Genomic DNA, 57,671 nt, shown 5'->3' with positions numbered 1-57,671 from the left:
GTCCCACCGGCGCCGGACACGAAAAAACCCCGCCACCTTGCGGTGACGGGGTTTGCAACAGGAGCACCGACCCGGCGACCAGGGGCAGCGCGCCGCCCCCAGGGCCGGGTCCGGGCGCGAGCCCTTAGACGACCAGATCCAGCCCGGTCTCCTCCGGCACGCCGATCAGCTCGTAATCGGCCACGGCCGTGTAGTCGATCGTCTCCTCGACCGCAATGATGTCCAGTTGCCCCTCCTCGATGAGCGCAGCAGTGAACCGCGGATCGTCGGCGATCTCGTCGGCGAACGCGCTCAGCACCTCCGTGGCCGTGAAGTCGGCCTCGCGCTGGACAGAGAAGCTCGCAACATCGGGCTCGGCCCCTTCCTCGGGCTCCTCCAGGTCTTCCGTGAAGGTCAGGGTGAACTCATAGTTTTCACCCTCCTCCAGCGCTTCCGAACCGATGGTCAGCTCGATGCTCGCGCTCCAAGGTGAACCATCGGTCGCCTCACTGCCCTCCTGGCTGATCGTGATGGCCTCTGGCGGGACAATCTCCTGGGCATCGTCGCCTTCGGGGTTGCCATTAGAGACCTGCGCTGGTTCACCAAGCGCTTGCTTATCGTGGCCTTCCTGAGCACCAAGCTCGAAGTCAGCCCCGTCATTGAGCTGTTCACGCTCGCCGGGGTCGCCCTCCTGAGGCTCGGCATCGCGCAGTGGCTCGGCGCCGGTGCCGGCAATCACGCCTTCCTGCTCCCGCACAGCCGTGCCGACCGTGATCTCAGGACGATTCGGCGCGTCTTCCTCAAAGCCTGGTTCGGTGTCGTAGGCACCGATGCGATCGCCGCCCTCACCCTCGGGTGTGCCTGACACAGGGGTTTGGCTTTCGTTGTAGGGCGTTCCCGCCTCGGGCGCCTCCGCAGCCTCGACGGCTACCTCCACAGCGCCCGAAGTGGCTACGATGACGGTGAAGGTGTCGCCTGGCTTTGGAGTGACTTGTGAACCGTTAATGTTTTCCAGGTTATCCAGCACAAGTGGTTGGCCGCTCTCAAGCACCTCATTAGAGGTAAATTGGCTACCAGATTGAGTAAATTCCTTATCACCATCTTCAGCTTCATAGACGAGCTTAATGCCACCACTACCGTCATCCTCGACAACAAGGGTGTAGCTGCCTGCATCCTGACTAGCAGTGGGTTCAACCTCAGCGGGTGTTGGGGGGGCAACGAACTCTGCAGTCACTACAGTCACAGCTGTGGGAGCTGCGACGCCATCAACCGTGTTCACAGTAGGAGTCGCTGCGATAACATCCGTGCCACCAACCGTGACCACAGTAGGAGTCGCTGCGACAACATCCGTGCCACCAACCGTGACCACAGTAGGAGGTGTTCCAGTACCGCCTGGGGTAAGATTAGAGACATCTCCGACCTGTGTGCTGACAAACGCAAGGTCAGCGCCACTAGCTGTGTTGCCGGTCGTGGTCCAGTCCGCAAGCGTCCCGCTCCAAGCGCCATTGGTGACCGAGTTGCCTTCTTCGGCACCGGCGGCAAGGCCTGCAAAACCGGCAGCAACATCGGCTGCGCTGATGGTTCCACTTGCCGTCAGCGTCAGACCCGCCACCTCAACCGTTTGACCATCGGTCAACTCCTTGAAGGTCAAGGTTGCGGTTTCGAGCGTGCCAGCGTTTGGTTCAAGATCAGAGACATCTCCGACCTGTGTGCTGACAAACGCAAGGTCAGCGCCACTAGCTGTGTTGCCGGTCGTGGTCCAGTCCGCAAGCGTCCCGCTCCAAGCGCCATTGGTGACCGAGTTGCCTTCTTCGGCACCGGCGGCAAGGCCTGCAAAACCGGCAGCAACATCGGCTGCGCTGATGGTTCCACTTGCCGTCAGCGTCAGACCCGCCACCTCAACCGTTTGACCATCGGTCAACTCCTTGAAGGTCAAGGTTGCGGTTTCGGGAGTACCTGATTCGCTTACCGGGATATTGTCAACATTTTCGTTAGCTGTTGTGCTGACAAACGCGAGTTCAGCGCTACTAGCTGTGTTGCCGGTCGTGGTCCAGTCCGCAAGCGTCCCGGTCCAAGTGCCATCGGTGACCGAGTTGCCTTCTTCGGCACCGGCGGCAAGGCCTGCAAAACCGGCAGCAACATTGGCTGCGGTGATGGCTCCACTTGCCGTCAGCGTCAGCCCTGCAACCGTCACTGATTGACCATCGGTCAACGCTTCGAAGGTCAAGGTCGCGGTTTCGGGAGTACCTGATTCGCTTACCGGAATATTGTCGGGATCTGACAAGCTGGCCGGTGTTCTTGCAAACGCGAGTTCAGCGCCAGTAGCCGTGTTGCCGGTCGTGGTCCAGTCCGCAAGCGTCCCGCTCCAAGCGCCATTGGTGACCGAGTTGCCTTCTTCGACACCGGCGGCAAGGCCTGCAAAACCGGCAGCAACATTGGCTGCGGTGATGGCACCACTTGCCGTCAGCGTCAGCCCCGCTACCGTCACTGATTGACCATCGGTCAACGCTTCGAAGGTCAAGGTCGCGGTTTCGACCTCAGCCCCACTCGCGTCCGCGGTAGCGACCGCATCAAGATTGTCACCAGCCCCCAGGAAAACATCCGAGAGGCTATAGCCCGTCTTGTTGGTGATGGTGAGGATGTCGCTCCCGTCATAAGAGGCATCGACGACATCCGTTCCACTGCTAGCACCGAGACCATCGCTAAATGCCGTTCCAAACGCCTCATTCAGCTTGGTCTCAACAGCATCCATGTCAGCCTCTCCAGTCAGGTTCACTCTGACTTGCTTGGTGACTAACTGATGCTTATCGTTGACATACTCGACATCCGCCTCGAAAAACTGGACGGTTCCAGCAGCCTCAGTAAACGGCTGAACGCCATTCAGCGCGACCGTCTCCGCAGTCGTGGAGGCTGCTCCTGCTGTGGCGAGGCTCAGTTCGTCGACAAGAATCGCGCGACCTTTGGCATCGCTAATGACGATCTCTGTGTTATTGCCGCTGCCCTCCTTGTCACTAACAGTGATGTCATTGTCCAGGGCCTTTTGCAGCACGGTCTCGATCTTACTGGCCAATGCCGTTGTATCCCCGGTGGTATCGTCCACATCGACATCAGCCAGCGACACCTCGACGCCACCGATCATCGCCGAGAAGCGCCCCACATCGAGTCTCGCAATCGCATCGCTCAGATTGCTAATGGTCGCGGTCGAAGGCAAGGCCCCCTCGGTGTTCAATGCTTCGATATCGCTCAATGCGCGACCGAGGGTGTCCGTGATGACGAGCCGGTCATCACTTGCCTCATAGGTGACGCTGAGATGCTCAACCTCCTCGTCACCAAGTTTCTCGTCGATGAAAGCGGCCAGGCCAGTTCCATCATTGGAGGTTAATGCAGCATGATCGATCTCGATTTCGAACGGCTCTCCACCATTGAGCCCCGCCACAGCGATCTTGAAGAGATCGATATCGGCGACATCCGCATCGGTGATCCCATTGACATACCATTCGGTGTCAGTCTTCGGTTCACCGATGTCCAGGATCGAAACATTGGAGAACTCACGCCCGAGCGCATCCTCGATAACGATCCGGTTATCAGCCGATGCCGTCACCGTGATGTTGCCTTCATCATCATCAGCGGCATTCAGAACGGTCTCAATCTCGGTCGCCAGCTCCGTTCGACCCCCAGTGGTAATATCGATGAGTGCGCGATCAATCTCGATCTCAGTCCCTAACTCAGCACTGAAACGACCGGCTTGCAGCCTGGCAAACCCATCGGTGATGTCTGTGAAGATGGCCTGGCTCGGCTCGACGTTCTCCGCTGCCGACTCCAGAAAGACCCGTCCATCATCACCGGGACGACCGAGATCATCGACGATCTTCAGGCGACTCTGGCTTGCCTCAGCAGTGACTAAAAGATTAGCAAGCGGCGTTGTCCCATCATCTGCCTCCCAGGCATCAAACCCATCATTTAACTGATCTGCAAGACTCGCCAGACTGGTCGCGCCATCGACCTTGACTTGGACCCCATCGTAGCCAGCGATATCAAGCGTTAAGCGAGCCGCGCTAGTGGCATCCGCGCTGCTGACACCGGTCACATACATCGTTGAGGGCTCAGCGGGTTGACCTCCGTCTTCGAGCGTGACACTCCCCTCAACAAACGCACGACCTTTGTCATCGGTGATGACTAAGTGCCCAGTGTCGTATGTCACCTCCATATCGCTGAAAGGCGTGTCATCGTCGATGGTCTTGGCTTGGATCTCGCTTGTAAAGCTAGCAAGAACCCCAGCAACTGTCCCTGCATCGTCATCCTCGATCTCAACAGCGACATCCTGGCCATCGATGGTGAACGCCAGAGCGCGAGCGTTGAGCAATGTTCCCTGAAGAATCTCGATCTTGGCCGTTGAAGCAGTGGCCTGCTCACCGGCATTCAAGAGTTTCACATCTTCCGTGGAAAACGCCTTACCGTCCTCATTGGTGATGGTCAGCGTCTCATTTGCAAGGGAATAGCTAGCCTCCAGGTTATTCTCCTGGAAACCATCAGAATCGTTGAGTGCCGCCTCCAGCTTTTCGATCACTTCCGCATCGTCTTCGCCTTCCGCATCGATCTCGTCGACGACAACGGTGGTATCACCCACCTTCAGCTCCAGGGTCTTGAGATCGAAGAGTTGGAACGGTTCAGCCTCGATGCTGAGTTTGGACGCAACGGCTTCCATGGCCGGCTCGGAATTGGTCCACTCGGCATTGAAGACGATCTCGCCTGGCTCTGGCTCCGGCTCGATCTCTTGTTGCTCCTCCTGGGCGTCGGCGTCGGCCTGAACGAGGAGGTCATCGTAGTCGCTCGGACCACCGTCCGGGCGTTCGGCCACCGGCGTCGCCTGAAAGGTAAAGGCCTTGGCCAGGTTGTTGAAGACACCCTCATTAGGACGAATAATCTCGTCGGCGTCTGCGTCATAGTCCAACTGACGCGACAGGATGCGGACAAAAATCGCCTCGAGCTGTGGGCTCAGCTCAAGATCACCCGCCAACGTCTGTACGAATGCTTCAGCGTAGGCTTGCTTCTTTAAGGCTGCGGTCGACATAGTCATCTCCTGAAAAAGTGTGCAAGAGACCAAGAGCGACAGAGGGTCTTCTTGGCCTGTGCTAGATATAAAGCGGTTAGCTGGTCAGACGGTTGACGGTTGATCGGCCCCGGCCGACACGGATATGCGATCAGAGCACCAGCCAGAAATCTTCCGTTTCGAGCGCAGCGTTGAGGCCAGCGGTCAGATCGCCATCACCCATAGCGCTCAGCCCATCGACGAGCGTTTGCTCGATCTCGGGGAATTCGATGTTCCAAGCGGGCGCGATATCCGTGGGCGCCGCAATAGGATCGGCCGCGACCATGCTGATACCCAGAACACCGTCATCAAGGTCCACGCCTGTTACCACGGGGGTGTCGCCGGCCGCAAGGTCACCCGCGAAACTTGAGACATCGAGCACATCTCCAGCCGTGAAGTTGGTGATCTGGATGTTGACCGCATTCTCTTCGACCGGTGCCGGCTCGGTGTCATCGATGCTCAAGGTAAAGGTGACGCTGGCCTCGCTGTCGTTGTCGGTACGCACCTGGTCAGCGTCGCCAAAATAGCCCCAGGTGGAATCTTGTTGTTCAGAAAGCTGGCCTTCCTCGTTGCCAAGGATGCCATTTTCGTCCCAAGTGAGGACTCCAGGTTCATCGATCGGCGTCGGTGCCGGTCCCTCGCCAATCGAGCCATCAGGATTGACAGTGCCGGTGATAGTCGCGCTATTCAACGGTTCGCCAGCCGCAGGAACGGTGGTTCCGAAAGCCTGGGCGGTCTCTTCGAAGGTCAGCGGGGTACCGGCTGTGGAGTCGAATGGCGTTCCTCCAAAGACGAAGCTGAACTGCTCGGGAGCGCCCAAGAAGGTGACGACCTGGTCGTTCACTGTGAACTGCACACCATTGGAGAGGAAATTGGCGGAGGTGATCTCTAGGCCATCCAGTAGGTTGATGACGCTAGCTTGGTTGTCGCTGACGGTGACGTCACCGCTCAGGTCCGAGACAATTGAATAAGTGTCAGTGCCGCCAAAATCGTTAAACTCGGGATCGTCGCCAGTAATGTTGACGCTGAGGTTACCGGAGTCAAGGTTAGCCATTTGAAGTCTCCACGGAGGTTAGAAGTCGAGGTGCTTGGACGGGCGCGTGAGCATACGAGCGATCCTATCACTATAGAACGATCAGCACATGACTATTGATAGTGACCATGGCTTCGCTTGAGAGTGCGGCACACGCTGCTGGAATCGAAGTTTAGCCAAGGGGCCACGCCGGCCGCTAAGGACCGGCGTGGTTTTCAGCGCATGGCTGAGACGAGCGATTGGAGTCAGACGACTTCGTAGAACGGCGTCTCACCCCCGAGCGATGCATCGTTGATACCGCTCAGCGTGATCTGAGCAGGGTCTAGCTCATCGGCCGGATCATCATCCTGGAAGCTGATGACGGTGGTGGGTGGGGTTGCAAAACCATTTGGAACCACAAGAGCACCTCCCGCCTCAACGTCGAGGAAGTCGGCGGCGGACAGTGGCGGCTCGGCGGCATCGTCGAAGCGCAGCATATCCTCGCCTACGGTGAAGCCCTCGATGGTCACTACCGCGTCGCTGGAGAGTGAGGCACCTGTGCTGGAGTCGAAATTCAGCACGAACACTTCTTGCTCACCTTCAACGGCTGTCACCTCGGGTTGGACGTCGCTGAGCATGATGAGGTTCTCCTCACCGCCAGCGATGACATCGACCGTGGCAGTACCCGCACCTGTATTGCCCTCTTCGTCCGTGGCCCTGATGGTGAGGTTGAACGGATCATACTCGGGATCATCCAAAGCTGCGGTCAGATCCTTGGTATCGTGGACCTCGATGTCGCCGTTGTCGTTGATACGGAAGGCGTCATTTCCGTCCTCATCAACGTCGATATTGCCCGCGGTGATCTCGAAGCTGTCGATTTCAACGTCGTCGGCGACGGTCATCGTCCCAACTGGCCTGCCATTAGGCGCATCCTCGGCCACTTCGAACTCGGCGTCGTTCACCACGAATCCTTGGGGCTCACCGTCGACCTCTACCCTGCTGTCCGCGTCTTCTTTTGCAACCGTGCCATCCCACGCAATACCATCCGTCTCGATGTCCAGCGTTCCGCTGCCTTTCAGCGTTATATTGGAGAAATCAAGGGTGCCAGTGAAGCCTGTGTCGACGATCTCAAGCGTGTGCGTGGCTCTGAGATCAGTAAAGGTGACACCGCCTGCATTCAGCACGGCGTTGAGCTGTTCATCGGTGAGACTTACGGAGGAATTGAACACAATAAACTCGATGTTGTTGAGAGTCACCCCGGCAAGGTTGATGGCACCGTAGGTCTCGAGGGTGTCAGTACCGTTGCCTAGATCAATGTCGCCTTGAGCCGACCAGTTGCCAGGGCCAGCAAGCGCGACGTTATTGTCGAGGTCGCTGAGGGCGATGCCGTTGACGGGCGCGGCCAACGCATAGTCCGCAGCGTCGAACTGCCCAAGCAGGGTCACAGAGTCGTCGCCATCGCCGGTGGTGATGTTGTTGACCCCGCGTCCACCAAGGATGTTCATGTTGGACTGGTCGGTCAAGGCGCCGGCGTCCACTTCAAGGTCGGCAACGGCGGTGATGTTGCTGGTTGTGGCGTTATTGATGCTGGGATTGAGGTTGTCGCGGGCATTCAGGATGAGCGTCTCGGGGGTTGTGCTCGAGGCGGCTTGGCTCGCATCGACAAGCCGGTTGACCACGCCGTCATCCAGCGAGATGTTCAACGTCTGATCCGTGGACGTATCATTGGTGAAGTCAAGCCGACCGAAGTTGCGGACCTGGGAAAGGTCTGCGATCGAGACGTTGGCCGTGTTGCGTATCTCCAGCACGTTGTTGTTGCCGGCGACGTATCCAGCGGTTGCGGCATCATCGGGGTCGCGGATATCCGTGTCACCGCCATTGAGTACCATGCCTTGGTTGGCACTGGTATCGTCGACGACCAAGCGGTTGGAGGAGACACCGGGAAGGGCTACACCATTCGCATCAATAGCTACACCATTCGCACCAATAAAGGTCACCGCCTTATCCTGGCTAAGCCCGCGCATGTCGAGCACCAGATCGGACTCACCATTGTTCCGGAGGTCACCGTCGTTGTTGATGACCACCAAGCGATTGCCGTTGTCGGTCTGGCCAACGAACTCGTTGTCGATGCGTGCGGCGTAGCCACCGCCGTTGATGGCGACCCAGTTTGCATTCCCTACTTTGTTGTTGTTGGCGCCGTTGTTGTCGCCAAAGCGCAGGACGTCGACGCCACTGAGGTTATCCCACTCCGAGGATTGATGGTCGATACGCGGGGTGCCGGAGACGGTGGCGGTATTGCCATCGAGGACGAGGGTGTCGCGGCCCGCGCCGGCGTTAATGGTATCGCCCGAGGTGAAGCCGGCGCTGGCCGAGCCGACCGCATCGAAGATCAGTGTGTCATTGCCGGAGCCCGTGGTGATCGACATCGAGGTAACGCCGTCATCACGGGTGATGTCGCCCAAGCGTGCGATGATATCGCCGTCGTAGTTGCCAGCCTCGATGTTTTCGAACACCAAGCGATCGGCATAATCCGTGACCGTTCCTAGTGTGGTGTCATCGACGGTACCCAGGGAGCCGTAAAAGACACTATCGACCGCGTTATCACGCCGGCTTGTACTGACCCCGCTGGGAACGCCAGGGATTGCGGCTAAGTTGTCTACTGCGCTTGTGTTGCTGCCGGTGCTGCCGTCGGCTGCAAGGGCATAACCTGCGTTAAGAGGATTGACGGTCGTGCCGGCAGGGGCGTTTGGATCAAAGACCGTAGCAAGAGCTAAGGTGGCATCGAACCCGGCAGCACTGAAACTATCGAAGTTCATGTAGTTGCCGGCATCGGAGGCATCGCCCGGGGCCACGGTCAGGGTACTACCGTCTTGGGTGAAGCTGCCGTTGCCGTCGAGGAAGACGGTGTTCGACTCGGTATCGTTGTCGACAATCGTCGGTCGCTCGACATCGACCAGATTCAACTGGGCGTTGAAGACGGGGTCGGTGTTCACCCCATCGACCAGCGTCACCTGGAGCGCGTTGTCATCGGCATCCACAGCTTGGGTGGTGTTGATGATGTTGTTGGCGATGGTGCTGTTGCCGGTGGTGCCGTGCGCCAGCGCAATGGTCTGGGTCAGGCCGTCGGCGTCGCCAGTCTCGCTCAGATTGTTGAGGTTGACGGTCATGCCTTCGGCGGCGGATCGCCACTGTAAAACAGGAGTTGCGGCGGTACCAATATCGACAGGTTGCTGCCCTTCGTTGCGCACAAAGATGCTCTCAAGCATATCGAACGCATTGACGTCAACCGTTACTGTGTCCGCAGCCTCGACGACAGCAGGAAAAGCCGAATCATGACCCGTGCGCACTTCCAGCGTCGGAATGCCGAGCAAGTTAGGGCCCGTCGCCGGAGCGGTGATCGTCTGCGCCGCCCCGCCGAGCACGGTCATGGTATTGGCGCCATCACCGCCATCGACGATATCGCCGGCATCGATCGACGCGCCCTGGGTGAGCACGAAGCTGTCGTCGCCGATTCCACTGGTTACGATGACGTCCATCGGCACGCCCGAGGTGCCGTCGCGGAAGGCATTCATCTCTGGGCCAAGGTGGAGCGTCAGGTTGGCGCCGAGGCCGGTGGCATCGATGGTGTCGAGCGAGCCGGCCACATTCGCCAGTCCTGCTTGGAACTGGCTAGCTTCGACGGCGCCCGTGGCAGCGTTGAAGGTGGGCCGGCTACCGCCCAGGGTCAGCGCCTGATCCCCGGTGATGTTCAGTGTCTGCAGATCCTCGGCCTGGAGGAAGCCGGCGGCATTCGTCGACCCGGTGCTGGTGAGGTTGATGGTCTCGTAGCCTTCGCTTGGCGTGGCTACGCTTTCCTCAACCCGAAGTGACCCAAGATTGGCGTTATTGAGCGTCAGGGCGGTCTCGTCGCTGCTGCCGGCGAGGGCGGCACCGAGGAAGGTGAAGGCCACGGGGGCATTCGGCGCTTGGCTATTGTTAACAGACATCGTCGAGACGGACTCGGCGATGTTGCGCGTGTTCATCTGGTTAGAGTCATTCATGCGCGAGACGTTGATGGCATCAACGCCCGTGGTGTCTTGCAAGTCCAAAGTTTTGTTTGCAGAACCCTGAACAGACACATTGACGGTCTCGATGCCGTTCAGGGTCGGGGTGATCGGTGGGTTGCCGATTTCGCTGTCGTCCACAAAGGTGAAGTTCAGCGTTGGGTTGTTGCCGACACCAGTGAGGACGTCGTCGTCCTGCAGCGTGTTCATCTGATCGGTGCCGCCCGGGTTGAACTCGCGGGGGGCCTCGAAGACGTTGGCGGTGGCGACGTCGGGGTTGATGGTGAGCGTGTCGGTGTCCGCGCTCACGCCAGCGGCTGGAGCGCGCCCCTCGGCGGCGCCGTAGGCGACGAAGTGATCGTAGCCGCTGTCGAACTGACCGGCCGCAACGGCACCGGCTACATCCGGGTTCTCCGCGAGATAGAAGGTCTCGTCAAAATCGATCGCACCGTTGCTGCGACCCTCGTCCGCGCCGTACATCGAGTAATGCTGCAGGCCTGTGCTAAAGATGCCAGCGTCGACAGCGGCCAGCACGTCGCTGTTTTGCGACAAATAAAAGCTGGGGTCAAAGAACGGGCTCGGCATCCGGCCTTCGCCTTCGCCATGATGGATATAGTGATATTCGGCGCTCGGCATGAGGCCGCTGCTCACGGCGGCGAGCACGTCCGGGTTGTTCTGCAGGTAGTAGGATTGGTCGAATGCTTGCAGCATGATCTTCGGTCTCCGTGTCGAGAGTTAGAGCGTGAAAGGGAAGGCGGCGCGTGACAAGGGTTGGCCTCGTTGGCTTCCAAGGGGGTTTCTGCTCCAAGGAGCTTTGGGCGCTATCATACGGGGTCTCGGCGAGCCTGTGAACTAGTAGGGGTTAGGAGGTGTCCGTGCGTGCTCGACGCCCCAAGCCTAGCGGATGTTGTTACAAAGAGACATGTTCGTCAAGCCGTCTATGATTGTAACCGATCGCGGCGCGGTTGCAAGCCGCGTCTCAAGCCCTGCGCGCATGTTCCGTTGCCGCTAGGAATTATCGACTCCTGAATGAGGGCGTGCACAGGCGCCTCTGGAGCGCACTGCGGCGGTGGCTGCTAGTGCTAAAACCCAACATGTGGTTCATTTTCGACCTGTGTTGTCTGGTATCATGTGATGTTTTCCTTGGTCAAAGCTTTCCATCCATGCGCCCGTTTCTCACGCAGTATTCTCAGGCCCGCGCGCTCGTCGCCACCCTGTGGCGCTATCGCCAGCTGATCGGCCAGATGACGCGGCGCGAGGTCAGCGGGCGCTACCGTGGGTCGATACTGGGGCTCCTGTGGTCGCTCTTGACGCCGATTCTGATGTTGATGGTCTACACCTTCGTCTTCTCGGTGGTGTTCCGGGCGCGCTGGGGGATCGATGGCGAGGAGAACAAGACGCAATTCGCCGTGGTGTTGTTCGTGGGGCTGATCATCCATGCGCTGTTCTCGGAGGTCATCAACCGCGCGCCCGCCTTGATCGTGGGGCATGTGAACTACGTCAAGAAGGTGGTGTTTCCCCTGGAGATCTTGCCGGTGGTCAGCATGGGGGCGGCGTTGTTCCAGGCGCTGATGAGTCTGGGCGTGCTGCTGCTGGCGTTTGTCTTGCTGAACGGCTTTGTACACTGGACGCTGGTGTTGTTGCCGCTGGTGCTGTTGCCACTGGTGTGCCTGACCTTGGGGCTGGCTTGGCTGCTGGCCTCGCTGGGGGTGTTCCTGCGCGATGTCGGTCAAGTCACCGGCATCGTCACCATGATGTTACTGTTTTTGGCGCCGATATTCTATCCCATGAGCGCGCTGCCGGAGGCGCTGCGGCCGTGGATGTTGCTCAATCCGCTGACGTTTATCATCGAGCAATCGCGTCAGGTGTTGCTGCTGGGGCAGATGCCCAACTGGCTGGGCTTGGCGCTGTATTCGCTGGTGGCCTGCGGGATTGGGTATGCTGGGTATGCCTGGTTCCAGAAGACGCGCAAGGGGTTTGCGGATGTGCTCTGAGAATGCGATCCGGGTCGAGGCGCTGAGCAAGTGTTACCCGATCTATGCCCGCCCGGGGGACCGGCTGAAACAGTTTGTGCTGCCGCGCTTGCAGCAGGGTCTGGGGTGGCAGCAGAAGCGCTATTTTCGTGAGTTCTGGGCGCTGCAGGAGGTGTCGTTCGAGGTCGCCCGTGGCGAGACCGTGGGCATCATCGGCCGTAACGGCAGTGGTAAGTCGACGCTGCTGCAAATCATTTGTGGCACGTTGCAGCCGAGCGGCGGGCGTATCGAGGTCAATGGCCGTGTCGCCGCCTTGTTGGAGCTGGGCTCTGGCTTCAACCCAGAGTTCACCGGGCGCGAGAATGTGTATCTGAACGCGGCCGTGCTGGGCCTGAGCAAGGCGGAGGTGGACCAGCGCTTCGAGGCCATTGCCGCGTTTGCCGACATCGGCACGTTCATCGAGCAGCCGGTGAAGATGTACTCCAGCGGCATGATGGTGCGTCTGGCGTTTGCGGTGATCGCGCATGTGGATGCCGATATCTTGGTGATCGACGAGGCCTTGGCGGTCGGCGATGCCTTCTTTACGCAGAAGTGTATGCGGTTTCTGCGCCGATTCATGGAGACCGGTACGGTACTGTTCGTGAGCCATGATACGGGGGCGGTGATCAATCTCTGCCAGCGGGCGATCTGGCTGGATCGGGGGCGCACGCGCTTTCAGGGTGCGCCAAAGGAGGCGGCACAGCTGTATCTTGCCGAGTTGTTCGAAGCACGGCAGGGCGAAACGACACTCGAATCCAGTGAGCGCGAGGCGCGCAGCACGGATCCTGATCGCGCGGACGATGATCAGGCGGGCGGGCGGGTCGCCAAGGCGCAAGCGCGTTTACAACCGCCGCGCGATATGCGGCTGGATTTCATCAACGCCACAGTGTACCGCAACGATATCGAGGTGTTCAGTTTTAATCCCGATGCCGCGCAGTTTGGTCAGGGAGGCGGTCAAGTCACCGAGGTGCGGCTACTGGATGAGGCAGGTCAGCCTTTGGCGTGGGTAGTGGGCGGCGAGCGGGTGATACTGGAGATCGACTGCCGAGCGCAGAAGGCGCTATTCAGCCCAATCGTTGGCTTTTATCTCCTGGATCGATTGGGACAGGCATTGTTTGGTGACAATACGGCGCGGTTTTCGCAGCGCCCACCGCTATCGATTGCTGCCGGCGAAGCATTTATGGCGGCATTCACCTTTCAGATGCCCTTTCTGCCGATGGGGGATTACGCTGTAACCGTGGCCTTGGCCGAAGGCACCAACGATGACCATGTTCAGCATCACTGGCTGCACGATGCATTGATCGTGAAATCGCATTGTAGCAGTGGTTTTGGATTGATCGGGATCCCGATGGAACATATCGAATTGGTACCGCGATAGATGACGATGCGCAAAAGAACGCTTGAGTGGTTAGTCAACCATAAGAACATTGAAAATATTGAGGAAATGAGGGCAATGGTAACAAACGAGGGACGAGCAAACGAGGTTGACCAAGATGAGTAAAAGCTCACTCCACAGATATTTTCTGAACAATGGTCACAAGCGTCTGCACAAATGGATTCATTATTTTGATATTTACGAGCGGCATTTTACGCGCTTTCGGGATACGCAACCCGTTATGCTAGAAATTGGGGTGGAAGGTGGTGGCTCGCTCGCGATGTGGAAGGAATTTTTCGGGCCAGGCAGTCATATTATCGGCGTCGACATCAATCCTGACTGCAAAGCCCATGAAGAGGCAGGAATAGACATCTTTATTGGCAGCCAAGATGACCCAGCGCTCATCGACAGTATCTTTGCAAAATACCCAAATATCGACATCATCCTTGATGATGGTAGCCATCAGATGGCGCACATGATTCGCTCCTTTGAGCTGATGTACCATCGGATGAGCGCGCATGGGGTGTACATGGTCGAGGATACACACACATGTTATTGGCAAGACTATGGCGGCGGCCTTAGAAAAAAAGGGAGCTTTATGGAAGTTGTCAAGGAAAAGCTTGATGAAATTAACGCGGTGCACACCAGAGGCGAGTTGCCGGTTTCAGCGTTTACACGCTCCACTGATGCGATTGCAGTCTATGACAGCGTCGTGATTTTTGAACGCAGGCCCCAAGGCTTCAGGCAAGCTCCGGTCACTGAGCCCATGTGATGCCTCATGAGCTGCCTTGCGTGTAGCTGCCGCCTTGGGCTCCCCCCGGTGCCCGAGCTCCAAGCAGCGCGTCATACAGCGCGAGCGTGGTTTGCTCGACTTGTTCGGTGGCGAAAGCCTGCTCCGCCAAGCGCCGACCGGCGGCGCCGAAGCGCTGGCGCAGCTGTGGGTTCTCGAGCAAGCACGCCAAGGCGTCCGCCAGTGCCTTTGGGTCGCGAGCGGGCACCAGCAATCCAGTTTCGCCGGCGATCACCGCTTCGCGGCAACCCGGCACATCGGTCGTCACGATCGACCGCCCCGCCGCCAGCCCCTCCAGCAATGCCTTCGGTAATCCTTCGCGGTACGAGGGCAGAGCAACGATGTGACTGCCGGCGATGAGCTCGGCCACATCCTCACGATGACCTAACCAATCGATGATGCCCTCGGCCTGCCAGGCCTTCAGGCGCGTTGGTTCGATGCAGGCGCGATTGTCCGGGTCCAAGCCGCCGATGAGTAGGCACCGTGCGCGCACGCCGCGTTCTTGCAAGATGCGCGCGGCGGCGACGAATTCGCCAACCCCTTTGTCCCAGAGCATGCGCGCGACCAGCACCACGCGCGGGATGCCTGGCGGCTCGGCAACGGGGCGGATGTGGTGTACATCCACGCCCGCGCCGCGGATCAACACCGCCGCCGGTTCGCGTACCATGCCGGCGGCCAGCGCCAGTGCCCGGTCATCGGCGTTCTCGAATACCACGCGACTGCCCGCAGGGTTGAGCAGCAGCCGCAGCGCAAGACCCAGCAAGGGCCGCAGGGTCCGCGCTAACGGCGAGGTTGAGGTAAACACAAAGCCCATGCCAACCGGTGCATTGACCAGGTGACGTACACCGGCGAAGCGAGCCGCCAGTGTGCCGTAGACAATGGGCTTGAGGGCGATTTGATGTACCAAGTCCGGGCGCTGTCGGCGATAGACACGCACTAGCTGCCAGAGTGAGCGCAGCTCGGTAAGCGGGTTTAGGCCGCGGCGTCGCACCTGCCAGTGAATGGGCACCAGCCCCGCCGCGTGCAGGCGCGCACGCTCGCCCTCCAGATGCGTCATCACCAATACCTCATAACCAGCGCGCCGGGCGGCGAGCGCGCGCGCCAAAAAATGCGAGGTGAAGAACCAGTCCACGGTGATCAGAAACAGCAACCGTGGCGGTCGCTGGTTGGCCAATGTCGCCATCAGCGGCGCATCCAGGTTGGCATCCGGGCCGGCTCTCGCGTCGACAGTCCGGCCGTTTCAGCTATGCGCGTCGCAACTGCCGGCCCCCAGGCCGGCAGCGAATAATGCGCCTCGACCAACGCCCGCCCGGATCGCCCTAGCCGGCGCCGCAAGGGCGCATCGGCGCCCAAGCGGCGCAGCGCCGTGAGCCATTGATCCGCGTTGGTCGCCAGCAGCCCCACCGCTGGCGTGACCATCTCCTGATTGACGCCCACGGGCGAGGCAATCACCGGCTTACCGCAGGCCAGATACTGGATCAGCTTATAGCCGCACTTGCCTCGTTCCCAAGGCCCATCGGGCAACGGCATGATCCCCAGATGCACGGTTCCTAGCAGCGCTGACTCGGTGCTTGCCGACCAGGGGTGGTGCTCCACCGGGACATCCATCGTTGGGATCGCCTCGGCGCCAATCACCACCAGCCGTACCGGCCGTTCGCGAGCCAGGCGCCGCAGTGGCTCGCGCACCAGGCGCAGATAAGGCGCTGTCGACGGCGAGCCAATCCAGCCGACCCGTAGCACGGCGTCGTCGGGCTCATCGGCCAGCACGTATTGATTCACATCCAGCACCGTCGGCACCAGGCTCACGCTCGGCGCGCCGGCGCGCCGAGCATAGTCGGCCAGATAGGCATTACCCGCTGTCACCAGACGGGCGCCACGCAGCAGCGGCACCAGCCGCCGGCCCAGCAGTCCGCGCACCAGGGCGGAGCCATGCGCGTCGTAGCGGTGGAAGGTCGCGTCATCGTAATCCACCGCATAGGGCACGCCGGCCCAGGCAAGCCAGCGTTCCACGCTCCCCGGCAGGAATGGAAACAGTTCTTTTTCCACCCAGATGAACTGATAGCGGTTGAGTCCCATCAGCGCACGTTGCCGGCGCCGGTAGGCGCGTAGGATCACACCAGCGCCGGCGCGTCCATTGGCATAACGCGCGCGCAGGTCGTCATCATGAAAAAAGGTGCTGAGCTCAACTTGAAACCCAGCCTGCTCCAGCCAGGGGCGATACGCCATCAGCCGTAAACGACTGCTCGAGCCCAGTGCGCCGTGGCGCGTCAGCAACAAGAGCCGCGCCTCAGGCTGAGCGACCACGGGCGCTTGGCGTTTCTTGCTCAAGCGGTGCGAGCTACTCGGCTTGTAAGCATTGCTCAAAGTAGGCAATGGTTTGCTTTAACCCCTCCTTCAACGCGATCCGAGGGCTCCAGTCGAGCGTTGATCGGGCGAGGGCGATATCCGGCTTGCGCTGCTTCGGGTCGTCCGCCGGCAGTGGGAGATAGTTGAGCGTGGCGCTGGAGCCGGTTTGGTCGATGATCTCGTGGGCGAGTTCAGCGATGGTGAATTCCACCGGGTTTCCAAGATTGACCGGTCCGGTGAAGTCAGCGGGGGTGCCCATGAGGCGGACGAAGGCCTCGATCAGATCGTCGACATAGCAAAACGAGCGCGTCTGGTTGCCGTCGCCGTAGATGGTAATGGGCTGGTTGGTCAGGGCCTGGATGATGAAGTTCGATACCACGCGCCCGTCGTCCATGTCCATTCTTGGCCCATAGGTATTGAAGATGCGTGCCACCTTGATGGTCAGGGCATGCTGGCGATGATAGTCGAAAAATAGGGTTTCAGCGCAGCGCTTGCCTTCGTCGTAGCATGAGCGTGGACCAAGGCAATTGACGTTGCCCCAATAGGATTCAGGTTGCGGATGCACGTGCGGGTCACCATAGACTTCTGAGGTCGAGGCCTGAAACACGCGCGCATTGAGGCGTTTGGCGAGCCCGAGCATGTTGATGGCGCCATGGACTGACGTTTTGGTGGTCTGCACCGGATCTTGCTGGTAGTACCGGGGCGAAGCGGGGCAGGCAAGGTTGTAGATCTCGTCAACCTCAACATAGAGCGGAAATGTGATGTCGTGACGGATGAACTCGAAGCGATGATCGTCGAGCAGGTGATGGATCGTGCGCCGCGAGCCGGTGAAGCAATTATCGACGCAGATCACTTCGTTGCCGCCAGCGAGCAGGCGTTCGCAGAGATGCGAGCCGAGAAAACCGGCACCGCCGGTGACGAGAATGCGTTGTCCGCTCATAAATCGAATCAGTTTGTTGTGAGTGGGGTGATGGGATCGGCCTTGCCTTTGCAGCCGAGGTACTCAAACCCGGCGGCGATGCGTTCTTGAGCTGGTTGTGGCAGCGCCGCTAGGGCCTGCCACACTGGGTCGTCGCGGCTGGCGGGGTCGCGCCAATAGTCCATGAGTCTGCGCACTGTGGCCTCGGTAAAGGTCTTGGCCGCTTGCGTGGAGACCTCGGCGCGCAGCAGCGTTTCCGCCTCGGACAGCAGCCAAGCGATGGAATAGCCGGCGGTGAAATTGTCCGAGACCCGCAGATCCAACCGATCGAAGTCCGCAAACCATCGCTCCAGGCCGTATTTGGTGCAATTGTAAAAATGGTAAGGGGGCTCGTGCAGCGGTTGCAGGAAGGCGGTATGGATGAACACGCGACCGCCGGGCCGCAGGACGCGATGAATCTCGCGCGCGGCCTGCTCAGGGTTGGCGTAATGCTCGAAAGCGTTCATCGCGATCACCAGGTCGAAACAACCCTCCTGGAATGGCAGATGATGCGAATCCGCAACGAGGTCGGTGTTGCGGAACAGCGCCGCCTCGGCCTCGATGACATTGGGACCAGGGCTGGACGAGCCTCCGGCGCTAAGATTGAGCACTAAACCGCTTGTGTCGGCAATCAGCCGCGTGGCGCGTTCACAGAGTGGATTGCTCAAATGGGAGGCTGGATGTGCAACGATCTCGTCTAAGGCCGGGAATAGGATCGGGCGCCCATCGCGCACCGGCCACGTATAGCGTCCGGTTTCGGAGATCAGTTGCTCCCCGCTCTCGCTGAGACGCAGGCGCTCACCGCTCAATGGGCATTGGAGCAGGTCGACGAGGATCGCGAGCCGGGCGGCGCGGTCATCGGCCGAGACGAGGGCGGTTTGGACAACGTCCGCGTGGGGTGTTTCCGGCGCTGTAGCGACGGCCAAGGCGGGCATCGCATCCGGGGTTTCGGTGTCGATAAGGGCGGTGTCAGCGTCCGACAGTGACGGGCATGCCAGGCGAATCGATGTGCGGTCCAGCCAGGGATGGCGCTGGAGGATCTCGCGGTAGAGCTTGCGCTCGATTTCCTGCCGATGCGTGAGGGTCTTGAGCATCGAGGCCTGGTGCACGCGATACTGGGCCAGGACTTCGGGAACTTGGATGCCCCAGAAACCGCGCTCGACGAATTTGCACCAGAGATCGTAATCCTCCCAGCCGTAAAGATTCTCGTAGCCACCCGCTGCGGCCCAGGCCGATTTGCGCAGCAGTAACATCGCGTCGATGTAATTGCCATGGCGCAGCCGTTCCGCCGACCAGGGCTCGGAGCCCATGATGTGCGAACCGTCCCCCATCTGCTGGATCAGCGGGTAGGCCAGGGCGGCTGGACTGTCGCGCAATGCCTTTAGGCAGGTGTCCAGACAGTCCGGCAGCAGCGTGTTGTCCGGGTCGAGCGGCATGACGAAGCGTGCTTGCGCAAAGGCAATGGCGGCATTGCGCGCCGAGCCGAGAAATGCATTCTTACGGTTTTTTAGCAGGGCCACACGCTGAAAGCGGCTTGCATTGTGCTCTAGCCATTGCCTCGCGACCGCGAGTGAGTCGTCGGTGGAGCAATCATCGACCAATACCAGCTCGATGCGCTGCAGGGTCTGTGCCTTGACCGACTCGAGCGCCTCTGGCAGATAGTGGGCATAGTTGTAGACGGGCATGACGACCGCGACCTCAGCGAGCGGCAAGCGCTCTTCAAGGAACAGGATGTCGTGCTCGGGGATGTCGGGCAACGCTACCTGCTCGAGCAGAGGCCGGCCGAGCGCATTGCGGCGCGGTGCGGTGGGCGTCACGCCCGTGCGCAGGCCCCAATCGAGCAGGGCTAGCATTGCTTGGGTCCGCGCTTCTGGCCCGTAACGCCAGAGCACGGAATGCAACGCGTTGCGGGCGATCAGAGTGCGATGCTCGCTGTCCGTGACTAATTGCTTGAGGGCGTCGAACCAATCCTCGCTCGACTCCGCTAAGAAGCCGGTGCAGCCATGCTCGATGGCCGCACGGTAGGGGCCGGTCGAGGAGGCGACGGTGGGCACATCGACCAACGCCGCTTCAAAGAATTTGAGCTCGCTCTTGGCCTCGCAGAATGGGTTGTCAATCTCGAGCGGAGCCAGATTGATGTCGAAGCGGGCCAACTCCTTAGGCAAGTCTTCAAGCGCGACGATCTTGCGCCATTCGATCTGTGCCTGAAGGTCAGCGAAGTCCTCGAATTCGCTCAAATCAACCGTTGCATTTCGCCCGTGGGGACCTCCTCCGCCGTGAAACAGCACAAGGCGCGTTTGCGGGTACGCGCGCAGAATGCGCGCGATAGCGCTGGCGGCAGCGCGAAAATCGCGCTGGTGGGTGCGCGTGCCGGCTGCATAGCCGAGCCGAATCAGCTCGTTGGCACCCTGCTGTTGGTGGCGTTCGATGACAGCGGTTCGCGAGGCATCATAGGTGTCTGCATCGAAGCCGTTGCGCAACACCAGTGCTGGCTTGTCGAGTTTGCGCAGCGCGGCAGCAAGCCGCTCGGTTGGGCAGGTGCACAGGTCCGCCGCCATCGCGACCTCGCGCATGCGCCGGTAGTGCTCCCGCACGGCGGTTGCTTCCAGCTCCTGGGTACGGATGCCGTCAATGATCTCGAGGGTTGCGATCTCGGGATCGATCATCAGGTCGTCGACATCGAAGATGATTCGGACTCCGGCGGTGCGCGCGGCCGTCATGACCTGAGCCAGCGAGTCCGACCAGATGGCGCGCCAGATGACAAGCACTTGGGCCTTGTTGATCTCACCAAGCCGATTGGCTGCCTCCTCGACGCCAAGCACTAAGGCTTGCGCCGCGGCGGTGCGCGCCGCGACCGCATAGCGCTCAACACGATATCTGTGGCCAGGGGTGTCGGGTTCGCCGCTGACGTAAATAATGCGCGAGCCTAGCCGGCTCGCTGTCGCATGACTCCCGGGCTTCGCCGCCGCGCCAACGCTACCTTGCCCCGGCAGACGCAAGCGGGATCGGCTCAGCATGATTCTGAGCAGCAGACGCAGCTGATTCCAATAACGCCGATCGCCGGATAGCAGCGCACGCGAGACGCGCAGCAGACGCTGCGGTGAGATCCGGTGCCAAAAACGGCTCAGCTGCTGACGATAGGCTAGGTCACCACGCAACGCGCCGACCGTGAACCGCAGCGGCGCCGTCAAACGCCAGATAGTCGAGGACTGCACTAATGCAAGCTGCGATTGGCACTGCTCCAGCATGCTCCGCAGCGCAGTGATCTCATTCTCGCGCAGCTCGAGTTCGTGCGTTAACTCAGCGATTGCTGGCTCGGGTTGCACCTCCGAGGACTCTGGCATGGGGGCGGGCATCGGTTCGGTCCTCGCTGGATTCATGAGTTTTTCTCCATTCATTGCGGAAGCTGCCGCACCGCGTTTGTCCGCGCTGGAGACGAGCCCAGCGCGGCAAATTCCCAGGCAGGGCCATCGGCTCGTGGGGTGAACAGCCCGTCGTCACTGAGATTGGGATTGTAGTAGGGGTCGCGCCGTGGGGCGCGCTGTAGGATCGCGGCTTCTTCTGCTGGATCGTCTCCGGCACCACGACTCAGACCGCCATGATGGATCAGACTCGCGGTCGGACAGTAGACGATACGGTATCCTGCTTCTCCCAAGCGCAAACAGTAATCGACATCGTTGAAAGCCACGGCGAAACGGTGCTCATCGAAACCGCCGCTGTCGAGAAAGAGCTGGCGGGGCGTGAGCATACAGGCCGCCGTTACCGCAGAATAGTCACGCGCCACCTCGGCATAACGCAGATAGCCGTGCTCGCCAGCCGGCAGATGACCAAAAGCATGACCGGGCAGGCCGTTATAGGTGCCCAGGAGCACACCAGCATGCTGCACGCGGTAATCCGGGAATAATAGTTTCGCGCCAACAGCGCCGACACCGGGAATACTCAAGTAGCCTACCATTGCGCTGAGCCAGTCTGGGGCGATGATCTCGGTGTCGTTGTTAAGGAACAGAATATTATCGGCTTCGACTTGACTGACCGCTTGATTGTTGATGTAAGAAAAATTAAAGCACCCTTGCGGGGAGGCAATACGGATGACTTGGTGTTCCAGTTGGGCAAGATATTCAAGGGTTTCCGGGTCATCGCTCTCATTGTCAACCACGTGAACGCTGTAATTTTGATAGCGGGTTTGAGCTAGGGAAACGATTAGTTTGCGTAACACTCTCACATAATTACGGGTAGGAATAATGATGGCTACATGCGGCCCGGTGTCGGCAAATTTGAGGGCAGTGGCCGGCACATCCTCGCGCTGCGCCCAATCAGGCTGATAGGCCTGGGCGGGTAGTCTGCGGCGATCGAGCGCAGCCTGCACTATCCGTTGCCACGTTTGCTGCGAAACCTTCTCAGCCATGATTTGCGGAGGTGCCTCAGAATGAAATAGAACCTGCGCCACATGGATGACTTTGACAGGCTTATCCGCGGCACAGAGTAGCAGGTCTGAAGGCAGTCCCTCGCCATTGGTCACGACCGCCTGTAACGCGCTGCCAAACAGATCACGGCGCAGACAAAAGGCAGCTCCGATGTATGGGTATGACAGTAACAACTCCGGTGACCAGTCTGGTTTGAAGGCTGGGGCGTATCGCAGGCCGTCCGGGCGGTAGTGGTCGTGGTCGCTGTAGACCAGGTCCGTGTCTGGATAGCGGTCCAGCGCCAGCGCGATACTCGTCAGAGCGGCCGGCGCCAATCGCCAGGTCTCGCTTAGCAACAGCACGTGAGTGCCGCGCGCGGCTTCGTCTGCACGTCGCAGCCCATTTTTGGACAAGGGTGACGCTGGCCGCGTGTCGAGTAAGATAAGGCGCTGCGCCGCTTCGGGCCGAGTCTTCAGAAAAGCCTTGAGTTCACGTAGGCATGCTTTGGAAACGAACGCGCAGAGTTCCCAGTCAGGATAGATTTGCTCTTCAAGCCTGAGCAGTACACGACGAATCACATCGGCGCTGGGATCAGTATCGGTCAGAATGAGGGTGAACAGTGGCTTCTGCAGCAGTTGGCCAACAGCTGCGTGCGCACGGGCTTCCGCGGTGGAGTCCCAACGGTTGCGCCATAGCCAGCCACCGTAGGCGGCATCACTCTGGTGGGTCTCGCGAGCCTTGGATGGCCGCTCCTGCAGGGATGAGCCTTCAATTCCGAAACGGAGGAAATGCGCCAAAGGGTTAATCCCGGCAAGCGCAACGCTCGGTTGATGGCGTCGATAGTTGCTGAGGTCAAATAACGGGTTTGGAGCGCGACCCTCAATCGCTCCATGGCACACGAAATGCACCAGCGGATTCACCCCGCTTGCTGCGACATCTGTGTTGCAGCTTAAGTACCAGTCGCTATCAAAAAAAGGATTGGGATCCCGGCCCTCGGCCGCACCGTACTCTACATAGTGGACCAATGGGTTAATGCCTGCTGCAGCAACATCTTGATGTTGTAACAAATACCAATCGCTAGCGAACAGCGGATGTGGATCGAAGCCTCCGAGGGCGCCTCGCTCAAGATAATGGCGTAACGGGTTCTCGCCGGATGTCACCACCTCGGGATAACGCTCGAGATACCAGTCGCTGTCGAACAGCGGATGCGGGTCATAGCCCCTCCGGGCGCCATGCTCCAAGTAATGCTGCAACGGATTTTGATCGCCTCCCACGACCTCTGGATAGCGCCCCATATACCATGCCGTGTCAAACAAAGGATGGGGGCTACGCTTCTGCACCGCACCGTATTTCAAGTAATGCTCTAGAGCATCGCATTGAGCGATCGCGAGGTCTGGGTTCTTCTCCTGATACCAATGTGCATCAAAAATTTTTTCCAAATCCAAGGTAGCCGAGCTATAATGAGTTAGCATGGGTGCATACCGTTTCCGATGGGGTGATTCAGCCTCGCGCAAGATGGTACTCTACCGGCAACTCTCAAGGTTAACATAACCAGGGCGAACATGAATATCTCTCTAAGCCGTGCAACAATTCACTACAAGCTTTTCCGCAAGGGATTCCTCGCCTATTGCATTTTTCTTCTTTTAGTCTACATTCCCGGAGACGTATTGGCCGCTTCGTATACTGTAACCAATACCAGCGGGAGTACAATAACACCTGGATCATTGCCATGGGCAGTGCAGCAAGCCAATTACTATAGCCCAGGAGCCGATTGGATCTCTTTCAATATTCCCGGAGCTACGAGCACGTCGCCAGTGACTCTATATCTTGACAGCACGCTCTATATCAATGAGCAGGTCATCATCGATGCCACAACGCAACCCGGCTTTGTTACTGATCTACCTGATGGTCGCGGCTTTCCTGCTATCATTCTTGATGCGCAAGGGCTCGCATCCGCAATCCACCTTCAGTCCGGCGACAGCAGCACAGTCGCTGGACTCAGCATCATCAACTATTCGTCAAATGCTGTCACTATCGGTGCGGGCAGCGCAGCAAACTGGGTCAGAGATAATTTCCTTGGTCTTGCTACCTATAACCAAGGTGGCTATTACGAACTTAACTACGCACCACCCTACCAACGCGCAGGTACCCGCGGTATTGGCATTGCCTCCAGCCGTAACGTTTTGCTGCGTAATGTCATCAGCGGCAATGACAATGCCATCACCATCGGCGATGACATCAGCACAACAGACTCCACCGACGTCCGTTACCAAACTAATTCGCTGCAATTTAATTATGTCGGTACCGACGCAACCGGCACCAAGGCTCTTGGCAACACTTCCGACGGCCTCTTTCTTGGCGCTGGGGCGGGCGAAACATGGATAGGGCCGGGCAATGTTTTCTCTGGAAACAACTCGGCTGGTATCGAGTTACTGCATCCGTCTAACATCGGTAATGTCATTTTTGATAATCATATTGGCGTCGATCGTGACGGCACTGCTGTGCTGGCAAACGGCGAGATCGGGATCTTAATATCCAACGGGGCTTATTACAATGCGATTGGCGGCTCCTGGGGTGGCAATGTCATCTCTGGCAACAGCCTTGGTGGTGTCGTTATCGGTCTTTACGCGCCTTCCCCTGGCGACAGCGGCCATGCAGATTTAAATTACATCCAAAATAATATTATCGGCGCAGATAAAACCGCCACCGTGCCCCTTGGTATGCAGGACGTTGGCCTCTCCATCGAGGGGGGATCTACGAACGTAGTAGTGGAGGGAAATGTGCTCGGTGGCAACATCACCCACGGCGTCCAATGCTATGACTCGCAGAATAATTCAATTAGCTACAACAGTATCGGACAAAATGAGAGCGGTTTGGCACTACCCAACCAGAATGGATTTGGCATCTTTCTGTCTAACTGTTCTAATGTCTGGACAATCGATAATCGCTTTGGAAGCAACGGTTTAGGCACCATCGGTCAGCAGTAAGCCGCAAGCCGGGTTCAGAGCGCAGCTAATCTTCAGACCCCGGCTCTAAACTCGATTTAGGCTGCGGCAAGGTTAGCGCTCGCAGCCGCATTCGGAATCCGGCAAAGCCTTCCCGACGCCATAGACTGTGTAGATGACGCAAAAATTGTCTCACCCCTCCGTGGTGGCGAATCAGTCTCGGCAACTGACCGAGCAATCGTACTCTCCGCTCCAACCAATTTATGATGGAGCGAAACCTTACCCCGAAACGCCACAGCCAGGATGCCTCAATAGCGGACAGTCGAGCGCTTGTCTCAGCTTGTTCGCGGTCGCGCTCGGCCAGAGTGTGTTGAAGGAACTGGATCTGTGCGTCGCGTTGCGCAACGATCTGATTGGTGTCATCGAGTTTTTTTACCCGAGATGCCAGTTCATAACGCTCTAGCTGGCGTGCTCCGAGTGTCGCGAAATATGTCTTCAAAGCTTGCCGACCATGATACTCAGGATCAAGCCAGGCAAGGCTCTGATGTGCATCTGACCCCGGAAGTTGAAGTACGCCAAGACCGTTGCAATGCGTAAACTCAAGCCGATTGTTATAGTCCGCGCCTAGTTCTTCCCATAGCCGCCATACGCCGAAGTCGCGCTCACGCACGGTCGTATCGTGAAACAGCACCACGGCCCCCTGGGCCAGCTTTGGCAGCCAGGTTTCGAAGTCATGGCGCACTGCTTCGTAGGTATGCAGACCGTCGATGTGAAGTAGCCCGATGGAACCATCAGAGAAATACTGGGCTGCTTCGTCAAAGGTCATAGGCAACAGCCGCGAGAAGGCCTCGTAATGTTTTTTATTCCAGGCATCGACGGTTTGCCACACATTATCCGAATATTCGCCAGAATGGGCGTCCCCCTGCCAGGTATCAACAGCATAGCAACGGGTCGGTAAGCCGTGCTCTTGCACCAATTGACAGAAAGCAAAATAGGAATTTCCGGTATGAGTGCCAAGCTCGACAAAGAGCGTTGGTCGCACCTGCTGGATGATCCACGCAGCAAACGGCAGGTGACCGATCCAAGAGGGAGGGAAGCGGAGCGACGCAGGCAGAAAAGCAGCCACCTCAATAAGATTAATCGTACTCTCATCCATGACGTAGGGAAAAACCGGCGATGCGCTCAAGTCGCCAAGCCCGAATGGCGCGACTGTTAGACATGATTTGGGCCGTGCTGATCATCAGCTTTTTTCTGGCGGCTCCAACGCCAAGCCGTGGCGATGATCGTATCAAGAGCCGCATAGACTGGCTGCCAACCAAGCTCGGCGCGAATCCGTGTGGAGTCTCCCACCAATCGTGGTGGATCACCCGGGCGACGCGCACCGATCAGTGCTGGCACGGATCTTTGGGTCACTCGTTCGACGCAATCAATAACTTCGCGCACTGAGAAACCATACCCATTACCGAGATTATAGGCTGTGCTTGATGCACCTTGCTCAAGTGCCTGCAATGCCAGCACATGAGCCTGCGCAAGATCTGTCACGTGAATGTAGTCACGGATGCACGTGCCATCCACTGTTGGATAATCATCGCCAAAGATGGTTACCTCTGAACGTCGGCCGAGCGCGGCATCAAGGACGAGGGGGATTAAGTGCGTTTCAGGATCGTGAGACTCCCCAATGTCAGAGGCGGGGTCAGCACCAGCGGCATTGAAATAGCGCAACGCAATGGCACGCAGACCATGAGCGTCACCAAAATCTCGCAGCATCCATTCCACCATCAGTTTAGAAGTACCATAAGGGTTAATTGGCCGCTGAGGATGTTCCTCAGCGATAGGCACCTGCTCTGGTAAGCCATAGGTCGCGCAAGAACTGGAGAAAACTAGCTTGTCGATGCCGTGGTCACGCATGGCCTCAAGGAGAGTCAGCGTTCCGGCAACATTGTTACGATAATATTTGCCTGGATCTTGCATGGATTCGCCCACATAAGCATAAGCCGCAAAATGTATGATCGCTGTCGGGCGGTATTCCTCTAATACGGCATCAATGCGGGTACGATCATGGATATCACCCACTTCGTGTGGACCCCAACGCACTGCCCAATGATGGCCATAGACCATATTATCGTAGCTCACCGGCGTATAACCGGCCGCATGAAGTGCTTTACATGTGTGGCTGCCGATATAGCCGGCGCCGCCGGTCACGATAATAGGGTTGCGCACTAAGCTTAGTCCTCTTTCGTCGAAACTATTTCTGCACTACCCCAACCACGCACTCCCCATCGACGACAACGAGCAGCGTAATGTGATCAGCGTCCATCAGCTCGAGCGCGGCACTCATGCTGCTGTCGACGCCGATGGTGATGGGATCGGGCGTCATCAGGTCTTGCGCGCGGAGGCCAAAGAAGCCTTCACGGTGGGTCTGCAGGGCACGGCGTAGATCACCGTCGGTGATGATGCCACGAATACGCGCGGGCGAATCGACCACAAGGGCAACACCAAGCTGGCCTTGGGTGACGGCGTCAAGGACCGCCTCGGCGCCGGCGTCGGGCGCGATGAAGGGGAGACGTTCGCTGCGCATCTCGTCGCGCACGCGCTGTAGCAGCCGGCGGCCGAGACTGCCGCCGGGGTGAAAGCGGGCGAAGTGGTGGGCCTGGAAGTCGCGCGCCTTCATCAGCGCGACGGCCAGGGCATCGCCCATGACCAGCGCAGCGGTGGTGGAGGCGGTGGGCGCGAGCTGCAGCGGGCAGGCCTCGCGCTCGACGCGCACCGAGAGGTGCAGGCTGCTGTGCTTAGCCAAGGTCGAGCGGCTGTTGCCGGTCATGGCGATGATCAGGTTGCCATTGTCTTGCAGGAAGGGCAGTAACTTGACGATTTCCTCGGTCTCGCCGGAGTTGGACAAGGCGAGGAAGAGGTCGGCGGCGGTGACCATCCCGAGATCGCCATGGAAGGCCTCGCCCGGGTGCATGAAGAAGGCCGGCGTACCAGTGCTGGCCAAGGTGGCGGCGATCTTCTTGCCGATGATGCCGGATTTGCCCATGCCGCAGACGATGACGCGCCCCCTCGCCGCGAGGATGGCCTCCACGGCCTGCGTGAAGCGCCCGTCGAGATTGGCCTCCAAGCCCGCGATGGCCTCGGCTTCGATGCGAAAGACCTCGCGCGCGATGGCCGCGTGATCCTGACTCGGCGTGGGGTGCCGGCTGGATGCCTGGCCCGAGGCAAGGTCGTCGTCAAAAACGCGGATCAAGATTCTTCACCTTACGCCGAAAATCACGCGTCACCGCGTCGATATCGCTATCACCGGCGATCACCTTGGGCGTAAGCACCACCACCAGTTCGGTGCGGCGCGCGGTTTTCGAGGTTTGGCCGAACAGCGGCCCGATGATCGGCATGCGGTAGAGTCCGGGAACGCCGGATTGACCGCTCGAGGTATCATCTTGGATGAGGCCACCCAGGACCACTGCTTGGTTGGAGCGCACGGCCACATTGCTGGTGATGGTCCGATTACGAAACGAGGGGCCGAGGGGGCCGTCGTCCCGGAGCACCGAGCTGACCTGCTGGTCGATCTGCAGCTGAACCAGTCCACCCGGGGTCACCCGAGGCGTGACCGAGAGCTGTACCCCAGTTTGCCGATATTCGATCTGATTGAGGATGCGGTCGTTATCCGAGAGACCCTGTTGCTCGGTGACCAGGATCGGCACCTCATCTCCCACTTCGATCTTCGCTTCCTGATTGTCCATGACCATCACCGTCGGCGAAGACAGCACGTTGACCAGGTTATCGTCGGCCAGTGCCGAGAGGGTGGTTCTGATGGTGCTCGGCTGCAGCACAACCGACCAGTTGAAACCGGGGAAGCTCGGCGCGGGCGTCTCATTGTTGCCCTCGGTGAGCGACTGGCGGCTCTGGTAGCCCTCGACCGCTGGCCCCTGGAAGCGCCATTGCACGCCATACTTGAGGTTCCCGGTGAGCTGGATCTCGACGATGGTTGCCTCCACCAGTACCTGCAGGGGCACGATATCGAGCTGTTTGAGGGCGTCCAGGATCTTTTTATAATCGCGCGGGCTGGAGCGCACCAGGAGCGAGTTGTTGACGACGTCGGCAACGATGCTCACCTCCGAGGAGAGCGTCATCGTGCTTGCGCTGGAGCCACGCGCGCCCGAGCGCGTCGATCCGCTGTCAGAGCTGGAGTCGCCTTCCCCGATCGAGGCCTGCTCGCGCCCCGGCGCGAGACCGCCGACGCTGCGGCTGGTTCCACCACGACTCGAGCCATCCTCGGAGAAGAGCGTGGTCAGGATATCGGCCAGGTTCTCGGCATCACCATGGCGCACGCGGTAGACATACAGGCGCCGGGCGGAGGTTCCGGAGGCCTCCGCCAAATCCAACCGTTTAATCCAATCCTCGATGCGCGCCAGGTAGCGCTGCTGCGGCGAGACGACCAAGAGCGCATTAGCGCTTTCGATGGTGACAAAACGAAACAGCCCTTGCGCGGAATTCAACGATTCATCGGCGAGCAGCATTTCCAGCTGCGTGACGACATCGTCGACCTTGGCATACTCGAGGGTGAAAAAGCCGACCGAGAGACCTGCCATCCAGTCGACATCGAACATCTGGATGGTGTCCAGCATGCTATTCATCTCGGGGCTGGTGCCGGCGACGATGATCAGATTCCTGAGGGTATCGACGCGAACGATGCTGCCTTCGGGGGCGAGTGGTTCAAGGATGTCGGTCATTTCAGCCGCGCCGATGTATTCCAGCGGGACCACTTGAATACTGTAACCCTCGGGCAAGGCACGCGAGGAGCTACCGAGCTGAGGCACGACGCGTCCTTGTACGGCAAGACCGGTCGGTACGACTTCGTAGCGGCCGCCACGATCGACGAGCGCCGCATTGTTCATCCGCAGCAAGGTCTCGAGCGTGGGGATGAGCAGATCACGGCTCAAGGGCCGAGCCGTGGTCAGGGATGCCGTGCCTTGCACGGACGGGTCCAGCGTGTAGCTCACTTCGAGAACATCACCGAGGATGATCTTGACGACCTCACGGATGTCGGTGTTATCGAAGTTCAAGGACACATCGGGGCCAGAGACTCTGTCCGCCGAACTCGGGGGGGCGGCAACCGGGCGCACGAAGGTTCCGGTGCCGCTTTGCAGCGAGTCCTCGGGGGTAACGGGCGCATCGTCACCCAGGGAAAGCCCGCCAGCGGTTCGCACCGACTCTCGGGCACCAGTCGCCGGCTCCTTACTGTTGATATGTCCTTCGGCACTCGAGATCTCCTCGGTAGGATCCCAGACCAACGACTGACAGCTCAGGAGCGCGGGTAAGAGCGCGAGCACGAAGAGCAGGCGCCCGTTCCAAACGGGCTGAGACCAGGATCGCCTGAAGGGGAACCGGTATCGGCGCAGGATGCGCATAAAACAGTGAGAAGAGGTCATCGAGAGACCGGTGTAGGGTCGGCAGCGGAGGGTGAACGGTTCCGAGACGGCACCCGGGAACGTTGGTTGGCGGGTGGCCTAGGCCATGACGGCGGCGAAGTCGGCGCAGAATAGTCCATCAAGTTTAACGTTTCTGTCGTCCCTTGTCGTTCCATCAAGACATGATCGGCCTTGATCTGGGCAACAGTCCAACCTTGGTACTCCTCGCCCAGCCTCAGCCGCACCAGATCCTCACGGGCGGGGTCTTTCAACCAGACCGAGGCCTCGCTTGGCGACAGGATCAGGGTGGCATTCACATCAAGCTTCTCGAGTTCCGCGACCTCTTCGGAGAGGTCATCGGTATTTGCTTCGACCGGCTCGTCATCAGGCGGCCGCCGATCCGGGAGGAACAGCGGCCGCTCCATGACGGCGAAATAGTCGTCTTCAGGTCGAAGCATGGGGGCAGCCTGGTTGGGATCGGGCGCGACCGGCGCACTGACCAGATCGTTCAGTCCGGCTTCTTCAGCGGAAGAGGGCAAAGGCTCGCGCCAATCCAGCCACTGCAGCAGTAAGCCGCCCAGTAGCAGCAGCGCGATGGCGAACAGCAGGCGCTTCATCCGCTCGTTCCCAAGAAATAGCCGAAGATGTCGAGTCTCACCGTCAGCTGATCTTGGTTATCGGGCCTCGATGCTCCGCGCGTTGTTCTACGCCCCCGGCGCTGATTCGAGCGCGCTTGCGAGCGGATCGACAGCTGATCGATGAGCAGGAACGGCCGCGCGGATTCGACTCGGTAGAGGACATCGAAGAGCTGATCCGTCGTGCCCTGGAGCTGGATGCGCACCCGCACCCGGGGCGGATCATCCTGTTCATCGCTGGGCAGCACCTGGGCGCTCACCGGACGCGCGCCGGCATTGCGCACCATGTCTTGAACCTCGCGCTGCAACTGGGCGCCAGCGATGGCTGGAGTGTCGGCATCGAAGTAATAGGCCTTGAAGGCGTCGTTCGACTGCTCCTCGGCGAGCGCCTGGCGCAGCGCGGGCAAGGTGGCGACCAAGCGTTGATAGCGCTGCAATCGGTCGAGATCACCTTGGATGCCGCTCTCCAGGGTCTGCATCCGCTCCAGCCAGACCAGACCGACGAGCGTCGCGAGCGCGAGCGGGACGAGGACGATCGCCGCGAGCACCGCGAGACAGCGCCTGCGTTGGCGCTGGCTGGTGTTGGCGCTGGCGGTGGGGGCGAGGCTGCCAGCCGCGCTCATGGGGTCAGCGGCGCTCATGGCGCCTCCATCGAGCGATAGTCGAAGGCGATGTGGAACCGCTCATTGCCGCTGGCGTCGATCTGCATCACCGGTGAGCGAAAGGTGACGTTATCGATCCCGGGACCACGCTCGAGGAGACCGATCAAGGCCGTCGCCTGCGTCGACTCACCCCGGATGTCGACGGCGCCGTCGCGATAATTGAGCGTTTGCACCCAGGTCCCATCCGGCAGCAGTTCGGTGAGTTCGAGCATCAGCTCGGTCATCCGTGGATACTCACGCTTGCGCTCGAGCACGGCGACGCTGCCGAGGCGGGCGCGCTCGAGCGCTTCGCGCACCTCTGATACCTCCTGGGCCTGGGCGCTCAGCCCGCGCAACGCCTGCGTCAGCCGCTGTTGCTCGTGCGCCCGTTGCCAGAGCGGCGTGATCAGCACGGCGGCAAGGAGCGCGACCACCAGCAGGCCCAGCAGCCAGGTCAGTATCCAGGGCAGGCGGCGCGGACGCGGGCGCGCCTCGGCCGGCAGCAGGTTGGCCTCGGGCCAGGCACCGGCCCAGGTCAGCGTGGTGACAGGCGTCGGCGTCGAGCGCAGCGTCTCGAGCCAGACACCCGCGCGCTCGCGCGGACAGAGCGCGAGTTCGACCTCGAGTTTACTGCCCTGGCCGAGCAGCGCCGAGACGCGCGCGTCGAAGAAGACCTCGGCGGGATTGAACGGGGTCAGCCGATCGAGTTCATAGGTCAAGACCTGGCGCAGATGGTCGCGCACCTGGGCCGGCAAGACCAGGCGCCGCAGGAGCACGACCTCCGCGGGCAGTTCCAGGATGGTCCGGCTCCAGGCCTGTTTGCCACCGGCGTCGATGGCCAGCGCGCTGTCTGCGGCGCGCGCATCGAGCGCGCCGATGAGCTGGCGCTCGCCGATGATGTCGCGAAAGACCTCGGCGCTGTCGCCACGGGGCGCGATGACGAGATCAGGATGCCGCGAGGCCAGCCAGAGCCTGGGCCCGCGTGGCAGGCAGTCGAGCCACTGCCGGCGCCAGCGCGCCAGCACGAGGCCAAGGCTCGAGGCACTCAGCGAGGGCTGTTTGAGGCGAGAGAGGGCATCGGTCAGGGCCATGCAACAGCACCGTCGTCGGGATTTGAGCCGGAAGTTGAGTCGGAATCGGTGTTCGCCGCCTTGGCGCCGAAACGTTGCCACAGCACCTCGAACGCGGCTGGATTCGCCGGCTCGACATGGATCAACGCCTCCATGGTCGGGCCACCCCCGCCGGGGCGCTGATGGGTGATCTGGAGATGATAACGCGGACCGCCCCGGTCCAGTGGCGCGCGTTGCCCCTCGTCATCGTCGGCGAAGAGCCCTTGGAAGCGTTCCTCGACGAGGCGTTGCGCCTCCTCGAGCGCATGGCCATGGAGCGCCACCAACACCGGCGCGGTGGCGAAGGTCTCGTCGACCTGGCCTTGCCCCTGCTTCGCCCCTTGGCCGGCCGAGAAGGCGGCATAGGAATTCGCCTTGTTGGATTCGACCCTCAGATAAGGCGCGAGCCGGGCATGGAGCGAGGCCGGCATCCCAAGCACCTGGCGCAGCTCTTCGACGCTGCGGAAGGGTCTGTCGGCAGCGCCATAGGGCAAGCCGACGGCGGCGTAATCGGCGTCCTCGGCGCCGTTGAGCCGCGCGAGGTCGTTGTCGTCGCGCCAGTCGAGAATGGCGTCGGCAAGCTGATCGCGCTGCAGTTCATCCGGGCGCTCGGGGTCCTGTGCCAGCTCGATCAGGGTCAGCAGTTGGGGTCGCTCGATGGTGTTCAGGTCGAATTTGGAGCCTTGGTTGGAGAGGGTGACAATGAAATCCTCGCCGTTGAAGCGAAACGGCTGTGCCCGGCCATCGGGAATCCAGGCGATCGCCGCGTCGTCGAAGGTCGTGGCCGGCGTGCTGAGCAGGTCCAGCGCCACCAGATTCATGATGCCAGCCGCATGGGCGCGAAAGCGGGCACGATCGAGCTGGTTCGCGGTCAGCGCGCCCTCGGTGCGCTGGATCTGGGTCAGCGCGAGCGCCATGACCGTGAGCAGCGCGAGCACCCACATGACCAGCACCAGCGCGATTCCACGCGAGTTTGAGCGCGGCTCAGCGATCCTGATCACGGATCACCTGTGGGCCGGGCAGCCTCACCAAGGCATCTGGCCATGGCTGCTCCGGCGTGCTCAGGGTCAAGCGCACGGCTTCCGGCAACGCGCGCTGGTCGATCCATTCCTCGGACCACTCGCGCTCGACACCGCCCGGCAGCTGGCCGAAATATTCGAGTCGAAAACGCTCGACCCGTGGCAGCAGCACCGTGCGGCCATAGGCACCTTGGGCAAGGTCACGGTCGAACGCACCCGGCTCGGCGCTCGCTCCAACGCCCTCCATCAGCGGCTCCCAGATCGGATTCTCGGCGCCGTCGTTCAAGACCTCGTCATGCAGCAGCCAGCGGGTCAGGACCAGGCGCGGATACTCGCCGGCCTCTTCCAGACCGAGGCGCAGGATATAGAGTCCCGGGATGCCGACATGGTCCGACAACGGCGCGACCCATTCCAGCGCCTCGGCCTCGCCGGCGAAGACCGAGCGCTCGACGCCATCGACGACCAGCGTGAGCGCTTGGGTCTGGCGCAACGCGCGTTCGATGAGGTTGCGCGCGATGCGCAGATCGGCGACCCGCTCCGAGACCGTCTCCACCGCCTCCCAACTGCGCGAGCCCAAGCGCAGCCCGGAGAACAGCAGCAGCGTGATGAGACTGATCAGCGACAAGGCGATCAGCAGTTCGACCAGGGTGAATCCGCGCGACGCTTGGGAGCGCATCAAAACACCTCACCCAGACGAACCGTTCGCAGGCTCACGCGCCGTGTCCCGCGCGCGCTTGGCCAGGAGGCCACCGCGGTCACCTGATAGGGCTGCAGCGGTGGGGCCTCGCCGAACGCATCCTCGAATGGACCCTGTGGCGGTTGATAGGGTTCGATCGCGATGATCCAATCCATGCCCTGCTCCGGGTCGCCGCTGTACACGCCTGCTTCCAGCGGCACATCGACGCCCACCGCATTGAGCTTGGCCTCGGCGAGCGCGACCGCGCGGCTGTAGGTCTCGCTGATGGCAGTCGTGGTCATGGCCTTGGAGAAGATCTGCAAGAGCACGCCCAGGCTCAGGGCGAGGATCGCGAAGGCGACCAAGACCTCGAGCAGCGAGAAGCCCCGCTGCTGTCGAGGCCTCCGCTGCTGTCGCGGACCAGTCCGCCGAACCCGAAGGCCGCTCGAACGGCTCATCATTCCGGTGCCCAGTCGGCGACCAGGATGCGGCCTGTCAGCCAGTTGACGCCCACCTGGTAGCCGCCCTCGCCGCGCTTGAGGATCAGGCGGCCGCCGGAGGAGGTACCGTCGGGAAAGAAGCGGATACCGCCGACGCGCTCGCTGCGCAACTCATCTCGTGCCGTGACCAACTCGATGTCGATGCCGTCGGGCAAGGCCCCTGTGCGCGCCTGGTCCTCGATCCGATACCGGCCGTTCTCGGTATCGAGCAGCCAGACCGCGTCAGTGCCCTTGGCAATGGCGATCTCGCGCGTCTGGCGCAAGGCGCCGGCGGCGCGACGGGCGCCGGCCTTGAGTTCGACGCCCGGCAGGGCGGCGGTGATCAACGGCGGCGTGAGGGTGAGCAAGAGACCGCCGATGGCGAGCACGACAATCAGCTCGACCAGGGTGAAGCCCGTGGCAACGGTCTTGCAGACTTTCCAACTCACCAGCGTGCTTGGGCCGCATAGACCTAGGCGCTTTCCCAGCTCTTGATGTCTTGGTTCTCACCCTCGCCACCCTCTTGGCCATCGGCGCCCAACGACCAGATATCATAAGGACCGTTCTGACCTGGCGAGCGGTACTGATAGTCGTTACCCCAGGGGTCTTTCGGCACCTGAGATTTCTTTAGGTAGGGACCATTCCAGTTCGGGGTGTTGCCCGGATCAGCGACCAAGGCCTCGAGTCCTTCGTTGGTGCCAGGGTAACGGCCAACCTCCAGCCGATAGAGATCCAGCGTGGCGCCGAGGTCTTCGATCTGCAGCGCGGCGGTCTTGGTCTTGGAGCTGCCGAGGAATTTCATCACCTGCGGGCCAACCAGGCCGGCGAGCAGGCCGAGGATGGCAAGCACGACCAAGAGTTCGACCAGGGTGAAGCCGCGGCTGTTTCGTTGGGACTTTGAACGGTGTTTTGTGATCATCAGAGCTATGTTCATGGATCGATTAAGAGGATGTTGGATTTAAAGAGGAAATTTGCTAGACCTCAGACAGCTCGAGCCGCCGCTCAATGCGTTCGACACGCTTGATGACACTCTGTAGCGTTTCTCGATCGCTCGCTGACAGCGCATAGAGACTGCCGATGGTTTGCTCGATGGCCGAAAGTCGCACATCCATGCGATCCAAGCGCTCTTTGACATCGCTGAGATCGCCTCGAATGACTCGCAAGTGCTCGAGCACGAGATTGTCGACGTTATCGCTCATGTTCTGCTCCTGAGAGTGTTAAAAACACCAGCTCATTGGCGGTCGGTCGATGGATGATCCAGGTGGTCTAAAGCTGCGGCAGACGGCCTCCTAGCCGAGCAACTCGGAGACACTAAGGGTCCAATCCGGCACCTGTCGCGACTGCAGCAGATCTCCGGCGCGCGCTAACCAGATGTCCCGATAATCCTGCCCATCCGGATCGCGATTGACCTCCACCACGCGATCCTGAAGATTCACGATCCAGACTTCCGCGATGCCATGCTGGGCATAGAGTGGCCGCTTGACCGAGCGGTCATAACTCAGCGAAGAATCCGCGACCTCGATCAACAGCAGCACATCGGCCGCTCTCGGCTTGGCCTGCTTGTAATAATCCGCACGGAAACGCAGCAGCATCAGATCCGGCTCGGGCTCGCTGTGCTCATCCAAGACCAGCGGGCTTTGCACCCACACGAGCGCATCCTTGACGCCACTGCGATGGACAAGATGATTGAGTTGGGTCGTCAACCCTGCATGCTCGTCGCCAATGGGTGGCATGTCGACCAATTCCCCAGCGATCAGTTCAATAGGATCGTCTTCGGAAAAAATGCCCGCTTCCGCCATCCGGTGATAATCGGCGCGACACAGCCGGTGGCGCTGGCGGTCGAGAATCTGCCGATTGAGCGGCTTTTGCGGGCGAGACAGGGCGACGGCTTCCATGGATGTAGAACGCCTCTCGTTGCGTGGTCTGACAAACGTTCACTAGAACACCAGCTCATTGGCGCCCAGGATCGCCATCAGGATGGAGATGATGATACCAGCGACGATGACGCCGAGGCCGATGATCAGCGCCGGCTCGAGCAGGGTGAGCATGCGCTGGACGCTGGTGCGGGTCTCGCGATCAAAGATGTCGGCGACCTTGGCGAGCATGGCATCCAGGGTACCGGATTCCTCGCCGACGCGGATCATCTGCAGCGCCAACTGCGGCAGCACGCCGCGGCTGGTCAGCGGCTCGGCGAGGCCGCGGCCATGCTTGAGATCTTCGGCGACCTCATCGAGCCCGTCGCCGACCTTGCGGTTGTTGACCACCTCCTTGGCCAGATTGAGCCCACTGAGCAGCGGCAGGCCGTTCTTGAGCAAGGTGCTCAGTGTGTGGCAGAGGCGCGCGGTCTCCATCTTCCAGATCAGGTCGCCAAACAGCGGCAGGCGCATGACCCGATAGTCGAACGCACGGCGATTGTCCGGGTTCTGCAGCCAGCGCTCCAGCACCACCGCGACCAGGGCGACCAAGACCAGCAGCGCCCACCAGTAGTCGCGAAACAGATCGCCGGCGCCGACGACGATACGCGTCGGCGTTGGCAGTGCGGCGCCCATGTCCTCGAACAGCACCGTGAACTGCGGCACGACGAAGATCAGCAGCATGATCACCGACAGGCCGGCGACCACCAGCAGGATCATCGGGTAGACCAGCGCCGAGGTCACGGTGCCGCGCAGCTCGGCGCTGCGCTCGAGATAATCGGCGAGCCGCCCGAGCACTTGATCGAGCGCGCCGCTGGCCTCGCCGGCACGCACCATGTTGATGTAGAGCTTCGGGAACTGGCCACCCTGGGCCTCGAGCGCGCTGGAGAAGGTGGCACCACCACGCACCCGCGCTTGCAGGTCGCTCAGCAGCCGGGTGACGTGCTCCTCCGGGGTCAGCTCGGTGAGCACGCCGAGCGAGCGATCCAGCGTCAGGCCGGATTCGAGCAGGGTCGCGAGCTGGCGCGTGAGGCTTTCGATGTCCTTGGCCTGCAAGTCACGCTGGCGCTGGCGCTGGCGTGCGAGCTGGGCGGCGAGCCCGCCGGCCGAGCGCGTCTTCAGCGGCAGCAGCCCCTCGGCCTGCAGGCGGGCGATCAGCGCCGCTTCATCGACCGCTTCGTGCTCGCCCTCGACCTCCTCGCCGTCGAGCCTGACCGCCTTGTAGTAGTAGCGTGGCATCTTAGGCTTGCGTCTCGAGCCGGCACGTTTGCCGTGCTGCGCTAGTTGTCCTCGGCGACACGGATCACCTCCTCGAGCGTCGTGCGGCCATCGACGGCCTTGCGCAGCCCATCACGATACATGGTGGCCATGCCTTCCTCGACCGCGATGCGATGGATCTCGCCCGCAGTGGCATGGCTGAGCACCGCTTGGCGGATGCGGTCGGACATCAGCAAGACCTCGGCGATGACCAATCGGCCGCGATAGCCGCTGTGGTTACAGGCCTTGCAACCGATCGCCTGGTAGAGCCGAAGCGGCTGGTCTTTTCTGAGGCTGTTCGGTGTCAGGGTGGCTGGGGCGATGGTGTTGGCGCTAGCGGGTTGCTCATCGGTGCGCGTGCGATTGGCCGTCGATCGACGCCAGCCGAACCAAGACCGCAGAGAAAAAGGCCTTTTGGACGCGTTGCCTTTGGCCTCGCTGTCACGTCCACCCTCAGTGCCGGCATTGGTACCAGCCGCGACACTGGCCCCATGATTGGCGCTAGCCGGCGCTCGAGCCACCTCGCGTAATTTGGCAGTCAACTCGGGCGGTGGCGTATAGGGCTGCCGGCACTCGGGGCAGAGCCGGCGCACTAGCCGCTGAGCGAGGATGCCGTTGATGGTGCTGGTGAGCAAATAATCCTCGACGCCCATGTCGAGCAAGCGCGTGACGCCGCTGGCGGCATCATTGGTATGCAGGGTCGAGAGCACGACGTGGCCGGTCAGCGCCGACTGCACCGCGATGCGCGCGGTCTCGAGATCGCGCATCTCACCGACCATGATGATGTCCGGATCTTGGCGGACGATGGCGCGCAGCGCGCCGGCAAACGTCATGCCGATCGACGATTTGACCGGGATCTGGTTGATGCCGGCGACCTGGTACTCGACCGGGTCTTCGACCGTGAGGATCTTGTTCTGTTCCGTGTTGAGCCGGCTCAGCGCGGTGTACAGGGTGGTGCTCTTGCCGCTGCCGGTGGGGCCTGTGACCAGGAAGATGCCGTAGGGCTGCTCCAGCACCTTGATCAGCCGCTCGCGCGGCGGGCCGTCGAAACCGAGCGCGTCGAAGTCGAAACTGACGCTCTCCTTGTCGAGCAGGCGCATGACCACGCTCTCGCCGAACATGGTCGGCACGGTGGAGACGCGCAGATCGAGTTCCCGGCCCTGGATGCGCTGCGGGATGCGCCCGTCCTGCGGCAGGCGGCGCTCGGCGATGTTGAGCTTGGCCATGATCTTGATGCGCGAGATCACCGCCGCGGTCGAGCTGACCGGCGGTGAGTCGCCTTCCTTGAGGATGCCGTCGACCCGGTAGCGCACCTTGAGCTGATCGGCGAAGGGCTCGATGTGGACGTCGGAGGCGCGCGACTCGACCGCGCGCTGCAGGATCTGGTTGACCAGCCGGATCACCGGCGCCTCGCTGGCCAGATCGCGCAGGTGCTCGATGTCTTCTTCGCTGAAGTTGCCGAGTTCGGCCTGCACCTCGGCCTCGGTATCGTCATCGACCGGCTGCTCGTAGACGCGCTCGAGCGCGGCCTGGATCTCGGTCGGTAGACCGACCTGCAGGCTGATCTGCTTGCCGGTGGCCATCTGCACGGCCTGGGGGATGAACGCATCGAGTGGGTCGGCGACGGCCAGGGTGAGCCCCTGTTCGGTCTCGGACAGCGGCATGATCCGGGCGTCTTTCAAGAAGCGCAGACTGAGCTGCTCCTCGGCGATCGGGGCGTCCGGATACTGCTCGCCGGTGATCAATTCCAAGCCCAGCACCTCGGCGCAGGCCGCCGCCATGTCGCGCTCCGAGACCAGCCCGAGACGCACCAGCATCAGGCGTAGCGGATCACCGCTGTCCTCGGTGAGCTTGCGCGCGCGCGCCAGATCACCCGGCGTGCATTTACCGCGCCGCTGCAGCGCGCTGATCAGCGCCTGCTCAGGTGTTGGAGCAGTGTCGAGCGCAATGGTTGCGGGCTCGGCATCGGCTGCAGCTTCTAGCTCCGGCTCATCGACCAGATTCAGTTGCGGCTCTCGGGCTAGGGCTTGTTGCATCATCGTTTCGGGCTCTGGTCCCTCGCCATTTTAGTCAGGCTGTCCGGCTGTCGCTTGTGAAGCAGTATAGAGCTGCGTTGCTCACAGATCGCGCATCGGTTGCTGATTCGTCTTGTCCGGATATCGTCAGTACATTACCATGCGAGTATAATACTGCCGACGATGATGGGTGATTGTCATGACTCAGGTTGGTCTTACGAAGAACCAGCGCATCGATGTGCGGGCCAGTGGCGCCGTCAAGGACTTGCTACAGGAGGCGGCACGAGTCAACCATAAGAGCGTCAGCGAATTCTTGCTGGACGCTGGCATCACGGCCGCCAACCAAGCCCTCGCCGCGCGGCATCGTTTTATGCTTGATGAGGCAGGGTGGCAGGCCTTTCATGAGGCCTTGGATCGCCCGGTGCAGCATAAGCGAGCACTGAAGCGGCTGCTCAGCGAGCCTGGGGCGCTGGATTGACTCAAGCCTATGACCCCATCCGCAAGCTGAATGCTGCAGACGAGGTTGAGGCTTTTGATTGCGGCCAACCCGCGCTGGAGCAGTTTCTGAAGCGCTATGCGCTGCTTAATCAACGCGCCCAGAGCGCGCAGACCTACGTCTGTTGCCAAACGGGTCGGGTCGTTGGCTTTTACAGTCTCGCGGTCGGCAGCGTCGAGCCTGGCGAGGCGCCGACAAGAGTGACCAAGGGTTTGGCGCGACACCCGGTGCCGGTGATGATCCTGGCCCGCTTGGCGGTGGATCGCAGCGGCCAAGGTCAGGGGCTGGGCCGCGCCCTGCTCAAGGATGCGCTGCTCCGCACCGCTCAGGCTGCTGACATCGCTGGGCTTCGATGCCTACTGGTTCACGCCAAGGACGATGCGGCTCGGCGCTGGTATGAACGCTGGGACTTCGAGCCGAGTCCAACCGACCGCCATCACTTATTCCTACTCACCAAGGATCTCAAGGCGCTGCTGAACGGATAGACGGCGTGGACTGCGGCCGTTCCTCGGATTGCAGTTGCTCCCAATCTGGCTGGGCTTGCCATTCTGGCACCAGCGCGCGGAGGGCCTGGACAAGCCCTTGGGTATCCGCCTGCTCAACCGCGACCCGCGATTGGTCTAAGGCTGCCGCGACGTCGTCAGGAACAACCAGCCCGCGCCGTGCGGCACGGATCTTTGCATGCTCGGTCAGCAGCAGGTCTTCGCGCTCGTAGAACAGCTCCTCATAGAGCTTCTCGCCGGGGCGCAGTCCAACATATTGGATCTGAATATCCTGTCCCGGTTCACGGCCGGCGAGTCGAATCATCTGTTCGGCCAGATAGCGGATCTTGACCGGCTTGCCCATGTCGAGGACGAAGATCTCACCGCCGGTGCCGATCAGCGCGGCCTGCATGATCAGTTGGCAGGCCTCCGGGATGGTCATGAAGAAGCGCTCGATCTCGGGATGGGTCACCGTCACCGGTCCGCCCTGTTCGATCTGGCGCCGGAACAGCGGCACCACGCTACCAGCGGAGCCGAGCACATTGCCGAAGCGCACGGTGATGAAGCGCGTGCTCGAGCGTTGTGCCCGTGCCTGGCAGATCACCTCGGCCGCCCGCTTGGTCGCGCCCATCACATTGGCGGGGTTGACCGCCTTGTCGGTCGAGATCAGCACGAAGCGCTCGCAGCCGCGGCGGTCGGCGCACTCGGCGACGATCTCGGTGCCGAGCAGATTGTTGCGCACGGCGGCGCGCACCTGCCCCTCGAGCATCGGCACATGCTTGTAGGCGGCGGCATGGAAGACGGTCTGCGGGCGCTCGCGCGCGAACAGCTGTTCCATCGCGACCCGATCGGTCACATCGACCAGATAGACGCCGAAGTCAGGGGTATCGGCGCGCGCCGCGAGCTCGAAGTCGAGCCGGTAGAGATTCAGCTCGCCGTTGTCGGCCAGCACCAGGCGCTTGGGTCGCGCGGCAATGATCTGCCGACAGAGTTCGGAGCCGATCGAACCGCCGGCACCGGTGACCAGCACGATGCGATCGGTGAGACCGGCGCGGATCGCGTCCCAGTCGAGCTGGACCGGATTGCGCCCGAGCAGATCATCGATCGAAACCGGCCGCAGCTGACGGATGCTGATGGCGCCGGAGAGCACGCTCTTGAGTTGGGGCACGGTGCGAAACGGCTTGCCGCTGCGCTCGCAGAGTTCGACCAGGCGCTGCATCTGCGCATCGCTGGCGGTCGGCACCGCGAGCATGATCAGGTCGATGCCGAGCGACTCGACCAGTGCCGGGATCTGCTCCGAGCGGCCCCTGACCGGCACGCCGTGGATGTCGCCACCTTGGCGGCGCAGCTTGTCATCGACGAAGGCCACTGGGTTGTATTGATGGCTGCGATCGCGAAGCATGTCGCGCACCAACATCTCGCCGGCGCGGTCGGCACCGACCACCAGCACCCGCTCGCCGGGACGCAGCCCGAGCTGATGGTCCTTGAGGCGGCGATAGAGCAGCCTGGGGCCAGCCAGGCCGATGAGCTGGAAGAGCAGGAACAGCGGTGGCACCGAGCGCGGCAGGAACTGGTTGCGGCTGAGCAGGAACAGGACCAAGACGACCAGCAGGCTGGAGACCGTGATGGCCTGGGCGATGCGCGTGAGATCCGGCAGCGAGGCGAAACGCCAGACGCCGCGATAGAGGCCGAAGGAGGAGTAGACCAGCGCGCAGATCAGCATCACCAGCGGCAGCAGCTCCCAGGCCGCGCCCCAGAATTCCGTCGGCACCGCGCCGAGGTTGAAGCGCATCCAGTAGGCACCGATCCAGGCGATCGGCACCCACAGCAGATCATGCAGGAAGGCGAGGAAGCGCGAGCGCAGCCGCTCGAACCAGCGCGTCATCATCGGCTGGGATCAGGCTCAGGCGCGCGCGAGCCGTTCGGCCAGGCTCACGCGCAGATGGATGAGGACGAAGATCAGCGCCCAGCCGGTGATCAGCCACCATTGCTCGGTGTTGTCGAGCCGGGGCGCGGCGACGGCGCTGGCAGCGGTGGCGGCGATCAGCGCCAATGCCCAACGCAGGGTGCGGCGATGGCCCCAGCCGGCCAGCACCAGACGCTGATAATGGTGGGAACGATGCGCCTCCCAGGGGCGCTCGCCAGCGATGACGCGACGCAGCAGGGTCCAGGTGGCATCGACGATGAACGGCGAGAAGACCAGCCAGCCGATCCAGAGCGGAAACAGGCCGGCGCGCGCGCCCCAGAGGCTACAGCCGGCGGCGAGCAAGCCCAGGCTGGAGGCGCCGACATCACCGAGAAAGATCCGCGCCGGCGGCCAGTTGCCAGTGAGAAAACCGGCCGCCGCAGCAGCCACGGCGGCGCAGCAGGCAGCATAGAAGGGATCGCCGGCGCTGTAGCCGAGCAGCGCCAACGCAGCGAAGCCGATCGCGGCCATGCCACCCGCGAGTCCGTCCATGCCATCCATGAAGTTATAGAGATTGATCATCCAGAGACTGTAGAGGAGGCTGAGCGGCAAGGCGAGCAAGAGTGGCAGCGGGATCATGAGTCCCGGCAGATCGAGCTGATTCCAGCGCAGACCACCGAGCCAGAGCAGGATCGCGGCCAGCAGATGCACCAGCAGTCGCAACCGCCGCGAGGTACCCGCGCGATCATCCCAGAACGAGACGACGGCGACCAGCAGCAGCGCGACGCCGAGCCAGGGCAGGGGAGACGGCATGGCCGCCGTGCTGTCGGCGAGCACCGCGAGCAGCACTCCAGCCGACAGCCCACCCAAGAGCGCGAGACCGCCCGTGCGCGGGATCGGGCTGTCGTGCAATGAACGCTCATTGGGATGATCGAGCACATGCAGCAGCGGCAGGCGAGCGCGCACGAGCAGCGCGGTCAGGGTCGCGCTGAGGAGGAAGGCGGTGAGGGCGACGGCAGCGGTTCCGGTCATGGCGCCACTGAATGCGCCCATCACGCGCCGGGTCGCATCAGCTTTGCCTCGACCGCCGCGCGCTGCTCAGCATCGAGCAGCAGCTCGATGAGCTGCAGCGCGAAGTCCATCGCCGTGCCCGGACCGCGCGAGGTGACCACCTTGCCGTCGATGACCACGGGCTGCTCCAGCAGCGTGATCTCGGGATAGCGCGCCGCGTCGACGGCGCCGGGAAAGCTGGTCGCCGAGCGGCCATCCAGCAGGCCGGTGCTGGCCAGCACTGCGGGCGCCGCGCAGATGGCCGCGCTCCAGCGATCGGCGGCGGCCTGGCGGGCGAGCAGATCGTGGATGCGGGTATCGCGCTCGAGGTTGGTGGCGCCTGGTTGGCCGCCGGGCAGCACGACCAGATCGAAGTCGTCCTCGGCCACTTCGTCGAGATCGACGTCGGCGACCAGGACGGTACCTCGGCTACAGGTCACCGGCCCCGGCTCGAGGGCGGCGGTGACGACCTCGAGCTCGGCCCGGCGCAGCAGGTCGATGAGGGTGACGGCCTCCAGCTCTTCGCAGCCAGGGGCCAGTGGGATTAGCACGCGTGGCATCGTTTACCTCCAGATTGAGAGTGGTGTCCAAGAGTTCAGTCAGTGTGATCCGAGGTGTTGACGGCCTTGGATTCAGCCGCGGCCGGCGTCTGACCCAGGATCACCAATCCCTTGAGCACGTTGAGGGCCTCGGAGAGCTGATAGTCCTCGGTCGCGAGCGATGACTGCTCACGATCCTTGTCGGTGCTGGCGGTCTCCTCGCCACTCGCGTCGTCATCGGCCGAGTCCTCATCATCTTCAGGATCGTTGCTATCTTCCAGATGGCGGATCAGGTTGGCCTCCTTGAGCGGCGCGACCTCGGCGTCCGCATCCAGGGTAAGGCTGCCGCGCTCGAGGATGATATCCGGCACGATGCCGAGCGCCTGGATCGAGCGCCCGGCGGGGGTGTAGTAACGCGCGGTGGTGAGCTTGAGCGCGGTGCGCTCATCGACCGGGATGATGGTCTGCACCGAGCCCTTGCCGAAGGTCTCGTTGCCCATGATCAACGCTCGGCGCTGGTCCTGCAGGGCGCCGGCGACGATCTCGGAGGCCGAGGCGCTACCGCCATTGACCAACACGATGAGCGGCGCGCCCTCGAGCACATCGTCGGGGCCGGCGCGGAATTCGAGCTTGGCGTCGTCGAGGCGACCTTCGGTGTAGACGATCAGGCCCTGCTCGAGGAAGGCGTCGCTGACGCCAACTGCGGTGTTGAGCATGCCACCGGGGTTGTTGCGCAGGTCGAGGATGACGCCCTCGAGGGGACCGTCGTTGTCCTGCTTGAGCGTCTCGATGGCGGCGAGCAGATCCTCGGTGGTGCGGGATTGGAAGTTGGCCACGCGCAGATAGCCGAAGCCGGGCTCGAGGAGGCGCTGCTTGACCGAGGCGACCTTGATGATCGCGCGCTCGAGTTCGACGCGCAGCGGCTTGGCCTCGCCATCGCGCATCAGGGTAAGTTCGATGGCGCTGCCAGGCTTGCCGCGCATCAGCTCGACGGCGTCGCTGAGGCTCATGCCTTTGACCGGTTTGCCGTCGATGCGCACGATCAGATCGCCGGCCTGGATACCGGCACGCTGGGCCGGGGTGTCGTCGATGGGGGCGATGACCTTGACGAATCCGTCTTCCATGCCGACCTCGATGCCGAGGCCGCCGAATTCGCCGGTGGTGCCGGTCTGCAGATCCCGGTATTGGTCGGGATCGAGATAAGCCGAGTGCGGATCGAGCCCGGCGAGCATGCCGCGAATGGCGCTGGCGAGCAGCTCGCGGTCCTCGACCTGCTCGACGTAGTCGCTCTTGATGCGCCCGAAGACCTCGGCGAACACGCGCAGCTCATCGAGCGGCAGGCCTTCGGGCGCGTCGTCCTCGCCCTCGGCCGCAGCCGACTCCAGCGCCTTTTGCACCTCCTCGACGCTCGGCTCCGGGCGGGTGCCGGTGGGCTTGAAGCCAGACGGTGGCGGCTGCACCACCGGTGCCGGCTCGGCGTCGGGTTGCCCCGCGTCGGATTGCGCCGCGTCGTCCTGCGCCCAGGCAGCGGGCAGCAGACCACAGAGAAGGAGAGCGAGAAGGGCGGACTGGCGATTGGTCATGGATTCATCCTGCGGGCTTGGAGCCGAAGCCCGGCTGTTGTGTGCTGAAGTTACCTGAACGATTGAGAGCGATCTGGATCGCGTGTTCCCAGGGCGCGTTGCCCAAGGGCGATTGGGTGGCGGTTGGAGCGGCATCAGCCCGACGTGGCATCCACCGGCGTGGATCGGCACCACCGGCCGGGATCGATGGCCTGGCCCTGATGGCGGATCGCGAAGTACAGCGCGTTGTGCTCGGCGCCACCGCTACTGCCGGCCAGGGCGATCAGATCACCCGACTCGACCCATTCGCCAACCTCTTTCATCAGGGTGCGATTATGCCCATACAGGGTCATGTAGCCACCCCCATGGTCGATCACCAATAACATGCCGAAGCCGCGCAGCCAATCGGCGTACACCACGCGACCGTGGTGGACGGCGTGAACCTCGCTGCCGGCGTCGGCCTCGAGCAGAACGCCGTCGGCATGCAGAGCGCCGTGCGCGCGGCCCTCACCGAAGCCGCGCAGGATGCGCGCGGGCCGCAGGGGCCAGGCCAGGCGCCCGCGCCGATCGGTGATCGAGGCGGGGGTGAGTTCGGCTTCGGCGGCAATCTCGGCGCTGCGTTTGAGTCGCGCGATCAGGGCGCTCAGGGCGTCGGCATCGGCGCTCAGGGCCGTGGCCTGAATCTGCTCATCGGCGATGAGCTGTTCGAGATCGGCGAGGATGGCCGCGCGAGCGCCGAGCGCACTGCTTAAACGTTGGCGGGTGCGGTCTTGACGCGAGGCCAGCCGCGCGAGCCTTGCCGTATCTTTTCGTTCCCGTTGCTCGAGCCGGTGCAGGCCTTGCTCAAGCTCTTGAATCTCCTCGACCCGAGCCGCCCGCGCGGCGGCGACGATCTGATAATAGCCGAAGAGTCGCTCGGCCCGGCGCGGATCTTCCTGGCCAAGCAGCATGCGAATCTGGTCCCCGTGACCCAGGCCATAGGCGGTGCGCACGAGATCGGCCAACGCGGCGCGCGCGTGCTCAAGATCAGCGCGCAGCGCTTGCAGGCGGGCCTCGGTGGCTACCAACGCCGCTTGCTGCTCGGTGACCAGCGCCTCCAGTTCGCGGTTGGCGCGGCTGAGGTCGTCGATGTCGCGCTCGAACTGGCGCAGCTCTTTGAAGAGGGCGTCGCGGTAACGCAGGTTGTCGTCGATGCTAGTTCGCAACGCCCGCAGCCGTGCTTGCAATTGCTCGAGCGCTGCCTCGTGCTCGGCGACCGCCTCGAGCCCTTGGTTCGCGGGCTGCTGCTGGGTGGATGGCGGCTGGGTGGATGCTTGGCCGGATGCCGCGAGCGCGCCACCCATCCCGCCCACCGCCGCGGCAGCGAGCAGAAGGCTCGCGGCGAGCAGAGTTCGCGCCACGGTGCGGGAACGGGCCCGGCAACGAGGGCTTGTCAGCCTTCCGGAAAGGTTTATCATCGATTGATGAAACGTTGATATTAAGGCGGACGTCATGGTGGGAGAACAGCGGTTGCCGAGCGCGGAATCATCGGCCGATCCCGAGCGGGAGGAGTGCGGGCAAGCGCCTGGAGACGAGGCCGGGCAGGAGCATGGTTACGATTTCTCCGAACTCGCGCTTTTTGCCGACGATGCCGATATCGAGCGCGCATCGCGCTCGCTGAAGGCGATGTCGCATCCATTGCGGCTGAAGATCCTCTGCACCCTGGGTGACGAGGAGGTCAGCGTGCAGCACATCGTCGAGCATGTCGGCACCTCGCAGAGCAATATCTCACAACATCTGGCCATCCTGCGCGATAAGGGCATCCTGGCCGCCCGCAAGGATGCGAACCGGGTTTATTATCGGGTCGGTGACGCACGCACCTTGCGTCTGATTGTGATGATGCGCGAGGTGTTTTGCAGTCGCACGCCTTGAGGGCGTGACGGCGAGCGCGCCGGCTCTTATACTTGTGGGTTGACTTCAGCGTACCGCGACGCTCCGATTATCCCTATGCTGCTCGAATTCATTGGAAACCACTGGGTGCTCTTCAGCGCGCTCGGCGCCATCCTCGGCCTGCTCACCTATGCCTTGATCGTCGGCGAGAAGGGTTCAGTCGACCCGAGCGCCGCCACCCTGATGATCAATCAACGCGACGCGGCGGTGATTGATGTCCGCCCGGCCGCCGATTTCGCCAAGGGCCACATCATCAATGCTGTGAATGTGCCGATGAACGGCTTCAACAAGCAGACAGGCGCATTGACGCGGTTCAAGGATGGGCCGGTGATCGTCAACTGCCGCTCGGGCTCGCAGTCCCAGGCCGCTTGCCACCTGCTACGCAAGGCGGGCTTCAACGAGGTTTATAACCTCAAGGGCGGTATCCTGGCCTGGGAAAGCGCCAACCTTCCGTTGACCCGTAAAAAACATTAATCCGATCCTGGAGTCCCTCATGGCCGAGAACCAGCAGCCCCAGCAGCAACCCCAGGGCGAGCGACAGTTTGCACTGCGCAGTCTCTATATCAAAGACCTCTCCTACGAGGCGCCGAATGTGCCCGAGATCTTCCGCCAGGAATGGAAACCGGAGACCTCACTGCATCTCGACATCAAGCTCGCGGCACTCTCCGAGGATACCCACGAGGTGGTGCTCACGGTGACCGTGACCACCAAGGTCGGCGAGCAGACCGCCTATCTGATCGAGATCCAGCAGGCCGGGATCGTCAGCGTGGCCGGGTTCGCCAAGGAGGAGCTGGGGCCGCTGTTCTATGTGTACTGCCCGAGCTTGCTGTTCCCCTATGCGCGCCAGGCGGTCTCGGATCTGGTGGCCAAGGGCGGTTTTCCGCATCTGGTGCTGCAACATGTGAGCTTCGATGCGATCTATGCGCAGAAGCAGGCCGAGCAGCAGGGCGAGCAGGCCGCAGACGGCGATGCGGGCCCGGCCCCCGGCGAGACGACTCACTAAGGTTCGATGGCACGCATCGCTGTCATCGGGGCAGGTTCCTGGGGCACCGCGCTGGCGGTGCTGATGGCGCGCAATGGCCACCAGATACCGCTCTGGAGCCATGACCCGGAACAGGTCGCGGCACTGCTGAGCGCACGCGAGAATCAGACCTTCCTGCCGGGGATCGAACTGCCCGATGGGATCCGCCCAACGGCATCGCTCGAACAGGCGCTGGCTGGCGCCAACGGTGTCCTGATCGCGGTGCCGAGCCAGTTCTTTGGCGATGTGCTGGGCGCGTTGGCGCCCGTGCTCCCGGCCGACATGGGCCTCCTCTGGGCCACCAAGGGCTTCGATCCCGAGAGCGGGCACCTGTTGCACGAGCTGGTGCTGGAGCGCACGGGTGAACGCGCGCTCGCGGTGCTCTCCGGCCCGAGCTTTGCCGGCGAGGTCGCGCGCGGGCTGCCGACGGCGGTGACCCTGGCCGCCTCGAGCATGACCTTTGCCGAACAGTGTGCCGCCTGGGTGCGCTCCGAGCGGTTTCGCGCCTATACCCATGATGATCTGATCGGGGTCCAGGTCGGCGGCGCGGCCAAGAATGTGCTGGCCATCGCTACCGGCATCGCCGATGGGCTCGGCTTCGGTGCCAATACCCGGGCCGCGTTGATTACCAGAGGTCTAGCGGAGCTGATTCGCCTTGGCGCGGCGCTCGGTGCGCGACGCGAGACCTTCATGGGCCTGGGCGGACTCGGCGATCTGGTGCTGACCTGCACCGACGATCAATCGCGTAATCGACGCCTGGGCCTGGCCTTGGCGCGTGGCGAGACGGCAAGCGCGGCTCTGGCGGCGATCGGCCAAGAGGTCGAGGGCGTGGTGACGGCGCGGGCGGTGCATCGAATCGCGCGCGAGCATCGCATCGAGATGCCGATCTCGGAGCAGGTGCATGCGGTGCTCTACGAGGGCCAGACCCCGGAGGCCGCGACTCGTCAGTTGCTGGAGCGCTCGAATCGGCCTGAACTCGACTGATCGGGGCCCGGCGCGGATCAGGCCGGACTGGATCGCCGGCCGGGATCAACGAAAGCCGTTTTGCCGCCACGCCTCATAGACGACGATCGCCACCGTGTTCGAGAGATTCAAGCTGCGGTTGTTGGGGCGCATGGGCAAACGGAGCTGCTGCCGGGGCGGCACCGATTCGCGCAGCTCGGCGGGCAATCCACGCGTTTCCGGCCCGAACAGGAAGGCATCACCAGGGACGAAACGCGTCTCGGTGTAGGTCTGGCGGCTGTGCGTGCTCAGCGTGAACAGCCGTGATTGCGCCAGCGCCTGCTGACAGGCCGCGAGGCTGGCATGGACCCGCACGCCGACCCATTCGTGATAATCCAGCCCGGCGCGGCGCAGCCGGCGGTCGTCCAGCTCGAAGCCCAGCGGCTCGATCAGATGCAGGCTGGCGCCGGTGTTGGCGCAGAGCCGGATGACATTGCCGGTATTGGGCGGGATCTCCGGCTGGTAGAGGATCACATGAAACATTTAGGGCGCATGTTCAGGACGAACCTGCAGGCGTTGCTTGACCGTTGATCGATGCTCCATGATATATTAAACCTTCGGCAACAGAATCAAGCGATTAACGAGCCCTGCGGGGGAGAACACCATGACCGACATCGCGGCCTTGAAGCAAGAGAAGCAGGACCTGATCGACAAGATGCTCGAGATGCAGAAGCAGTTCATCGACCACGAGCATGAAAACGGCATCAGCGGTAAGGATTACTGGGCCTCGCAGGATGGCCTGCTCGCCAACTACCGCCAGGAATACATGGACATGGCGAACCGCGTCGTCGACATCGCGCACGAGATCGTTGGCTCGAACCGCTTGTAGCCATCGCGCGCCTGGCAAGCAGGCGCGCCGTGCTCTGATCGATCGAAAGCCCCAGGTCGTTTGCCCTGGGGCTTTTTTCATGCGCGCGGGTCAGCCGCCGTCTTGCTCGGGTCGGATATGCTCGATGTACTTGGGCACGGCCTCCATCGCCAAACGGATGGTCTCGCCTTGGGCGCTGATACGGGCCTCGCTGCCGCGCAGCTTGAGATCGCAGCGACAAAGACCGCGACTCTCGAGCGGGATCGGGATCATGTCGCGGTAGGTGTAGACGTTCTCGTCGATATCGCCGCCGTCGCAGATGAGCTCTTCCCCAGGGCCAGGGTCAGGGTCAGGGAGCGGCGCCAGCAGCTCGGCGTTGTCGAGGATGAGCGTGCCGGCCTGCCACCACAGGGTCTTTTCGGCCGAGCCGGTCATGGTCTTGATGATATAGGCGCGCGCGAAGGCGATGCGCAGGGTGCCGTCGTCGAAACGGATCTCGGCGAGTTCGGAACCGGGGAGGCGAATGCTACTGCTGTCCACTGGGTCGATCCTGAGCGGTTGGATGGCGAGGAAGCGGCACGCACTGAACGGCCGCTCGGGTGCCCCGGAGATGGGGGATCTCCGGGCCGATTCCCACCCGCTGCGCGCGCGGCGTCATAGCCGCTCAACAGCCCTACACCTCGGGTTCCTCGTCCTCAGCAAGCTCGGGCTCTTCGCCTTCCATGCCCAAATCCTTGATCTTGCGGGTCAGGGTGTTGCGCCCCCAGCCCAGGAGTTTGGCCGCTTCCTGGCGCCGCCCGCCGGTGTGCTCGAGCGCCGATTCGATGAGGATGCGCTCGAACGTCGGCATGGCCGAATCGAGGATGCCGCGATCGCCCTGCTGCAGCCGGCGCCGCGTCCAGGCGCGCAGGGCGCCCTCCCATTGTTCATCGGCTTGCACGGCGGCCGCGAGGCCCTCGAGGTCGGGCGGCAGATCGCCGACATGGATCTGCTTGGTGGAGGCCATCACCGTGAGCCAACGCGCGGTGTTCTCGAGCTGGCGCACGTTGCCCGGCCATTCCAGGCGCTCGAGGCGCTCGAGCGCATCATCGGCCAGGATCTTGGCCTCGCAGCCGAGTTCCTTCGCCGCCTGGGCGAGGAAGTGGCGCATCAGCAGGCCGATGTCCTCGCGCCGATCGCGCAACGCCGGCAGTTGGATGCGGATGACGTTGAGGCGGTGGAAGAGATCATCGCGAAAGCTGCCCTTGGCCACCAGTTCGCGCAGGTTCTGATGAGTGGCGGCGATGATGCGCACATCGACCTTGATCGGCGTCAGGCCGCCGACGCGATAGAACTCGCCATCGGCGAGCACGCGCAACAGGCGCGTCTGCAGCTCGGCCGGCATATCGCCGATCTCGTCGAGGAAGAGGGTGCCGCCATCGGCCTGCTCGAAGCGGCCCTCGCGCCGGGTCTGGGCCCCGGTGAAGGCGCCGCGCTCGTGGCCGAAGAGTTCCGATTCCATCAGATCGCGCGGGATCGCGGCCATGTTGAGGGCGATGAAGGGCGCCTGTGAGCGCGGGCTGTGTCGATGCAGGGCGTGCGCGACGAGTTCCTTGCCGGTGCCGGATTCGCCGTTGATGAGCACGGTGATGTTGGAGCGGGCCAGGCGCCCGATGGCGCGAAACACCTCTTGCATCGAGGGCGCCTCACCGAGGATGTCCGGGCTGTGCGGCAGCGGCACCGGTTCGGCGGCGGCCTCGCTTTGGCGGCGGCAGGCGCGTTGCACCTGATCGACCGCCTCGTCGATGTCGAAGGGTTTGGGTAGGTATTCAAAAGCACCGCCATGAAAGGCCGAAACGGCGCTGTTGAGGTCGGAATGCGCGGTCATGATGATGACCGGCAACGATGGATAGCGAGTCGTGACCTGCTCAAGCAGTTCGAGACCATCGATGCCAGGCATGCGAATGTCGGTCAGGATCACATCGGGTAGCTCGCGCTCGAGCGCGTCCATGACACCCACTCCATTGGAGAAGCTGGTGACATCCATCTCGGCTTGGCGCAACGCGCGCTCGAGCACCCAGCGGATCGAGCGATCGTCGTCGATGACCCAGACCCTGGGGACTCTACTCATCAGTCGGCTCCAACGGTAGATAAACGAGGAAGAGGGTGCAACCAGGCCGACTCTCGCATTCGATCAAACCTTGGTGCTGATTGACCAGCTCCTGGGCAATCGCCAGCCCAAGCCCGGTACCGCCGGCACGCCCCGATACCATCGGAAAGAAAATGCGATCGATCAGCTCCTCAGGGATGCCTGGGCCGTCGTCCTCGATCTCGATCACCAGCACCAGCCGGTGGCGGATGCTGCCGATGGTAAATTGCCGCAGCACCCGTGTTCGCAGTGTCACCTGGCCGTGCTGACCGGCCGCATGAGCGGCGTTACGGGCGATGTTGAGCAGGGCTTGGATCAGCCGATCCGTATCGGCCTCGAAGTTGGGGATGCTCGGATCATAGTCACGGATGATCTCGGGGCCGGCGGGGAACTCGGCACTGAGCAGACCGCGCACATGCTCAATCGCATGATGGATATTGAGCGAGCGCCGCTGTGGCAGATGGTTCGGCCCCAGCATCCGATTCAACAGTGCCTGCAGACGGTCGGCCTCATCGATGATGATGCGGGTGTATTCGCGCAGACCCGGGTCGGGCAGTTCGCGTTCGAGCAGTTGCGCCGCACCGCGCAGTCCGCCGAGCGGGTTCTTGATCTCGTGCGCGAGCCCGCGCAGCAGCGCCTGGGTCGCTTGATGCTGGGAGATCAGATATTCCTCGCGCGCGATCCTGAGCTGGCGATCGATCTGTTGCATCTCCATCAGCAAGTCGTAGGGCTCATCGCGCGCGTGCATGGGCAACACGGTGCAGTTGACGCGGATGCACTGTTGGTCGGGGCGCTTGACCTCAACCTCGCGCTCAGTAAAGGGTTGTCGCGTCTCGAAGGCCTCGCGCAGCCGATTCTCGACCGAATCGGTGGGGCAGGGGACCAAACGCCCCGCCGTTTCGCCAAGCACCGTCTTGGCGCTGACGGCGAGCAGGTTCTCGCCAGCGGCATTGATATAGCGAAGCCGCAGATCGCGATCGAACAGCAGCACGGCCGTGTTCAGGTTGTCGAGAATCATGGTGCCAAGCCGGCTGTGTCCGCTTCCGCTTTCGATGTCGTTCATCAGTTTTACCGGGACGCCTGACACAAAACTCGCTGGATCAGCCCTTTCCATCGAATAAGCAAGCATCGAGCCAGATGAAGGACGCCTGTTAGGATCAGGAGGCACGCGCGCGGCCAGCGCTGATCCACTCCATCAATTGCACTAGTTTAGTGCTTGTCGCCCTTGCTGGGTGCGCTGAGATGCACCAGGGCTGAACAAGAAGACGTTGGGAGGGAGACGGGGAAAGTTGGAAGGGGTATGGGCTTCCTTGCCCTTGGGGTGGTTTGTCGATTAGAGGCTGTAGTAGAGATCGAACTCGACGGGATGGGTACTCATCCGCAACTGGGTGACCTCGTCCATCTTGAGCGCGATGTAGCCGTCGATGACATCGTCGGTGAAGACGCCGCCAGCGGTGAGGAATTCGCGGTCGGCATCGAGCGCTGCCAAGGCCTGATCGAATGCGTAGCAGACCTGCGGGATCGACTTCTCCTCTTCCGGCGGAAGGTCGTAGAGATCCTTGTCCATGGCATCGCCAGGATGGATCTTGTTCTGGATGCCATCGAGGCCGGCCATCATCATCGCCGAGAACGACAGGTACGGGTTGCCGGTGCTGTCCGGGAAACGCACCTCGATGCGCGTGGCCTTGGGATTGGCGTCATGCGGGATGCGGATCGAGGCTGAGCGGTTCTTGGCTGAGTAGGCCAGCATCACCGGCGCCTCGAAACCCGGCACCAAGCGTTTGTAGGAGTTGGTGGAGGCGTTGGTGAAGGCATTCAGCGCGCGCGCGTGCTTGATGATGCCGCCGATGTAATAGAGCGCGGCATCGGACAGGCCGCCGTACTTGTCGCCGGCGAAGATGTTCTGGCCATCCTTGCCGAGCGACTGATGCACATGCATGCCGTTGCCGTTGTCGCCGACCAGCGGCTTGGGCATGAAGGTGGCCGTCTTGCCGTAGGCATGGGCGACGTTCTGCACGCAGTATTTGAGGATCTGATTCATGTCGGCGCGCTTGACCAGGGTGTCGAAGCGGGTGCCGATCTCACACTGGCCAGCAGTGGCGACCTCGTGATGGTGCACCTCGACCGGGACGCCCATCTCTTCCATCGCCAGGCACATGGCGGCGCGCAGATCGTTGAGCGAGTCCACTGGCGGCACCGGGAAATAGCCGCCCTTGACGCCGGGGCGGTGGCCCATGTTGCCGTCGTCGAAGACGCGCTCGGAGTTCCACTCGGCCTCCTCGGAATCGACCTTGTAGAAGGCCCCGGCCATGCTCACGCCCCAGCGCACATCGTCGAGGACGAAGAACTCGGGCTCGGGGCCGAAGAAGGCGGTGTCGGCGATGCCGGTGGAAGCCAGATAAGCCTCGGCGCGCTTGGCCACCGAGCGCGGATCACGCTCGTAGCCCTGCATGGTGGCGGGCTCGAGGATGTCGCAGCGCACGATCAGGGTCTTCTCATCGGAGAACGGGTCGAGCACCGCCGTCGCGGCCTCTGGCATCAGGACCATGTCCGAGGCCTCGATGCCCTTCCAGCCGGCGATCGAGGAGCCGTCGAACATCTTGCCATCCTGGAACAGGGCCTCGTCGATGATGCGGGCCGGCAGCGAGACGTGCTGCTCCTTGCCGCGCGTATCCGTGAACCGGAGGTCCACGAATTTCACGTCCTCGTCTTTGATCGTCTTCAACACGTCAGTGGCGGACATCTGCGAAATCTCCCGCTAATTGGTCTTGGGTTTGTGAATGGATCGCGTGACTGTGACAAGCAGGTTATGTGCCACTGTCGTGGCAAACGGCGCTCGCGCCGAACCGACTGGTGCGCAGCGGTTTCAGCAGCCACGCGAGCGCACACTAATAGACCATACCCGGACTCATGTTGCACCGAAAGAGGGCGTGAATAGCCGTCAGCCGTAATAGAGGCGCACCTCGGCGATGTCGGGATCATCCTCGAGGGCCGCGCGCAAGCGCTGATGCAACTGCCGCGTGCTCGACTCATCGACGAAGGTGCGCAGCGGGAAGAACAGATCGACCGTGATCGCGCCATCCAGGTAATGCAGCAGCACGCGCTTGCGGGTCAGCGCCTCGGGGATCGGTCGCCAGTACTGATCGAGACGCTCGAGGATTTCGGTGCGCATCGGCAAACCCTTGGTCGGGGTGGCGCTTTCGTCGTCCTCCGGATCGATGTGGACGATGACATCGGACATGCGATCGATGGTCTCCATCAGCCGCTCTTGCACCAGGACGCTGATCGCATGGCCTTCGGAGACACTGATGTCGGGATCGACCAGGACATGCACGTCGGCCGAGGTGTTGCCGCCGAGGGTGCGGGTGCGCAGCATGTGGACGTCGCGCACGCCGGTGCTGCGGCGGATGATGCGGCTGATCTCGCGCAGGCGCTCGGGATCGAGGCCGGTATCGACGAGTTCGCGGGTGGCGCTGGCGCCGAGATCCCAGGCGATCTTGGCGATCATCACCGCGACCAGGACCGAGGCGATCGCGTCCAGATACGGCAGACCGGCCAGGGTGCCGGCCACGCCGATCAGCACCACGATCGAGGAGATGGCATCGGAGCGATGGTGCCAGGCATTGGCGATCAGCAAATCGGAGCGCACCCGCACGCCATAGGCGCGGGTGTACCAATAGAGCGCCTCCTTGATCAGGATCGAGAATCCGGCGGCGTAGAGGGCGATCGGGCCGGGCTGCAGCAGGGCCTGCGGTTGGAAGAGACGCTGAGCGGCATCCCAGCCGATGCCAAGCGCGACCGCCAGCAGCAGGAAGCCCAGCACCAGGGTGGCGACGGTCTCGAAGCGGCCGTGGCCATAGGGATGCTCGGCATCCGGGGCCTTACCGGCCTTGTGACCGGCGAACCAGACCAGGAGATCGGAGAGCAGGTCGGACAAGGAGTGGATGCCGTCGGCGATGAGCGCATGCGACTGGCCGATCCAGCCGGCGGCGATCTTGATCGCGGACAGGAGCAGATTGGTGATCGCGCCGACCAGGGTGGTGCGCTTGATGGCTTGGGAGCGCGCCTGGCGTTCGTTGGTTTCCATGCGGGGATGCCGATGCGGTCGGTCGCTGCGGGCGCAGCCTTGATGGGCGCGGATTATACCGGTAGGGGCGAGCGGATGAGGACGCCCAGCAATTCCAAATTTGAAACCCTCATGTTACCAGTAGCTTTTCTGAAAGCGGTTGAAACTTGAGTTGTTAGCCGATGGTTCTCAAGCCCACCCCCACAGCCACACCGACGCCCCCGGTGTTCGCTACCGACCTGATGGCCAGCATCCGCGAAGCCTTGTTTGGACTCCCCGATCACCGCAAGGGCGGCAACAACCAGCGCTACGCCATCGGCGATGCGGCCTTGAGCGCGTTGTCGGTGTTCTTCATGCAAAGCCCGTCGTTTCTCGACTTCCAGGGCCGGATGCAAAAGGAGCGCGGCGCCAACAACGCCAACACCCTGTTCGGGGTCCATCAGATTCCCAGTGATCAGCAGATCCGCAACCTCCTCGATCCCATCGATCCAGAGCAGGTGTTCGCGGTGTTCATTGAGCGCGTTGAGGCGCTGCATGAGCAAGGCGCACTCGCGTCCCATCGCGGCCCGCATGGGGGTCTG

The 57,671-nt window shown here is 62.0% G+C and carries 46 protein-coding genes and 1 pseudogene; 12 read left to right on the top strand and 35 right to left on the bottom strand.

Annotation, left to right across the window (positions count from 1 at the left end):
* Positions 1-124 precede the first annotated feature (124 nt).
* The 3 genes from CCR82_RS02390 to CCR82_RS02380 form a co-directional block, all read right to left on the bottom strand.
* Positions 125-5,050: an ICP22 family protein gene (locus CCR82_RS02390; RefSeq protein ID WP_201243757.1), complete on the bottom strand. Its 4,926-nt coding sequence runs from the start codon at positions 5,048-5,050 to the stop codon at positions 125-127.
* 130 nt (positions 5,051-5,180) lie between these two features.
* A complete protein-coding gene (locus CCR82_RS02385) occupies positions 5,181-6,122 on the bottom strand; it encodes a hypothetical protein (protein WP_201243756.1) in 942 nt (313 codons plus the stop codon).
* A 224-nt stretch (positions 6,123-6,346) separates the two neighbouring features.
* Complete coding sequence (locus CCR82_RS02380; protein ID WP_201243755.1) at positions 6,347-10,834, bottom strand: beta strand repeat-containing protein; 4,488 nt, start codon at positions 10,832-10,834, stop codon at positions 6,347-6,349.
* 452 nt (positions 10,835-11,286) lie between these two features.
* Between CCR82_RS02380 and CCR82_RS02375 the strand changes: the two genes are divergently transcribed.
* The 3 genes from CCR82_RS02375 (at position 11,287) to CCR82_RS02365 (ending at position 14,282) form a co-directional block, all read left to right on the top strand.
* Positions 11,287-12,117 carry an ABC transporter permease gene (locus CCR82_RS02375; RefSeq protein ID WP_201243754.1) on the top strand — a complete coding sequence of 277 codons (831 nt, stop codon included), beginning with the start codon at positions 11,287-11,289 and terminating at the stop codon, positions 12,115-12,117.
* Positions 12,107-13,513: an ABC transporter ATP-binding protein gene (locus tag CCR82_RS02370; RefSeq protein ID WP_201243765.1), complete on the top strand. Its 1,407-nt coding sequence runs from the start codon at positions 12,107-12,109 to the stop codon at positions 13,511-13,513. Before CCR82_RS02375 ends, CCR82_RS02370 begins: the two co-directional genes overlap by 11 nt.
* A gap of 115 nt (positions 13,514-13,628) precedes the next feature.
* Positions 13,629-14,282 carry a class I SAM-dependent methyltransferase gene (locus tag CCR82_RS02365; protein WP_201243753.1) on the top strand — a complete coding sequence of 218 codons (654 nt, stop codon included), beginning with the start codon at positions 13,629-13,631 and terminating at the stop codon, positions 14,280-14,282.
* 4 nt (positions 14,283-14,286) lie between these two features.
* Here CCR82_RS02365 and CCR82_RS02360 read toward each other — a convergent pair whose 3' ends face one another.
* Genes CCR82_RS02360 through CCR82_RS02340 form a run of 5 tightly spaced genes read right to left on the bottom strand, consistent with a single transcriptional unit; the run spans position 14,287 to position 23,446 of the window.
* Positions 14,287-15,483, bottom strand: coding sequence for a glycosyltransferase family 4 protein (locus tag CCR82_RS02360; RefSeq protein WP_201243752.1), 1,197 nt, complete (start codon positions 15,481-15,483; stop codon positions 14,287-14,289).
* On the bottom strand, positions 15,483-16,628 hold the full coding sequence (locus CCR82_RS02355) for a glycosyltransferase (RefSeq protein WP_201243751.1): 1,146 nt from the start codon (positions 16,626-16,628) through the stop codon (positions 15,483-15,485). Before CCR82_RS02355 ends, CCR82_RS02360 begins: the two co-directional genes overlap by 1 nt.
* 10 nt (positions 16,629-16,638) lie before the next feature.
* On the bottom strand, positions 16,639-17,586 hold the full coding sequence (locus CCR82_RS02350) for a UDP-glucuronic acid decarboxylase family protein (protein WP_201243750.1): 948 nt from the start codon (positions 17,584-17,586) through the stop codon (positions 16,639-16,641).
* Positions 17,587-17,594: 8 nt separating this feature from the next.
* Positions 17,595-20,960 (bottom strand): glycosyltransferase, encoded by a 3,366-nt coding sequence (locus CCR82_RS02345; RefSeq protein ID WP_201243749.1) that lies wholly within the window; start codon positions 20,958-20,960, stop codon positions 17,595-17,597.
* A 38-nt stretch (positions 20,961-20,998) separates the two neighbouring features.
* Positions 20,999-23,446 carry a glycosyltransferase family 2 protein gene (locus tag CCR82_RS02340; RefSeq protein WP_207190895.1) on the bottom strand — a complete coding sequence of 816 codons (2,448 nt, stop codon included), beginning with the start codon at positions 23,444-23,446 and terminating at the stop codon, positions 20,999-21,001.
* Between the two features lie 123 nt (positions 23,447-23,569).
* Between CCR82_RS02340 and CCR82_RS02335 the strand changes: the two genes are divergently transcribed.
* Entirely contained in the window at positions 23,570-24,994 is a 1,425-nt protein-coding gene (locus CCR82_RS02335; RefSeq protein ID WP_201243747.1) for a NosD domain-containing protein, read from the top strand.
* A 25-nt stretch (positions 24,995-25,019) separates the two neighbouring features.
* Here CCR82_RS02335 and CCR82_RS02330 read toward each other — a convergent pair whose 3' ends face one another.
* The 16 genes from CCR82_RS02330 to CCR82_RS02250 form a co-directional block, all read right to left on the bottom strand.
* A complete protein-coding gene (locus CCR82_RS02330; protein WP_201243746.1) occupies positions 25,020-26,108 on the bottom strand; it encodes a class I SAM-dependent methyltransferase in 1,089 nt (362 codons plus the stop codon).
* A 56-nt stretch (positions 26,109-26,164) separates the two neighbouring features.
* Positions 26,165-27,172, bottom strand: a complete 1,008-nt coding sequence (gene galE / locus CCR82_RS02325) for a UDP-glucose 4-epimerase GalE (RefSeq protein WP_201243745.1) — start codon at positions 27,170-27,172, stop codon at positions 26,165-26,167.
* Between the two features lie 25 nt (positions 27,173-27,197).
* Complete coding sequence (locus tag CCR82_RS02320; protein WP_420827307.1) at positions 27,198-28,115, bottom strand: KpsF/GutQ family sugar-phosphate isomerase; 918 nt, start codon at positions 28,113-28,115, stop codon at positions 27,198-27,200.
* Between the two features lie 64 nt (positions 28,116-28,179).
* The gene (gene gspD / locus CCR82_RS02315; RefSeq protein ID WP_242513192.1) at positions 28,180-30,240 is read right to left on the bottom strand and encodes a type II secretion system secretin GspD; all 2,061 of its coding nucleotides are present in this window, start codon (positions 30,238-30,240) and stop codon (positions 28,180-28,182) included.
* A 134-nt stretch (positions 30,241-30,374) separates the two neighbouring features.
* A complete protein-coding gene (locus tag CCR82_RS02310; RefSeq protein ID WP_201243744.1) occupies positions 30,375-30,974 on the bottom strand; it encodes a hypothetical protein in 600 nt (199 codons plus the stop codon).
* Positions 30,971-31,633, bottom strand: coding sequence for a type II secretion system protein GspM (gene gspM, locus CCR82_RS02305; protein WP_242513191.1), 663 nt, complete (start codon positions 31,631-31,633; stop codon positions 30,971-30,973). Before gspM ends, CCR82_RS02310 begins: the two co-directional genes overlap by 4 nt.
* Positions 31,630-32,724 carry a PilN domain-containing protein gene (locus tag CCR82_RS02300; RefSeq protein ID WP_201243743.1) on the bottom strand — a complete coding sequence of 365 codons (1,095 nt, stop codon included), beginning with the start codon at positions 32,722-32,724 and terminating at the stop codon, positions 31,630-31,632. The genes gspM and CCR82_RS02300 overlap by 4 nt, the downstream gene beginning before the upstream one ends.
* Positions 32,715-33,686 (bottom strand): type II secretion system minor pseudopilin, encoded by a 972-nt coding sequence (locus CCR82_RS02295; protein WP_242513196.1) that lies wholly within the window; start codon positions 33,684-33,686, stop codon positions 32,715-32,717. Before CCR82_RS02295 ends, CCR82_RS02300 begins: the two co-directional genes overlap by 10 nt.
* Positions 33,687-33,726: 40 nt before the next feature.
* Positions 33,727-34,437 carry a type II secretion system protein GspJ gene (locus tag CCR82_RS02290; protein ID WP_201243741.1) on the bottom strand — a complete coding sequence of 237 codons (711 nt, stop codon included), beginning with the start codon at positions 34,435-34,437 and terminating at the stop codon, positions 33,727-33,729.
* The gene (locus CCR82_RS02285) at positions 34,437-34,898 is read right to left on the bottom strand and encodes a type IV pilus modification PilV family protein (protein ID WP_338073081.1); all 462 of its coding nucleotides are present in this window, start codon (positions 34,896-34,898) and stop codon (positions 34,437-34,439) included. Before CCR82_RS02285 ends, CCR82_RS02290 begins: the two co-directional genes overlap by 1 nt.
* Positions 34,895-35,365 carry a GspH/FimT family pseudopilin gene (locus CCR82_RS02280; protein WP_201243740.1) on the bottom strand — a complete coding sequence of 157 codons (471 nt, stop codon included), beginning with the start codon at positions 35,363-35,365 and terminating at the stop codon, positions 34,895-34,897. Before CCR82_RS02280 ends, CCR82_RS02285 begins: the two co-directional genes overlap by 4 nt.
* A 23-nt stretch (positions 35,366-35,388) precedes the next feature.
* A complete protein-coding gene (gene gspG / locus CCR82_RS02275; RefSeq protein ID WP_201243739.1) occupies positions 35,389-35,835 on the bottom strand; it encodes a type II secretion system major pseudopilin GspG in 447 nt (148 codons plus the stop codon).
* 55 nt (positions 35,836-35,890) lie between these two features.
* Complete coding sequence (locus tag CCR82_RS02270) at positions 35,891-36,115, bottom strand: hypothetical protein (protein WP_201243738.1); 225 nt, start codon at positions 36,113-36,115, stop codon at positions 35,891-35,893.
* Positions 36,116-36,205: 90 nt separating this feature from the next.
* Positions 36,206-36,811, bottom strand: coding sequence for a Uma2 family endonuclease (locus CCR82_RS02265; RefSeq protein ID WP_201243737.1), 606 nt, complete (start codon positions 36,809-36,811; stop codon positions 36,206-36,208).
* 42 nt (positions 36,812-36,853) lie between these two features.
* A complete protein-coding gene (locus CCR82_RS02260; protein WP_201243736.1) occupies positions 36,854-38,068 on the bottom strand; it encodes a type II secretion system F family protein in 1,215 nt (404 codons plus the stop codon).
* Between the two features lie 41 nt (positions 38,069-38,109).
* The gene (locus tag CCR82_RS02250) at positions 38,110-40,122 is read right to left on the bottom strand and encodes a GspE/PulE family protein (protein ID WP_420827306.1); all 2,013 of its coding nucleotides are present in this window, start codon (positions 40,120-40,122) and stop codon (positions 38,110-38,112) included.
* Between the two features lie 178 nt (positions 40,123-40,300).
* Here CCR82_RS02250 and CCR82_RS02245 point away from each other — a divergent pair, with 178 nt between their 5' ends.
* Together CCR82_RS02245 and CCR82_RS02240 are read left to right on the top strand one after the other, a co-directional pair.
* A complete protein-coding gene (locus CCR82_RS02245) occupies positions 40,301-40,579 on the top strand; it encodes a type II toxin-antitoxin system TacA family antitoxin (RefSeq protein ID WP_201243735.1) in 279 nt (92 codons plus the stop codon).
* On the top strand, positions 40,576-41,082 hold the full coding sequence (locus CCR82_RS02240) for a GNAT family N-acetyltransferase (protein ID WP_201243734.1): 507 nt from the start codon (positions 40,576-40,578) through the stop codon (positions 41,080-41,082). Before CCR82_RS02245 ends, CCR82_RS02240 begins: the two co-directional genes overlap by 4 nt.
* Here CCR82_RS02240 and CCR82_RS02235 read toward each other — a convergent pair.
* From CCR82_RS02235 to CCR82_RS19045, 5 genes are all read right to left on the bottom strand, one after another.
* Positions 41,060-42,967 (bottom strand): polysaccharide biosynthesis protein, encoded by a 1,908-nt coding sequence (locus tag CCR82_RS02235; protein WP_476702785.1) that lies wholly within the window; start codon positions 42,965-42,967, stop codon positions 41,060-41,062. The two genes, CCR82_RS02240 and CCR82_RS02235, sit on opposite strands and share 23 nt — an antisense overlap.
* Before the next feature lie 15 nt (positions 42,968-42,982).
* A complete protein-coding gene (locus tag CCR82_RS02230; protein WP_201243733.1) occupies positions 42,983-44,017 on the bottom strand; it encodes an MraY family glycosyltransferase in 1,035 nt (344 codons plus the stop codon).
* A gap of 20 nt (positions 44,018-44,037) precedes the next feature.
* Positions 44,038-44,595: a DJ-1 family glyoxalase III gene (locus CCR82_RS02225; protein WP_201243732.1), complete on the bottom strand. Its 558-nt coding sequence runs from the start codon at positions 44,593-44,595 to the stop codon at positions 44,038-44,040.
* A gap of 35 nt (positions 44,596-44,630) precedes the next feature.
* Positions 44,631-46,157: a carboxyl-terminal processing protease CtpA gene (gene ctpA, locus CCR82_RS02220; RefSeq protein ID WP_201243731.1), complete on the bottom strand. Its 1,527-nt coding sequence runs from the start codon at positions 46,155-46,157 to the stop codon at positions 44,631-44,633.
* A gap of 134 nt (positions 46,158-46,291) precedes the next feature.
* On the bottom strand, positions 46,292-47,536 hold the full coding sequence (locus tag CCR82_RS19045) for a peptidoglycan DD-metalloendopeptidase family protein (protein WP_201243730.1): 1,245 nt from the start codon (positions 47,534-47,536) through the stop codon (positions 46,292-46,294).
* A 235-nt stretch (positions 47,537-47,771) separates the two neighbouring features.
* Here CCR82_RS19045 and CCR82_RS18400 point away from each other — a divergent pair, with 235 nt between their 5' ends.
* From CCR82_RS18400 to CCR82_RS02195, 4 genes are all read left to right on the top strand, one after another.
* Entirely contained in the window at positions 47,772-48,047 is a 276-nt protein-coding gene (locus CCR82_RS18400) for an ArsR/SmtB family transcription factor (protein ID WP_201243759.1), read from the top strand.
* Between the two features lie 75 nt (positions 48,048-48,122).
* Positions 48,123-48,539 (top strand): rhodanese-like domain-containing protein, encoded by a 417-nt coding sequence (locus tag CCR82_RS02205; RefSeq protein WP_201243729.1) that lies wholly within the window; start codon positions 48,123-48,125, stop codon positions 48,537-48,539.
* A 19-nt stretch (positions 48,540-48,558) separates the two neighbouring features.
* Complete coding sequence (secB, locus tag CCR82_RS02200) at positions 48,559-49,068, top strand: protein-export chaperone SecB (protein WP_201243728.1); 510 nt, start codon at positions 48,559-48,561, stop codon at positions 49,066-49,068.
* A gap of 6 nt (positions 49,069-49,074) precedes the next feature.
* Positions 49,075-50,070 (top strand): NAD(P)H-dependent glycerol-3-phosphate dehydrogenase, encoded by a 996-nt coding sequence (locus CCR82_RS02195; protein ID WP_201243727.1) that lies wholly within the window; start codon positions 49,075-49,077, stop codon positions 50,068-50,070.
* A 45-nt stretch (positions 50,071-50,115) separates the two neighbouring features.
* On the opposite strand, the gene CCR82_RS02190 is transcribed toward CCR82_RS02195, so the two are convergent.
* Entirely contained in the window at positions 50,116-50,571 is a 456-nt protein-coding gene (locus CCR82_RS02190) for a tRNA (cytidine(34)-2'-O)-methyltransferase (protein WP_201243726.1), read from the bottom strand.
* Positions 50,572-50,692: 121 nt separating this feature from the next.
* On the opposite strand from CCR82_RS02190, the gene CCR82_RS02185 reads away from it, so the two are divergent.
* Entirely contained in the window at positions 50,693-50,917 is a 225-nt protein-coding gene (locus CCR82_RS02185; RefSeq protein WP_201243725.1) for a hypothetical protein, read from the top strand.
* A 90-nt stretch (positions 50,918-51,007) separates the two neighbouring features.
* Here the strand turns inward: CCR82_RS02185 and CCR82_RS02180 are convergent, their stop codons facing one another.
* The 5 genes from CCR82_RS02180 to CCR82_RS02160 all read right to left on the bottom strand — a co-directional run bounded on the left by CCR82_RS02180 (position 51,008) and on the right by CCR82_RS02160 (position 57,111).
* On the bottom strand, positions 51,008-51,436 hold the full coding sequence (locus tag CCR82_RS02180) for a hypothetical protein (RefSeq protein WP_201243724.1): 429 nt from the start codon (positions 51,434-51,436) through the stop codon (positions 51,008-51,010).
* Positions 51,437-51,569: 133 nt separating this feature from the next.
* Complete coding sequence (ntrC, locus tag CCR82_RS02175; RefSeq protein WP_201243723.1) at positions 51,570-53,006, bottom strand: nitrogen regulation protein NR(I); 1,437 nt, start codon at positions 53,004-53,006, stop codon at positions 51,570-51,572.
* Positions 52,999-54,087: a nitrogen regulation protein NR(II) gene (gene glnL, locus CCR82_RS02170; protein ID WP_242513189.1), complete on the bottom strand. Its 1,089-nt coding sequence runs from the start codon at positions 54,085-54,087 to the stop codon at positions 52,999-53,001. The genes ntrC and glnL overlap by 8 nt, the downstream gene beginning before the upstream one ends.
* Before the next feature lie 270 nt (positions 54,088-54,357).
* A complete protein-coding gene (glnA, locus tag CCR82_RS02165) occupies positions 54,358-55,767 on the bottom strand; it encodes a glutamate--ammonia ligase (RefSeq protein ID WP_201243722.1) in 1,410 nt (469 codons plus the stop codon).
* Positions 55,768-55,965: 198 nt separating this feature from the next.
* Positions 55,966-57,111 (bottom strand): cation diffusion facilitator family transporter, encoded by a 1,146-nt coding sequence (locus CCR82_RS02160; RefSeq protein ID WP_201243721.1) that lies wholly within the window; start codon positions 57,109-57,111, stop codon positions 55,966-55,968.
* 161 nt (positions 57,112-57,272) lie between these two features.
* On the opposite strand from CCR82_RS02160, the pseudogene CCR82_RS02155 reads away from it, so the two are divergent.
* Positions 57,273-57,671, top strand: a pseudogene (locus CCR82_RS02155) (ISNCY family transposase); the annotation flags it as partial.

The sequence above is a fragment of the Halochromatium salexigens genome (assembly GCF_016653295.1).
GTDB classification, from domain to species: domain Bacteria; phylum Pseudomonadota; class Gammaproteobacteria; order Chromatiales; family Chromatiaceae; genus Lamprobacter; species Lamprobacter salexigens.
This window is presented reverse-complemented; position numbering and strand designations above follow the sequence as displayed.

Bases quoted from the DNA above. Each gene is read 5' to 3' on its own strand.
- CCR82_RS02390 (WP_201243757.1), bottom strand. From the start codon at position 5,050: ATGTCGACCGCAGCCTTAAAGAAGCAAGCCTACGCTGAAGCATTCGTA.
- CCR82_RS02385 (WP_201243756.1), bottom strand. From the start codon at position 6,122: ATGGCTAACCTTGACTCCGGTAACCTCAGCGTCAACATTACTGGCGAC.
- CCR82_RS02380 (WP_201243755.1), bottom strand. From the start codon at position 10,834: ATGCTGCAAGCATTCGACCAATCCTACTACCTGCAGAACAACCCGGAC.
- CCR82_RS02375 (WP_201243754.1), top strand. From the start codon at position 11,287: ATGCGCCCGTTTCTCACGCAGTATTCTCAGGCCCGCGCGCTCGTCGCC.
- CCR82_RS02370 (WP_201243765.1), top strand. From the start codon at position 12,107: ATGTGCTCTGAGAATGCGATCCGGGTCGAGGCGCTGAGCAAGTGTTAC.
- CCR82_RS02365 (WP_201243753.1), top strand. From the start codon at position 13,629: ATGAGTAAAAGCTCACTCCACAGATATTTTCTGAACAATGGTCACAAG.
- CCR82_RS02360 (WP_201243752.1), bottom strand. From the start codon at position 15,483: ATGGCGACATTGGCCAACCAGCGACCGCCACGGTTGCTGTTTCTGATC.
- CCR82_RS02350 (WP_201243750.1), bottom strand. From the start codon at position 17,586: ATGAGCGGACAACGCATTCTCGTCACCGGCGGTGCCGGTTTTCTCGGC.
- CCR82_RS02345 (WP_201243749.1), bottom strand. From the start codon at position 20,960: ATGCCCGCCCCCATGCCAGAGTCCTCGGAGGTGCAACCCGAGCCAGCA.
- CCR82_RS02335 (WP_201243747.1), top strand. From the start codon at position 23,570: ATGAATATCTCTCTAAGCCGTGCAACAATTCACTACAAGCTTTTCCGC.
- CCR82_RS02330 (WP_201243746.1), bottom strand. From the start codon at position 26,108: ATGGATGAGAGTACGATTAATCTTATTGAGGTGGCTGCTTTTCTGCCT.
- CCR82_RS02310 (WP_201243744.1), bottom strand. From the start codon at position 30,974: ATGAAGCGCCTGCTGTTCGCCATCGCGCTGCTGCTACTGGGCGGCTTA.
- gspM (WP_242513191.1), bottom strand. From the start codon at position 31,633: ATGAGCGCCGCTGACCCCATGAGCGCGGCTGGCAGCCTCGCCCCCACC.
- CCR82_RS02300 (WP_201243743.1), bottom strand. From the start codon at position 32,724: ATGGCCCTGACCGATGCCCTCTCTCGCCTCAAACAGCCCTCGCTGAGT.
- CCR82_RS02295 (WP_242513196.1), bottom strand. From the start codon at position 33,686: ATGTGGGTGCTCGCGCTGCTCACGGTCATGGCGCTCGCGCTGACCCAG.
- CCR82_RS02290 (WP_201243741.1), bottom strand. From the start codon at position 34,437: ATGCGCTCCCAAGCGTCGCGCGGATTCACCCTGGTCGAACTGCTGATC.
- CCR82_RS02285 (WP_338073081.1), bottom strand. From the start codon at position 34,898: ATGATGAGCCGTTCGAGCGGCCTTCGGGTTCGGCGGACTGGTCCGCGA.
- gspG (WP_201243739.1), bottom strand. From the start codon at position 35,835: ATGATCACAAAACACCGTTCAAAGTCCCAACGAAACAGCCGCGGCTTC.
- CCR82_RS02270 (WP_201243738.1), bottom strand. From the start codon at position 36,115: ATGAGCGATAACGTCGACAATCTCGTGCTCGAGCACTTGCGAGTCATT.
- CCR82_RS02265 (WP_201243737.1), bottom strand. From the start codon at position 36,811: ATGGAAGCCGTCGCCCTGTCTCGCCCGCAAAAGCCGCTCAATCGGCAG.
- CCR82_RS02260 (WP_201243736.1), bottom strand. From the start codon at position 38,068: ATGCCACGCTACTACTACAAGGCGGTCAGGCTCGACGGCGAGGAGGTC.
- CCR82_RS02250 (WP_420827306.1), bottom strand. From the start codon at position 40,122: ATGCAACAAGCCCTAGCCCGAGAGCCGCAACTGAATCTGGTCGATGAG.
- CCR82_RS02245 (WP_201243735.1), top strand. From the start codon at position 40,301: ATGACTCAGGTTGGTCTTACGAAGAACCAGCGCATCGATGTGCGGGCC.
- CCR82_RS02235 (WP_476702785.1), bottom strand. From the start codon at position 42,967: ATGATGACGCGCTGGTTCGAGCGGCTGCGCTCGCGCTTCCTCGCCTTC.
- CCR82_RS02230 (WP_201243733.1), bottom strand. From the start codon at position 44,017: ATGACCGGAACCGCTGCCGTCGCCCTCACCGCCTTCCTCCTCAGCGCG.
- CCR82_RS02225 (WP_201243732.1), bottom strand. From the start codon at position 44,595: ATGCCACGCGTGCTAATCCCACTGGCCCCTGGCTGCGAAGAGCTGGAG.
- ctpA (WP_201243731.1), bottom strand. From the start codon at position 46,157: ATGACCAATCGCCAGTCCGCCCTTCTCGCTCTCCTTCTCTGTGGTCTG.
- CCR82_RS02205 (WP_201243729.1), top strand. From the start codon at position 48,123: ATGCTGCTCGAATTCATTGGAAACCACTGGGTGCTCTTCAGCGCGCTC.
- secB (WP_201243728.1), top strand. From the start codon at position 48,559: ATGGCCGAGAACCAGCAGCCCCAGCAGCAACCCCAGGGCGAGCGACAG.
- CCR82_RS02195 (WP_201243727.1), top strand. From the start codon at position 49,075: ATGGCACGCATCGCTGTCATCGGGGCAGGTTCCTGGGGCACCGCGCTG.
- CCR82_RS02190 (WP_201243726.1), bottom strand. From the start codon at position 50,571: ATGTTTCATGTGATCCTCTACCAGCCGGAGATCCCGCCCAATACCGGC.
- CCR82_RS02185 (WP_201243725.1), top strand. From the start codon at position 50,693: ATGACCGACATCGCGGCCTTGAAGCAAGAGAAGCAGGACCTGATCGAC.
- ntrC (WP_201243723.1), bottom strand. From the start codon at position 53,006: ATGAGTAGAGTCCCCAGGGTCTGGGTCATCGACGACGATCGCTCGATC.
- glnL (WP_242513189.1), bottom strand. From the start codon at position 54,087: ATGAACGACATCGAAAGCGGAAGCGGACACAGCCGGCTTGGCACCATG.
- glnA (WP_201243722.1), bottom strand. From the start codon at position 55,767: ATGTCCGCCACTGACGTGTTGAAGACGATCAAAGACGAGGACGTGAAA.
- CCR82_RS02160 (WP_201243721.1), bottom strand. From the start codon at position 57,111: ATGGAAACCAACGAACGCCAGGCGCGCTCCCAAGCCATCAAGCGCACC.